This is a genomic window from Pacificibacter marinus, assembly GCF_018860665.1.
Classification (GTDB): Bacteria; Pseudomonadota; Alphaproteobacteria; order Rhodobacterales; family Rhodobacteraceae; genus Celeribacter; species Celeribacter marinus_A.
This window is the reverse complement of sequence record NZ_JAHKPK010000028.1, coordinates 114293-161992: the sequence shown is the minus strand read 5'-3', so window position 1 is coordinate 161992 and position 47700 is coordinate 114293. Positions and strand designations below refer to the sequence as shown.

41 protein-coding genes (1 of these 41 running past the window's edge) are annotated in these 47700 nt (G+C 52.6%); 25 read left to right on the top strand and 16 right to left on the bottom strand.

Features of this window, described 5'->3' with window-relative positions:
- Positions 1–52 precede the first annotated feature (52 nt).
- On the top strand, positions 53–796 hold the full coding sequence (gene kduD / locus KO497_RS09745; protein WP_215943775.1) for a 2-dehydro-3-deoxy-D-gluconate 5-dehydrogenase KduD: 744 nt from the start codon (positions 53–55) through the stop codon (positions 794–796).
- A 305-nt stretch (positions 797–1101) separates the two neighbouring features.
- Here the strand turns inward: kduD and arsB are convergent, their stop codons facing one another.
- The 9 genes from arsB to KO497_RS09700 form a co-directional block, all read right to left on the bottom strand.
- Entirely contained in the window at positions 1102–2169 is a 1068-nt protein-coding gene (gene arsB / locus KO497_RS09740; RefSeq protein WP_215943774.1) for an ACR3 family arsenite efflux transporter, read from the bottom strand.
- 190 nt (positions 2170–2359) lie between these two features.
- A complete protein-coding gene (locus KO497_RS09735) occupies positions 2360–2692 on the bottom strand; it encodes an ArsR/SmtB family transcription factor (RefSeq protein ID WP_215943773.1) in 333 nt (110 codons plus the stop codon).
- A gap of 367 nt (positions 2693–3059) precedes the next feature.
- Positions 3060–5012, bottom strand: a complete 1953-nt coding sequence (locus tag KO497_RS09730; protein WP_215943772.1) for an SDR family oxidoreductase — start codon at positions 5010–5012, stop codon at positions 3060–3062.
- Position 5013: 1 nt separating this feature from the next.
- Positions 5014–6240 (bottom strand): Tm-1-like ATP-binding domain-containing protein, encoded by a 1227-nt coding sequence (locus KO497_RS09725; RefSeq protein ID WP_215943771.1) that lies wholly within the window; start codon positions 6238–6240, stop codon positions 5014–5016.
- The gene (locus tag KO497_RS09720; protein WP_215943770.1) at positions 6240–7106 is read right to left on the bottom strand and encodes a phosphoenolpyruvate hydrolase family protein; all 867 of its coding nucleotides are present in this window, start codon (positions 7104–7106) and stop codon (positions 6240–6242) included. Before KO497_RS09720 ends, KO497_RS09725 begins: the two co-directional genes overlap by 1 nt.
- Positions 7107–7130: 24 nt before the next feature.
- A complete protein-coding gene (locus KO497_RS09715) occupies positions 7131–7877 on the bottom strand; it encodes an alpha/beta fold hydrolase (protein ID WP_215943769.1) in 747 nt (248 codons plus the stop codon).
- Between the two features lie 65 nt (positions 7878–7942).
- A complete protein-coding gene (locus KO497_RS09710; protein ID WP_215943768.1) occupies positions 7943–8983 on the bottom strand; it encodes a sugar ABC transporter substrate-binding protein in 1041 nt (346 codons plus the stop codon).
- A gap of 28 nt (positions 8984–9011) precedes the next feature.
- Positions 9012–10010: an ABC transporter permease gene (locus KO497_RS09705; protein ID WP_215943767.1), complete on the bottom strand. Its 999-nt coding sequence runs from the start codon at positions 10008–10010 to the stop codon at positions 9012–9014.
- 11 nt (positions 10011–10021) lie between these two features.
- Entirely contained in the window at positions 10022–11500 is a 1479-nt protein-coding gene (locus KO497_RS09700; protein WP_215943766.1) for a sugar ABC transporter ATP-binding protein, read from the bottom strand.
- Positions 11501–11696: 196 nt separating this feature from the next.
- Here KO497_RS09700 and KO497_RS09695 point away from each other — a divergent pair, with 196 nt between their 5' ends.
- Positions 11697–12707, top strand: a complete 1011-nt coding sequence (locus KO497_RS09695; RefSeq protein ID WP_215943765.1) for a helix-turn-helix transcriptional regulator — start codon at positions 11697–11699, stop codon at positions 12705–12707.
- Between the two features lie 355 nt (positions 12708–13062).
- Positions 13063–14493, top strand: a complete 1431-nt coding sequence (locus KO497_RS09690; protein ID WP_215943764.1) for a hypothetical protein — start codon at positions 13063–13065, stop codon at positions 14491–14493.
- A gap of 7 nt (positions 14494–14500) precedes the next feature.
- Here KO497_RS09690 and KO497_RS09685 read toward each other — a convergent pair whose 3' ends face one another.
- Both KO497_RS09685 and KO497_RS09680 read right to left on the bottom strand, forming a co-directional pair.
- Positions 14501–16240 (bottom strand): ATP-binding protein, encoded by a 1740-nt coding sequence (locus tag KO497_RS09685; protein WP_215943763.1) that lies wholly within the window; start codon positions 16238–16240, stop codon positions 14501–14503.
- A 13-nt stretch (positions 16241–16253) separates the two neighbouring features.
- Positions 16254–16796, bottom strand: coding sequence for a heme NO-binding domain-containing protein (locus KO497_RS09680; RefSeq protein WP_215943762.1), 543 nt, complete (start codon positions 16794–16796; stop codon positions 16254–16256).
- A 479-nt stretch (positions 16797–17275) separates the two neighbouring features.
- Here KO497_RS09680 and KO497_RS09675 point away from each other — a divergent pair, with 479 nt between their 5' ends.
- The 8 genes from KO497_RS09675 (at position 17276) to KO497_RS09640 (ending at position 26113) form a co-directional block, all read left to right on the top strand.
- The gene (locus KO497_RS09675; protein ID WP_215943761.1) at positions 17276–18457 is read left to right on the top strand and encodes a PP2C family protein-serine/threonine phosphatase; all 1182 of its coding nucleotides are present in this window, start codon (positions 17276–17278) and stop codon (positions 18455–18457) included.
- Positions 18454–18798, top strand: a complete 345-nt coding sequence (locus KO497_RS09670) for an STAS domain-containing protein (protein WP_215943760.1) — start codon at positions 18454–18456, stop codon at positions 18796–18798. The genes KO497_RS09675 and KO497_RS09670 overlap by 4 nt, the downstream gene beginning before the upstream one ends.
- 17 nt (positions 18799–18815) lie before the next feature.
- Positions 18816–19208, top strand: coding sequence for an ATP-binding protein (locus tag KO497_RS09665; protein ID WP_215943759.1), 393 nt, complete (start codon positions 18816–18818; stop codon positions 19206–19208).
- A gap of 168 nt (positions 19209–19376) precedes the next feature.
- A complete protein-coding gene (locus KO497_RS09660) occupies positions 19377–20990 on the top strand; it encodes a DUF3131 domain-containing protein (RefSeq protein ID WP_252729600.1) in 1614 nt (537 codons plus the stop codon).
- A gap of 2 nt (positions 20991–20992) precedes the next feature.
- Positions 20993–22141 carry an acyltransferase gene (locus KO497_RS09655; RefSeq protein ID WP_215943757.1) on the top strand — a complete coding sequence of 383 codons (1149 nt, stop codon included), beginning with the start codon at positions 20993–20995 and terminating at the stop codon, positions 22139–22141.
- Complete coding sequence (locus KO497_RS09650) at positions 22138–23970, top strand: glycosyltransferase family 2 protein (RefSeq protein ID WP_252729599.1); 1833 nt, start codon at positions 22138–22140, stop codon at positions 23968–23970. The genes KO497_RS09655 and KO497_RS09650 overlap by 4 nt, the downstream gene beginning before the upstream one ends.
- Positions 23967–25334, top strand: coding sequence for a DUF3131 domain-containing protein (locus tag KO497_RS09645; RefSeq protein ID WP_215943756.1), 1368 nt, complete (start codon positions 23967–23969; stop codon positions 25332–25334). The genes KO497_RS09650 and KO497_RS09645 overlap by 4 nt, the downstream gene beginning before the upstream one ends.
- Positions 25331–26113, top strand: coding sequence for a peptidoglycan-binding domain-containing protein (locus KO497_RS09640; RefSeq protein WP_215943755.1), 783 nt, complete (start codon positions 25331–25333; stop codon positions 26111–26113). The genes KO497_RS09645 and KO497_RS09640 overlap by 4 nt, the downstream gene beginning before the upstream one ends.
- A 205-nt stretch (positions 26114–26318) precedes the next feature.
- Here the strand turns inward: KO497_RS09640 and KO497_RS09635 are convergent, their stop codons facing one another.
- The 3 genes from KO497_RS09635 to KO497_RS09625 form a co-directional block, all read right to left on the bottom strand.
- Positions 26319–27404 carry a siderophore-interacting protein gene (locus tag KO497_RS09635; protein WP_215943754.1) on the bottom strand — a complete coding sequence of 362 codons (1086 nt, stop codon included), beginning with the start codon at positions 27402–27404 and terminating at the stop codon, positions 26319–26321.
- A gap of 497 nt (positions 27405–27901) precedes the next feature.
- Positions 27902–28963 carry an ABC transporter ATP-binding protein gene (locus tag KO497_RS09630; protein WP_215943753.1) on the bottom strand — a complete coding sequence of 354 codons (1062 nt, stop codon included), beginning with the start codon at positions 28961–28963 and terminating at the stop codon, positions 27902–27904.
- Position 28964: 1 nt separating this feature from the next.
- Positions 28965–29756 (bottom strand): IclR family transcriptional regulator, encoded by a 792-nt coding sequence (locus tag KO497_RS09625; protein ID WP_215943752.1) that lies wholly within the window; start codon positions 29754–29756, stop codon positions 28965–28967.
- Between the two features lie 124 nt (positions 29757–29880).
- Here KO497_RS09625 and KO497_RS09620 point away from each other — a divergent pair, with 124 nt between their 5' ends.
- The 8 genes from KO497_RS09620 to KO497_RS09585 all read left to right on the top strand — a co-directional run bounded on the left by KO497_RS09620 (position 29881) and on the right by KO497_RS09585 (position 39383).
- Positions 29881–31119, top strand: a complete 1239-nt coding sequence (locus tag KO497_RS09620; RefSeq protein ID WP_215943751.1) for an ABC transporter substrate-binding protein — start codon at positions 29881–29883, stop codon at positions 31117–31119.
- A 110-nt stretch (positions 31120–31229) separates the two neighbouring features.
- Positions 31230–32135 carry a carbohydrate ABC transporter permease gene (locus KO497_RS09615; protein WP_215943750.1) on the top strand — a complete coding sequence of 302 codons (906 nt, stop codon included), beginning with the start codon at positions 31230–31232 and terminating at the stop codon, positions 32133–32135.
- Between the two features lie 4 nt (positions 32136–32139).
- Positions 32140–32988, top strand: a complete 849-nt coding sequence (locus KO497_RS09610) for a carbohydrate ABC transporter permease (RefSeq protein ID WP_215943749.1) — start codon at positions 32140–32142, stop codon at positions 32986–32988.
- Positions 32985–35072: an alpha-galactosidase gene (locus KO497_RS09605; RefSeq protein WP_215943748.1), complete on the top strand. Its 2088-nt coding sequence runs from the start codon at positions 32985–32987 to the stop codon at positions 35070–35072. The genes KO497_RS09610 and KO497_RS09605 overlap by 4 nt, the downstream gene beginning before the upstream one ends.
- Positions 35073–35169: 97 nt before the next feature.
- A complete protein-coding gene (locus KO497_RS09600; protein ID WP_215943747.1) occupies positions 35170–35934 on the top strand; it encodes an SDR family NAD(P)-dependent oxidoreductase in 765 nt (254 codons plus the stop codon).
- Positions 35931–36812 carry a 2-dehydro-3-deoxygalactonokinase gene (locus KO497_RS09595; protein WP_215943746.1) on the top strand — a complete coding sequence of 294 codons (882 nt, stop codon included), beginning with the start codon at positions 35931–35933 and terminating at the stop codon, positions 36810–36812. Before KO497_RS09600 ends, KO497_RS09595 begins: the two co-directional genes overlap by 4 nt.
- Positions 36809–37414 (top strand): 2-dehydro-3-deoxy-6-phosphogalactonate aldolase, encoded by a 606-nt coding sequence (locus KO497_RS09590; RefSeq protein ID WP_215943745.1) that lies wholly within the window; start codon positions 36809–36811, stop codon positions 37412–37414. The genes KO497_RS09595 and KO497_RS09590 overlap by 4 nt, the downstream gene beginning before the upstream one ends.
- A gap of 64 nt (positions 37415–37478) precedes the next feature.
- On the top strand, positions 37479–39383 hold the full coding sequence (locus KO497_RS09585; RefSeq protein ID WP_215943744.1) for a beta-galactosidase: 1905 nt from the start codon (positions 37479–37481) through the stop codon (positions 39381–39383).
- Positions 39384–39448: 65 nt separating this feature from the next.
- Here KO497_RS09585 and KO497_RS09580 read toward each other — a convergent pair whose 3' ends face one another.
- The gene (locus KO497_RS09580; RefSeq protein ID WP_215943743.1) at positions 39449–39877 is read right to left on the bottom strand and encodes a glyoxalase superfamily protein; all 429 of its coding nucleotides are present in this window, start codon (positions 39875–39877) and stop codon (positions 39449–39451) included.
- Positions 39874–41262: an MATE family efflux transporter gene (locus KO497_RS09575; protein ID WP_215943742.1), complete on the bottom strand. Its 1389-nt coding sequence runs from the start codon at positions 41260–41262 to the stop codon at positions 39874–39876. Before KO497_RS09575 ends, KO497_RS09580 begins: the two co-directional genes overlap by 4 nt.
- Positions 41263–41608: 346 nt before the next feature.
- On the opposite strand from KO497_RS09575, the gene KO497_RS09570 reads away from it, so the two are divergent.
- From KO497_RS09570 to KO497_RS09545, 6 genes are all read left to right on the top strand, one after another.
- Positions 41609–42583, top strand: a complete 975-nt coding sequence (locus tag KO497_RS09570) for an MYG1 family protein (protein ID WP_252729598.1) — start codon at positions 41609–41611, stop codon at positions 42581–42583.
- Between the two features lie 231 nt (positions 42584–42814).
- Entirely contained in the window at positions 42815–43732 is a 918-nt protein-coding gene (locus KO497_RS09565) for a metal ABC transporter substrate-binding protein (RefSeq protein ID WP_215943741.1), read from the top strand.
- Positions 43733–43837: 105 nt separating this feature from the next.
- Positions 43838–44677, top strand: a complete 840-nt coding sequence (locus KO497_RS09560) for a manganese/iron ABC transporter ATP-binding protein (protein ID WP_215943822.1) — start codon at positions 43838–43840, stop codon at positions 44675–44677.
- On the top strand, positions 44674–45558 hold the full coding sequence (locus KO497_RS09555; RefSeq protein ID WP_215943740.1) for a metal ABC transporter permease: 885 nt from the start codon (positions 44674–44676) through the stop codon (positions 45556–45558). Before KO497_RS09560 ends, KO497_RS09555 begins: the two co-directional genes overlap by 4 nt.
- Positions 45555–46397, top strand: a complete 843-nt coding sequence (locus tag KO497_RS09550; protein WP_215943739.1) for a metal ABC transporter permease — start codon at positions 45555–45557, stop codon at positions 46395–46397. The genes KO497_RS09555 and KO497_RS09550 overlap by 4 nt, the downstream gene beginning before the upstream one ends.
- Before the next feature lie 493 nt (positions 46398–46890).
- A protein-coding gene (locus tag KO497_RS09545; protein WP_215943738.1) for an imelysin family protein crosses the window boundary here: on the top strand, positions 46891–47700 show its 5' portion. The gene runs 447 nt beyond the window's last position; the window shows 810 of its 1257 coding nt (coding positions 1–810); the start codon lies at positions 46891–46893; its stop codon lies beyond the right edge, outside the window.

Genomic DNA, 47700 nt, shown 5'->3' with positions numbered 1-47700 from the left:
CTATACCGATATGGATTTCGTGCAACCTGCTGATATGCGCTAAGGGGGTCATATGTCTGATCTATTTTCTCTCTCAGGGCGTAAAGCTTTGGTCACCGGTGCCAATACTGGCATCGGTCAAGCCATCGCTGTGGCGCTTGCGGGCCAAGGCGCGCATGTGATCTGCGCGGGGCGGCGCGCCTGCGATGACACCCTGGCGATGATTGAGGCAAACGGAGGGACAGGCGCAAACCTGTCTCTCGATTTTGCCGATCCGATGGCCGCCAAGAACGTGTTCACAGGGCAGGGGATTTCGATCCTCGTCAACAATGCAGGCATCATCCGTCGCGACGATTCAGTCGACTATTCCGAGGAAGACTGGGACGCGGTGATGGACGTCAACCAAAAGGCATTGTTCTTTACCTGTCAGGCCTTTGGCAAGGAATTGATCGCGCAAGGCGACACAGGATCGATCGTGAATATCGCGTCTTTGCTGTCGTTCCAAGGCGGCATTCGCGTGCCGGCCTACACTGCGTCCAAACATGCTGTCGCGGGGATCACCAAAATCCTCGCCAATGAATGGGCGCCCCATGGCATCACCGTCAACGCCATCGCGCCGGGCTATATCGCCACCAATAACACCGAAGCCTTGCGCGCCGATCCCCTGCGCAATGATGCCATCTTGGCGCGTATCCCCGCAGGGCGTTGGGGAGATGCCGAAGACATCGGCGGCACAGCGGCCTATCTCGCATCAAATGCCGCCAAATACGTCACCGGCGCCGTGCTGAACGTAGACGGCGGCTGGCTGGCACGGTGAGGTGAAAACAACAAGCGCGACCAAATCGCGCTTGTCTACTCAGCCCATTTAGGCCCCCCTTTCGGTCGAAGCCCAAGGGGGGGGGCGCCACCTCACGACGAGTGCCGCAGACGCGAATTGTAGACCCCGTCGAAGTGCTGGAATATTGCCGCTTCGACTTGGTGTCCCAGATGCAGGGGGCCGTCTGCTTGGTCGAAGACGTCCAGCCCGAAATCATGTTATTCGCAACTTGCTGAGCGGTGGTGGATTGGCCGTGTTTCCAAAAACTGCGCACGGGGGCAGCCCGCGTTCAAGGCGGGTAACTGTTATGCTGAACCTCTCTCAGAGGGAAACCAGTGTTGTGTCCTGTTTGCGAATGCGACGAGTGATAGCATGACCGGCACTTCCACCAGCACACCGACGACCGTTGCCAGTGCCGCGCCAGACCCCAGACCGAACAGGCTGATCGCAACTGCTACGGCCAGTTCGAAAAAGTTGGAGGTGCCGATGAGGGCACAGGGGGCAGCGACGTTAAACGGAATGCCCCAAGCCCGCGCGGCCCCGTAAGCCAAAAAGAAGATGCCGTAGGATTGGAGCAACAAAGGTACAGCAATCATGGCGATCACCAGCGGACGTTCAAGGATAACCTCTCCTTGAAACGCGAAGAGCAGCACAACAGTGACCAGCAAGCCGATGATCGAGAACGGCTGAACGCGAGACTTGAAGGCGACGATAGCCGCTTCCCCCCCTTTGGCAACCAAGCGCTGTCGCGTCAGATATCCGACCAACAATGGCAATATAACATATAAGCCAACTGATAACATCAAGGTGTCCCAAGGCACGACGATATTGGTTGTCCCCAGCAGGAAGGCCACGATCGGCGCAAAAGCAAAAACCATGACAACATCGTTCACACTGACCTGAACCAAGGTGTATGTGGCGTCACCACGTGTCAGATTTGACCAGACAAAGACCATTGCAGTACAGGGTGCAGCCCCAAGCAGGATCACGCCCGCAAGATAGGCTTGCGCGTCGTCCGGTGGGATTAGGCCTGCGAAGACGTAGTTGAAAAACACCACGCCGAGCGCCGCCATCGTGAATGGCTTGATCAACCAGTTGACCACAAGCGTGACGACCAAACCTTTGGGCTTATCGCCCACCTGACGCAGCGCGCCAAAGTCAACACCCACCATCATGGGATAGACCATGGCCCAAATTAGCACCGCCACGGGTAAGTTGACTGACGCGATTTCCAAAGAGGCGAGCGCGGAAAATGCGTCAGGAAACAGATTGCCGAGCAACAGCCCCGCGCCAATCGCCAGCGCCACCCAGACGGAAAGCCAGCGTTCAAAAGGTCCAAGCCCAGCCGCAGCGGGAAGTGATGTCTCAGTCATGTCATGCTTTCTGTAGAAAGAGGGACGTCTCCGGTCTTTGCGGCAGACGTGCCAGTATCGTCGAAGGGGAATTCGGGGCCATCTGATTAACGCGCCAAGAATGTATTGTGGCATCTGCGATGGTTGAATGCGCAAAGTTTCCAGTGCAACGGACTAAAATATTGTATCTTTCCTTGGCCATGATTGTTTCCTAACAGGTGCAGGCGACTTCGTTGATGATCGGCTGGCACAGCTCCGGATGACCGCCACAGCAGTCTTCGATCAGAAAAGCCAACAGGCCCCGCACGCCTTCCATATCCGAAAAGTAACGAATACTGCGTCCTTCGCGCTCACTTCGGATCAAACCTGAACGCGCCAGAATTGAAAGGTTGGTCGACATCGTATTCTGTCGCACGTCCAAGGTCTCGCCAATCTCCCCAGCCGTCATGCCAACTTCACCAGCTTTGATGAGAAGACGAAAGACATCAAGTCGAGTGGCTTGGCTGAGGGCGTTGAACGCGTCGAGGGCATTATTCTTATCCATATATCATGAATTATAGATATAATAGACGCGCGTCAAGACTCCTTTTCAAGAGGTTCATGTGGATGAGCATCGCTGGGACTTTGCTGTGAGGGGCGTGTTGTCTTGATCAGAACTGTTTATCAGTTCCCCAACGCGACCAAGTTAAGCCCTGTTGATCGCGTTTTGAGGAAATACGGCCAAGACCGAAACGGTGGTAAATACGGTGATTAATAATGTAATCGGCAATAGGTCAACACGATTGCAGTCTCGTTTCTATTATATGTTCACAGTCACATTTGCCTCAGGCGGTTACGGGCATAATGGGCGATCATCAGCCTTGGGGTATTCCCCCATTTCTTGTGGGGGAATACTCTGTCGGCTGTTCTAGTTAAATGACACGATCATTCCCCCCATCCACAGGGATTTGCGCGCCGGTTGTCGCACGTAACACAGTATCGCAGAGTGTGACGACCGCATTGGCCACATCTGTTGAGCCGACTTCACATCCCAATAGATTGCGCGTTTTGTAGTCTTCCACGGACATGCCATATCGTCTGGCTGAGCGTTCAAGAGCGTCTTGTGTCCAGATGCCAGTGTCGAAAACTGCGTCTGGATGCAGGGCGTTGACGCGAATACCTTCGGGAGCCAATTCCAATGCCGCCACGCGCATCAACTGCGTCAAGCCCGCTTTCGCAACGGAATAAGCTGCAGCGCCGGGACCGGGGGCGGTCACATTGCGCGAGGCCATAAAGACCACAGAGGGATCAACCCCATGTCGCAGGTATGGAACCGCCTGTTTTAGGGTTTTGCGGTGGGCGCTGAGATTGATCGCAAGGCTTTGATCCCAGGTTGCATCATCCAGCTCTTCGATCCGTTGACCGCTTTTGAAAACACCTGCGTTCAGCACTAGGTGGTCGATACCGCCATATTCAAGAACGATGTTTTCAAGGGCGTCAGCGACGGCCGCTTCATCGGTGAGATCAAGTATTTTGCCTTCAAACCCTAAGCGGTTCATTTTTTCGCCAACCTTCGGATCAAGATCAAGACCTATGACCACAGCGCCAGCCTCGGCCAATGCGGCAGCAGAGGCGGCCCCGATACCAGATGCGGCCCCCGACACAACAGATACTTTTCCGGCGAGACGTGCGTCAGGTTTCTGGCGTCGCAGCTTGGCTTGCTCCAGTTCCCAATATTCGAGATCGCGCAGGTCCTGTTCACTTAATCCCTGCCATCCGCCAAGTTTTTGCGCGTGAAGCATTGCGCGTAGGGTCGTGGCCCCGACATCTGCGGACACGGAGGCGCGTTTGAGGTTCACGCCGAAACTGCGTGCATTGCCATCGGCGAAAATGGCCCAATGAGGATGCGTTGGCAGCATCGTCAATGTGTCATCATCGGCACGTTTGAAATAGGCGTGATATTCCTTTGCAAAGGCATCAAGCCCCAGACCACCCGCGTCGATCATCGCGGGGAAAGGCTTGTTGTGGATCACATGTTCAGGGGTCAAGGTGCCGTTGCGCAGCAGTTGGCCGATCTCTTGGGATAGCTCAGGCGGGATTGCTGCGGAAGGACGCGAAATGACCGCTTTGCCCGCCAAGCCTGAGGCCTCTTTGCGGATTTTTGCAACCAGTCCTGCGTCTTGTTTCGGCGCAGTGGACAGCGCAAGGTCGCCGTTGGTATTGATCAACCAGTGTTCGGCTTCATCCACAATGCGAACCATGCGCTCATAAGCCTGTTTCGCATCTTCATCATAGGTGAAAATGCCGTGATTTTCGAGGATAATCGCTTCATAAGTCCCGAAATCATACGCCTCCAATGCGGCCTTGAATTGCTTTGCGAGGTCAAATCCGGGCTTCACATAAGGCAACACCAAAACGCGGGCACCATAGATGTCATGGAATTTTTGCGCACCATTTGGACTGTTTGAAATCGTCAAAATAGCGTCAGCATGGGAATGATCGACATATTTGAACGGGACGAGCGCATGCACAATCGCCTCAATCGAGGCGGCTGCGGCGGATGCGTCAAGTCGCGCACGCAGACATTCGTTCACCATGTCAGGGTCACTAAGGTTGTCCAGACTTGCCAATTTTAACAATGGCTTCATCTCTAAGGCGGTGAACCCTTCTGTGCCCATTTTCGCCAGATCAAAACCGCTCGCTTTAACCCAGATGATGTCGTGAACGTCTCCAAATTGATCGGTATGCGTTGACTTTACCGAGGTATTGCCCCCGCCGTGCAACACCATCTTTGGCTCAACCCCGATCAATTTCGAAGTATAGGCGCGCAGTTCGAGATCCGTGGTGCATGCCGCGGCATCGGCGTCTTTCCAAAGTGTTTTCACGTTATTCTCCGCGTTTTTGTGTCATGAGGTCGACAAGGGTCGCAACCGCGAGATCGATGAACGCCGCATCTTCGGCGCTGGCATCGACAATGGTGACTGGATTGGTGCATTGCGCCGCAAGGCCCTGCGCCAAAGCCGCATCTGCTGCGGCATCTTCAAGTGGGCCGCCTGCGATTGAATAGCTCGATAAGCCACGATTTGGCACGAGGATATGCGTCGGACCTGTCGCCGCATTTGTGCGTTGGGCCACAATGGAGGCCAGCGTGTTCATTTCACCGACACTTGTGCGCGGGACCAAAATGACAGGGTTGTGATAGGTATAGGCGCGATCTGCATAGGCATCTGGCACAGTGTTTGCAGTCTCGAGCAAGATGCCAAGATGGTCTGTGCCGCCAGGTACGACGACCTGTGGCAACCCAAGTGCTGCGGCCACGGTCAAGCGGGTGTCATCTGCCGCACGAATGCCGCCGCCAATGCCATCGATAATGTCGCCCAAGGCATAGTCGAATACCGCGTGGATAAGCCCTTCGCGCATGAGCTGCTCCATCGCACGCCCGCCTGAGCCAACCGCATGAAATACAATGGTTTCAAAGCCGTGCTCTGCAAATTTTTCCATGGCGTGCATCGTGCCTTGGGTCAAAACGCCAAGGTTTGTGATGCCCACGACAGGTTTGTCAGGATCGAATGCGATCGGTTGATAGGCATTGGCCATGCCCACAACAGCCCCTGCAGCGTTCGACACAATTGTGCGAAACAAAGGGTTGAGGCCCAGAATATCGGCCACGGAAAACATCATCGTGATGTCCTTAATGCCGACATAGCCAGAGGTGTCGCCTGACGCCATTGTCGATAGCATGACTTTTGGAAACCCGTAGGGCAGGGCTTGCATCACTTGGGTGCAATTGTTGGTGCCTTGCGTGCCGCCAAGCCCGACGATGCCGTGAATTTGGCCTGATGTGAGGAGGCTGAGAATTTTGCGTGTGGCGCCATCGACCATCACCTTGGAAGCGGTTTCGCGGCTGGGGTTGGTGCGTAGATCGGCAAGCGATCTGCCCCCAAGCTTAGCAATTTCACTGGCGGAAATATCTGCCGTAAGATCGGAATCTCCCACGACACCTATGTCGACCAAAAGGGGCGCTGCGCCAAGGCGGGTGATTTCTTGCGCGAGAAAAGCACATTCGTCTGATTTCGTATCTAACGTGGCGAGGATGGCAATCGTTTTGGTCATTATTTGCCACCTTTCGCAAAACCAAGGGACCGGAACTCGGCGGCCGCTGCGGTTACAGCGCGCTCGATCGGCAGGCGCTCGGTGGATGACCCTGTCCAAAACCCGTGACCGCTGGTGTGCTCAAGCATGTATTGCGCGTCTTCAGGAGTTTCCATCGCCGCGCCATGCCCCACGAGCAAACTGTCTGGCGAGACCTTGCGAATGGCTTGGTAAACGTCTTCGCTTTCGGCTGCGGTTTGTTCGATGGTCGAACCGTTGTCATACCCCGTTAGGCCGCCTTTGGTCGTACCCGCGTGATAGCAAAAAATATCCGGCTTGGCCTGCTCAGCCAAAGCGATGCTGTCCTCTTTGGTGAAGGCCAGCCCAACAGTGACCATGCCCATTTCGCGCGCCAGAACGAGCATATCAATTTCGTTTTGCAGGGTGATACCCGCGCTGGTCAACACTTGGAAAATCTCGCTGTCCTTATCGACGTAGCTGATAGAGGGGCCGATATTGGAAACGGCGTTGACACCCATGCGCATGCAGTCCTCTAGAACCATTCGCATATCTTTCAACGGATCGTTTGCGTTCAGGCAGGCGCAGACAAAAGACTTGCCTGAGAGGGCTGGCATGATGTCTTCACGGGTGTAATCCAGCGTTTGCTTATTGGAATCCAAAATGGGCCACATCATCGACATTGTCCCCATACCATTGGCGCGCAACCGCGCGCCTGAGAAGGTGTTGATGCAGTCTATCCCTTGTTTTTCCAAAATCTTGGCGACAAGCCCGCTGCCCGCGCTTGCAATCATGATCGGTTCATTCGCATCAACTTTGCGGCGCAGGTTCGCGCGAATTTCGTCTGCTGATATCCGTTTGGTAATCATGTCTTACTCCGAAACTTATGTGCCTTAAGGGCGTAAAAATGTGTCGAGGGCTGCGTTCAAACCCGATTGAAATGCCGCTGGTGCGACATATTTTGAAGGCAACTCGCATAGGGTGGCTGAGGGGATTTGGTCCGCCCATGCCTGTGCGATCTCGCGTGGGTGCAAAGGGTCGTCTGGGGTCGCGACAACCAGTGTTTTTGCGCCAATCGCTGCGAGGTCTGCGAGAGACGCAAGGGGGGTGTCTTCGACCATTTGGGTGAGAACTGGGGCGTTTTTGCGAGAGTTGGAGCGGGTGATCGCGCCCAAAATAGACTTGGCGGCCGCAGGGTTCGTGAGCGTCAGATCATGGTAGAACCGATCCTTGTTCAGACGATCAATTGCGTCCAATTTGGTTCCTTGCGATAGCCAGACGCCAATATCGTGAATGATTTTCAAGTTTTTGGGGTTCGGTTCGTCCATCCATGCTGGCCGCAGCAGGATCAAGCCATTCACAAGATCTGGTCGCTGAAGCGCCATTTTGATTGCGATGCCAGCCCCCATGGAAATACCAGCGAGTGTGACACTCTCGACCTTAAGTTGGTCGAGAGTGTCGAGAGCCAGGGCGGCAAACCGGTCAAAACTTGCCCGCCCGTTTTCGCGGGGGCGTTCACCGTGACCTGGCATGTTCATTGCGATCGGCGAATTTTGAAAATGCGCATCGAACATGCCACTGAATTGGTCAGTTGTCGCCCCAAGGCCATGGAGGACCATCAATTGTGGCACAGGGTTCATTTTTCAATCCTTTCAAAATGTCTGTGAAACAGATGATGGGTTACATTGGCATCAGTGCGGGGGGATCAGTTGTTTGATGACCACGTCACCATTGAGGTGATTTCGGTTTGAGACATCAGATCGTTGTCAAGCACACCTGCATCGCGCTTGGCCATGTAGGCGTCGATTTCCCATGGAACTGCTGTGTCGATGTTTTCGGCGGTCAGCATGGGCTGGACGTTGTAAACATGACGTGGGAAGTCTTCGCCTGCGAGGTAACGCTCGACCATTTGATAGACCAAGTCAGCTTCGAGCGTGGGGGTGTTTGCGACGGTCCCCAACATGGTGCCTTCTTTCATCCACTCCCAACCGATTTCTTTACCGTTGCTGGAATACAAAGAAATTTCGCCCGTGCGCCCCGCTTCGTCGAGGGCTTGAATTGTGCCCGCCATCATTTCTTCGTTCATCGCATAAATCACGCTGAAGTCTTTGTCCGAGGCGAGATAATCTTGGGTCACTTCGAGGCCGCCATTCCGGCTCCAGCCGCCGGAACTTTCAAGAACAATCTCGTTGCCGCCGCCTGCGTCCGCGATACCGGCTTCGAACCCTTGGCGGATCATTTCAGCGATACCTTGGCCGTAGACGCCTTCGATCAAAGCGACGTTTTCACCGGGGTGCGCTGTGCCGATGGCCGTACCGATGGTGTGCCCCATGCCGATCCAATCGCCGCTGACCATACCGGTCGGAATGTCATAGCCCGCCGGTGAAGGAAGTGCTGCGACAAAGAAAATCGGGATGCCTGCGTCGGTTGCGCGTTCAGCCGCCTGCGTGCCACTTTCAGCGTTTCCTGAAAGCAAGACGATGACATCTACGCCGCGCGCGATAAAGTCTTCGACGTTCGCCAGTTCTTTTGAGGGGCTGTATTCCGAGTTGGCGACTGTGACGCTGTGACCTGCCGCTTTTGCGAGCTTGGTGAACATATCCGCTTCGGTGCGGTAGTAGATATCAGGCCCCGCAAGCACAAAACCGATGTCCTCTGCCATAACGGCGCTCCCCGACATCGCGGTCAAAAGGCCCAGTGCGGCCGCGCTCATTTTCAGCGCCTTGGTTTTTGTTTTGATAGTCATGTTAGTTCCTCCTCGTTGGTTGGTCGTATTAAGATTTATCTTTGGTCCGGCTGCCGGCGATCACGGCGCCGATGACGACGACGCCCAGCATGATGTATTGCCAGAATGTCGAGACCCCGATGATGTTCATGGAATTTGAAATGATGCCGAGGAACAGGACGCCGAGAAAACTGCCAAAGACTGTTCCACGTCCGCCGGCTAATGCGGCCCCGCCGACAACTGCCGCTGCGATGGTTTCCAGTTCTAATCCTGCGGCCATATTAGGGCTGCCAACGCCGATCCGTGACATCAAGATCATCGCGGCAAGGCCAACAAGCAATCCGTGCAGGGCGTAGACCTGAATTTTGAATTTTAGCACGTTCACACCAGCAAGATGCGCCGCTTCGTTATTTTCGCCGACAGCATAGAGTTGACGGCCAAAGACAGTGTGACGCAGGATGAACCACGCTATCGCGCAAACGCCAAGAAAGATGAAAACGGGAATTGGAATTTCCAGCCAACGGCCACGCCCAAGGGCTTGGAATTTGCGGTCCAGCGGGATTTCAGCGCCATTCGTCATCAACAACGCAATGCCGCGATAGATGGCCATCAAACCGAGTGTCACAATGAAAGATTCAAGCTTGAGCCGCGAGATCACGAAGCCTGATAACGCCTGAAGCGAAACACACAGCCCCAGTCCCGTGAGAACGACTACAACAACTGGCATATCGAGATTTAACAATGTCGCCATGACACAAGCGGCCAAAGACACGAGAAAACCGACGGATAGATCTATCTGTCCCGATATGATCATCAACGTCATACCGATGGTCACGATGCCCGCGACCGAGACCTGCAACATCACGTTTCGAATGTTGTAGAGCGATAAGAACCTTGGCTCGATGAGTGCGATAACAACGATATAGACGATCAAGGCAATCAACAGCGGTCCGCTGCGGTTTGCGATGAACTTGGTCGCGAAATGGCGTAGAACAGATTGCGAGGGTTGCGCGGTGGTATTGGCGGGGGGGATGCTTCGACTAGGCAATGTTTGGCCTCCTAGAGTGCGGCTGAAATGATGTTATGTTCGGTGATATCCGCGCCAGCCAGCTCGGTCGTGATCTGCCCGTTTTTCATAACGGCGACGCGATCACATAGGCCGACGACTTCGGACAATTCAGAGGATGCTATGAGAACAGCGCAGCCTGCTTCGATCAGGGTTTGGATTTCTCGGTAGACTTCCTGTTTTGCTCCGATGTCGATGCCGCGGGTCGGTTCATCAAACAGGTAGATCTGGGGCTGTGTTGCCATCCATTTCGCCAGAATGATTTTCTGCTGGTTGCCGCCCGACAAATTCTTGACAGATTGTTCGACGGAGCCGACTTTGATCCGCAGCTTTGCCACCATATCATTGGCCATGTCGCGGGCATTGGGCCAGTTGACCAGTTTTCCCCGACGTTTGGTTTCATAAGGAATATGAATGTTGGCAAGACAGGATTGATTTAGGAACAGCCCGTCGATTTTGCGGTCTTCGGTGATCAGGCAAATACCGGCATCAATTGCGTCTTTGGGGCTTTTGAACCGCTGTTTTGAACCTTGCACGCGCAGCGTTCCGCTTTCGATCGGTTTGCGACCGAAAATCGCACCGAGCAGTTCGGTTCGCCCCGCGCCAACAAGCCCGGCAAGGCCCAGAATTTCTCCGCGCCGCAGTGTCAAACTGACGTTGTTGACGCCGGGGGCGACGACATTATCAACCTCGAGAGCGATTTCGTCTGTGGCACTGCAGATGTGGTGGCACACCTCTTCGACGGTGCGGCCGATCATATCTTTGATCAGTGCTTGCTCTTGAACCTCTGCAATAGGTTTATCGGAAATCGTTTTCCCGTCGCGCAAGACCACAACGCGGTTTGCAATGCGGCGGACTTCTTCCAAATGATGGGAAATAAAGATGATGCCAACGCCGCGATCCCTTAGGCGTTCCACGACTTTGAACAAAAGCTCTACCTCGTGTTTGCCAAAGCTCGCAGAGGGCTCATCCATAATTAGGATTTTGGCGTCCGAATTCACAGCGCGTGCAGTTTCGACAATCTTTTGTTGCGCGCCGCCAAGCTCGCTGACGATTGCATCAATAGGCACGTCCGCGCCTAGCATTCTCATGATTTCACGGGCGCGCTCTTTCATGAGCGGACGATCGACCAGCCCTTGTTTCGTGCGCAATTCACGCCCGACAAACAGGTTTTCATACACCTTTAGATGTTGGAATAAGATGTTTTCTTGATAGATCGTTGAAATGCCATATTCGAGCGCAAGTCTTGGCGTCAGGGCAGGGTAGGTCACACCGTTCAGAATGATTTCGCCGCTGTCCGGCGCATGGGCGCCCGACATTGTTTTGACGAGCGTGGATTTGCCCGCGCCGTTTTCACCGCATAACGCAAGAACCTCACCGGCGTTTAGATGAAAGTTGATACCATCAAGGGCTTTATTGGGCCCAAAGTGCTTGACGATATTACGCAAAATAAGAAGGGGCGCTTCAGCCATTTGTGGCACCCATCTTTTGATAACGTACAGTCGTCATCAGCCTAAAAAGAGAAAAACTCCCATTCTTCATAAGATCCTCCCAAATCTTAACAAGAATCAACTTGCACGAATCAAGATGCTTAAAATCGGTTCCGCTGTCTTGTCGGATTAAATTTTGGATGATAGTGTAAGTTTTCTCTGGGAAGAGGAGGGCGTCATGGAAGATCAAAGCCCGGCCATTTTTCAGGCCGATGGGAGCGAGCACACTGCCGATGCATGCGAAGATTATAGAAGTGCTATTGAGAATGGCGATCTTCGTGGTGGCGCGTGGGCGCGCGGGCAGTACCCCGGAAAACAGATAGAAAACAATCTTTTAGATGGGGTTTGCGCGATTGGATATTGGGATTGCGACCGCGATCAAGATTGGTTTGTTAAGTCCCATTTCAATGAAGGTATCGAAATCACAATGGCGCTAAACGGTGCTGTTGGGTTCGAAACAGGAGGCAAGTCAGAGACACTGACAAGGGGAAGGCTGGCGCTGACAAGCCCTTGGCAGGAACATTCGCTTGGTGGTCCATACGTTTCTGCAAGTCGGACGGTTTTTATAATACTCGATGTTGGGGTGCGTAGGCCGAACAGCACGTGGGTTTGGCCTGATTGGATTTTGGCATCTGACACCGAAAAACAAACCTTGGCGCAGCAGATTTTGCACAATCATTCGCCGGTTCGGCTTGGCACGCCCGAGATGATTTTTGCCATGGAGCAGATTTATGATCTCTTGACCAAGGGTGAGATTGAAAAAAACGCATCCGCGATGGCTGTATATGTCAATCTCGTTTTTAAAGGACTGTCAGAGGTTCTTGATTTCCAATCAGATTCTGACTTGAAGCTGGACGAAAAACACATGACCATTGATGTCTTTGCCAAAGGGTTAAAGCAGCATCTGTCTCATGATTGGCGTCTCGAAGACATGGCTAAACAATGTGCGATGTCGAGGTCACAATTTAGCGCGCTCTTCAAAGAGGTCACGAATAAATCTCCGATCGAATACCTAAATGAACTGCGTCTTGAAAGTGCTGCAAAACAGCTCAAAGAAATGAAATCAAAACCGATCACTGATATCGGTTTCGAGACGGGTTTCGGGACGAGCCAGTATTTCAGCCGCAAGTTTTCAGAGCATTATGGTGTGTCTCCACGAACCTATCGGCAGCAGGCTGCGCTTTCTTAAATCGCGTGACTTTGAATTTTTCATCGTTTCAGTTATTGCCCAACGGATGAGTTATTGGGAGGGGCACCCCTGTGACAAGGGTGGTGAGCTTTCGGCGCGTGAAACGTGAGGCTTGCATCGCGGACTGCGCCTCGCATAATGAAACCAGCCAAGTGCGCCAAACTTTTTATATGTTTAAGCGGTCTTTTGTTCCAAAATCCTGACGACGGACAATTCAGTGTTGAAAATTAGATCAGATACAACACGTCCTTTCTGGAGGGGGTGTTTCCCCTCAAAATTGCAGTTTTTGCTTAAGATCACGACGGCAAGTCTTTTCGTAACCTTTGGGGCTCAGTCGCAAACGGCTGATCTCGCTTTGAGAATACCACAGCCTTTTGGCAACACCGCTATCCCTTTGGTCGAAGGTGCTGAAGAGATTATTGTCGATGTTCCAAGTCCATTGCACCCAACGCGGTATCAACGTGGAATTTTGGGCGACTGGATTTATGTGATCTACCCAGATGGGGCAGCTCATGTGATGAGCAACGCTGGGCGACGTCGCAATCTGTTTGATGTCACATGCACCGAAGGTCTGTCATGTCTGATTTTGGGCGCAGATGGGGCCGAATTGACTATCTATGCAACGGGCGAGAAAAGGCCCGCTCCGCCGGATCCTACCAATGCGCAAGACGTGGCGCAATTTATCGCGCGATGGATGCTAGCCGAGACTGGGTCTCATGGGGCCACACAGCTTGATAGCCTCGTATCAGATGAGACGAGTGAGCAGGGGCAAGCGGATGTTGGACCTGTCACTTTGACGCCAGAAACCGCCGTTGATGCGCTGGTAACGCAGGAGGCTGGTGATGTCTCTAGTGTTGAGGAAATTGCAGAGGCTCAAAATCTTGAGGATTTGGTCGAGGTAGATGAGCCTGCTCCAGAGTCTTTGGATGCGTTAAATGCGTCCTGTCCCGATCTTGCGGCCTTTGTTCCTGATGACTGTCATCAGTCAGTAGAGCTTATTGTATTGCCCTCGCCACTTAGACCCGCAGCTCAACGCGAGGCGGTGGTGCGACCGCAGACTGGCGCTAGTACAGATTCTCAATCGCCAGTCGAGCCGGTTCAAGAGACGGCTCAACAAACCTTTTGGGAACGGCTTGATTTGGCCTGTGCGATAACGGGGACCACAAGCCTGCAAGATGCGTCTGGGGCGGGAACTTTGCAGTTTGCAAAACCGCGTGCAAGCTTGGGATGTAGTACCAAATTGACGCCTAGATTGTCCTTTCGCTTTGCCTTGGTCGGCTATGCGAATTCAAGCGACAAGGCCACATCTGATCCAGATTTCACCTATGCTTTTAATTATCAGGTCAGCGATAAAATCAATGTAGGATACAGTAATTATTCGGCTCAGTTTAACGGGCCCAATGGCAATTTTTTCGATGGATTGAAAGATGGGAACTTGCGCGCAAGTTACAAACTTCCGGTGATCGAACTGCCATTTGATAAAAAACTGCCTTGCACCGCCAGCATAGGATTTCCCAATCCTGCGAATGAAAGTCTAAACTTTTCCTGTGGCTATGCCGTGAATGATCGGCTTCGTATCGGTGGGACGGCCTATCTATACGCGCCGGGTGTGCAAACTTCGTATCAGCCAGACTTTAGTTACACCGCCAGCTACAAAATCGCTGATGATTGGTCGGTGTCATATAGCAATTATAGCAACAACAGATGGGCATGGAATCGGGGCGACGCGCCGGGGCCAGGCATTCTGGGTGGCAATTTATCTGTTACTTATAAGTTCAAATTTTAGTTCTATATCATGACTTTAGTATCGCGTTGAGTTGACCAATTTCGTCTGAGAGCTCTTGCGCAATTTCGAGTATCGTCGCCTTTGACGTCTCTGATGAGTGGTGCTCAATACGTTTTGCGAGTTCGGCCATGCTTTCGAATCCCATCGCAAGGCATGCGCCTTTGACTGAATGCCCTTGTTTTGAGGCGGCATCTATATCGCCGGATTCTGCTGCGGCGATTAAGAGGTCCAGCCTTTGGTTGCAATCTGTCACAAATTTGTCCGCTAGATCGATGAGCCCGTCAGCGGAGAAGATGCTTAACAGGTTTTCGCCGACACTTGTGTCCATCATCGCCAGCAGCTGATCTTCGACAGAGGCGGTTTGATCCTCAGGCGAGGGCGTCTCTTGCGCGGATGCAGTGTTGGACGTGAGGCCGAGGGTGGCTTCTAAAGCGGATTTCAATTCGTCATAAGGAATAGGCTTAGACAAGATACGCGTGATGCCGACTTCTTTTGCCTCGGCCTCGATCGCATCTGCAACATGGGCTGTTAACGCAAGGATTGGAGGCACAGAGTCTTTCGGCCATTTGGCAAAAATTTGACGTGTGGCTTCGATCCCATCCATCTCCGGCATGGCAATATCCATTAAGATAAGATCGTATTTTCCTGGCGCGAATTTCTCGACGGCGATCCGGCCATTCTCGGCCATATCAGCGGACACATCCATGCGTTGTGCGTAAGCGAGAAGCATTTTTTGGTTGATGATATTGTCTTCGGCAATCAGGACGTGTTTGCCAGTGATGGAAGGGGGCGGCGTTGCCGACTGTGCATCCGAATCCTGACTGGGACGGGACGGTGAGGCGCTGACGACAGTGACGGCCAGCTCTATCCAAAACGTTGATCCAGCCCCTTGTTTGCTCTCAACGCCGACGCGACCGCCCAGCCCGTCCATGATACGTTTGCAAATCGCGAGGCCCAATCCTGTGCCCTGTGCCGCGACGGTTAATGGATTGGCGACCTGAGAAAAGTCTTTGAAGAGATCGTTGAATTTTTCAGGCGGTATACCGACGCCAAAATCTTCGACTTCACAACGCAGCAGGGCGCCTTGAGCATGTGGCGTGGCTGTCGCGCGCACGATGATTGGTCCGTCAGTTGAATACCGAAGTGCGTTGCTTATTAAATTAGATATGACTTGCCGAATGCGTGTCGCATCGCTCAAGAATAGCTGCGGAACACTGTCGTCGATTTGAAGCGTGATGGTGCGGGCTGTGCCTTTGCCATGTGACGTGTACAGCATTGATATGCTTTTCGCCAAGGCGCGAATATCAACGTTCTCTTCCTCGAAAACAAAGACGCCTGCTTCCATCTTTGAAAAGTCGAGCACATCATTGACGATCCGGCTCAATCCGGTGCCAGCAGCTTTGGCGTAGTTCAATAGCTCTAGTTTTTCAGCGTCTACCTCATCCATTTCCAGCAGATCAATCATCCCCAAAAGCCCGCCCAAAGGTGTCCGTATTTCATGGCTCATAGTGGCGATGAATCTGCTGCGCGCAACTGATGCGGCCTCAGCGCGTTCCAATGCTTGAACAAGCTCTGCTGTCCGTGTTGCGACGGCTTCGGTCAATTGCTGTGAATGTGCATTTAGGGCCGTGTTTGCCTCGAACAGTTCACGGCTCTTGCGTTCCAGCAGTTTTTCAGCTTCGGCGCGCGCCGCGCATTCACGGTTATATCTGCTGCGTGAAACGCGGGTATCGTCGGAAGAGCTCATTTCAGATAATACCTTATGATTGCAGAGTAATCTCAAAATTTGTGACTGTTGGTTTGGCAAGATTGACTTGGCTTGTGATGCCGCCCTTTTCGTCAAAATGTGCGAGTGCTGCTTCAATCATTCCGTGGCAAAAAGCCCCTAGAGGACGTGGAGAGTCATAGACCATCATCATTTGGTTCGGGGTTGTACGCTCTGTCGTAAAGGTGGGCAGCTCTGCCTCGGGGTAGAGCTTTCGAACTTCGACATGGATTTCACTTTCGATGGAATCCAGCAATGAAAATGCGTCTTTTTTGTCTGCAAAAAACTGCGGATAATGTTCAACGAAATGAGTCAACATCCAATGTCCGAACATCTTTTGCAGTGTCTCGGCGTCAATTCCTGAATGTTCGCTAAAGGCGACAACGATTTTGACCAATTCCGAACAGGGATAATTTCCCACTGTGGTAAACGCCCCATCATTTTCAAGATCGGCCTTGTCTAACACCTCATCTACAGTGTCTTCGCCAAAGGCATTTTCTGCCATTTTGATCAATTCAACAAAGATCGTGCCTTTCATGGATCCGTCCTTTCATCACGTCTGTTAAGACATTTCAGCAAATGCACATTCGTATGTACTTTACGTGGTTTGCCTGTGTCCTTTGCCTTAGTCAGTCCTAGCTGGCCCAGTAAGGCAAGGATAAAATTGTGAATATTTAAGAAAGACCGCCGAAATTCTGTGCAGAGGCAAAAATAAAATATTCTATTTATGTTTTCCTGTGACGCGTGGACCTGCGCGCTTATCCTAAGAAAAGTTGCATTATTTTGCCGTGATGTCGTGCGTATTTTGACATTTTTTAGCGCGATAAGATCAATTAGGGGTGCATCTTTAAGTTGTTTGTGTGTCCTTTTCGGTTAAGGATGATAGCAATGAAGCAACGTGGTACGCGATGTGATATTTAACATCGACTGGTTCGGGTTTGGAAAAGCAAGTGACCTGAATTTTTTGTTTGCTTTTGATTTGAACTGTTGGCCTGCTAGAATGGAGGCTTGAGTGATATGGAAATGCCCTTAGACATTATCGTCGCCGAGGATAACTTGGTTCAGCGCACCTATCTGGCTCGGATGATTGCGCATTTAGGCCATACTGCTCTCGTTGCAGAGGATGGGATTGAGGCCTTGAAATTGGTGCAAACCTCTGGCGCTCAAATTTTAATCACCGATTTTGATATGCCAAAGATGAATGGTTTGGAGCTGACCCATGCAGTGCGTGGTTTGAATTTGGACCATTATGTTCACATCATTATGCTGACAGGCAGTGGGCAAAGCGAAACCAGTGCCGAAGCATTGGATACGGGTGTCGATGATTTCCTGACGAAAGATAATGACCCCTCACGCTTGAAAGCGCGTATCCATGTTGCCTCTCGTCTTGTGCATCATGCGAGAGAGCAGCAAAATCAGCACCGCATCTTGAAAGAAATCAACAGCCGTATCCAAGAAGACCTGAAAGCGGCTGCTGATGCGCAAAGGCAGCTTTTGCCTGCCATTCACCGCGACATTGGCGGCATTCATGTTTCCTCGGCTTTCGTGCCCTCTGCGATGGTGTCCGGCGATATGTTCGGGTGCTTTGCTTTGCCACAAAATAAGCTGGGCCTTTATGCCGTGGACGTGTCTGGTCACGGCATTCACGCCTCGCTTTTATCGGTTGCCATCGGGCATCTGATAACACCTGAATTCTTTTGTAATGCTGCATGCGGTAAAGACGGGAAACCCGACCCTGCTGGTTTGGTGTCCAATCTCAATCAACGGTTTAGCGCCGCTGACAATGACGACTATTTCACGATGTTTTGTGCGATCATCGACACGGACACAGGCCATATGGATTTTTGTCAGGCGGGATATCCGTCGCCCACCTATGTTGATGCGACGGGGCAAGCGACCTTAGTGGGGGAAGGCGGATTTCCCGTGGGAATGTTTTCTCACTTTTCGTATGAGAACGATGTCTTTGCCTTCGAAGAAGGGGGCTTGCTGGTTTTATGTTCAGATGCCGCTGGCGAAGCTGAAAACGAACATGGCGTGCCGTTTGGACGCGGCATGTTATGTTCCGTCATCGAGCAAAATCACCAAAGCGATACCGATGCATTGCCAGACATAATTGTTCAAGATTTGACAGAGTGGCGCGGTGGCCGCGCATTGGAAGATGACTTAACTGTGGTCGCCCTAAAAAGGATAAATTCATGATACATACGTCAAAGTATCCCCCGCATATTGTTGTTGTGCGCCCAGGTGTGGAACGCCTAACAGCCATTAATTCAAAGGCCTTTAAGGAAGAGGTCATTGCGTTGATTGAAGGCGGAGCGTCGCAACTTGTGATCGATTTTAAGGAGGTTTCTTTTCTGGATTCATCAGGATTGGGTGCATTGACAGGTGTGCTCAAACGGATTGGCCATAGAGGAGATTTGGTGGTCTGCGGATTGAACAACGATGTCACCCAAATGTTTAAAATTTGTCGGATGGATCGAGTGTTTAAAAGTTACTCAGATGTTGATGCTGCGGTGCAGGCCATGAGTGAAAGTCTGTGAGCGCATTGACTTTTCATATGCAGAACCAACTCGAAGCGGTCGATCCGATGGTTTTGGCGTTGAAAAGTCATTTGCAAGACAAAGTGGCTGATGAAGTGCTCATGCGATTTGACATCTGTATGAGCGAAGCCTTGGCGAACTTGGTGCTGCACGCAAAAACTGAGCAAAAAGATGCGCCAATCGACCTGATGTTGGATTTCGACGGGGAGCTGTTAATCGTTGATGTTTTTGACCCTGATGGGACCGCGGCATTTGATATTCGCAAGCAAGCGCGCGCGTTGTCTGATGTGGATGTCATGGCCGAAAGTGGTCGGGGACTAGGGCTGATTTTAGAATGTGCTGACGGGGTCGAATATGGTCCTGTGCAAAATCGTAGGCGTCTGAGTTTGAAGTTTCAGGCGCGAAATTAAAAATCGGGTTGAACGTACCCGAAAATAAATTTTCATCCAGAACGGAGCATGCGAATGAAAAGTGAATCCTTTTTGAAGACGGCCTGGGCCGGCGCATGTGCCGCCGTTGTATTAGCATTTCCAACCTCATCGGGGGCTCAGTCTGAAACGGCTGTTCAACCGCGATCCATGACAATTGACAACGTGTCCATCAACGGGACTGAGTACAACAGTGTCACGATCCGTTCAGAAACACCCCTCATTCTTGATTTCGATGGGATGAACGCTGGTCAGTGCGCGCATGAAGAAGGGGATATCTCCCGACCGCATTTTGGGCGGTCAGGCCTTTTGACAGACCGTGAATTTAAGATGGCAAAAATTGCATGGTCTTATTTCGAAAAACGGTTTCAGTCAGAAACGGGGCTTGTGAATGCTGTTGGCTCTTATCCGTCAACAACGATGTGGGACACGGCTTCTTATATCAGTGCGCTGGTCGCAGCACGCGAGCTTTGTATCATTGATAAGCGCGAATTCGACACGCGCGCCACGAAGCTATTAAACACGCTGCGCAACCTTGATTTATACAATAAGGAAGCCCCCAACAAAGTGTATAACACTGAAACCGGGGCAAAAGTTAACTACGCGAATGAAGCTGGCGAGGTCGGTATGTCCGCGTTGGATATCGGGCGGTTGTTGGTTTGGCTTCGCATTCTCAAAGAGCGCAATCCTTATCTTGCAAACAGTGTAGATAACGTTCCAATGCGTTGGAATTTTTGCAATTTGGTCAACGAAGATGGCAGCATGTTTGGCGCCTTCAAGCGAGGAGATGGGTCTGCGCAATACGTGCAAGAAGGCCGGTTGGGCTATGAAGAATACGCCGCCAAAGGCTTTGCTCTTTGGGGTTTCGATGTTGATAAAGCCATGTCACCTGAGCCGCTTGCCTATACCACGATTTACGATGTGAAAGTGCCCTATGACGGTCGTGATCCACGTGTTTTCAAAAACCAAAACTATGTTTTAACCGAAGGGTATATCCTTGACGGACTGGAAATGGGTTGGGATTTGCCCTCTGACAAGTCCTATGACGGACTGACCGCTAGCCATGGCTGGCGAGCTGAGTTTGCGAACCGCATTTATCTGGTTCAACAACGTCGTTACGAACAAACGGGTATCATCACAGCGCGGTCTGAACATCAGGTCAACGGAAAACCCTACTTTGTATATGACTCGATTTTCGCGGATGGCTATGCGTGGAACACATTAGACCCGACAGGGGAATATCAACCTGACCGCGCAGCGATTGCTGCCAAGGCCGCGGTGGGTCTATGGGCGCTTTGGGATACGGATTATACCGATCTTTTGTTTGAAAGTGTCGCTGATCTTTATGATCCTGAAGCGGGGTTTTACGAAGGGCTGTATGAGAATGGCAACGGCTATATCCCACTGCAAACGGCCAACAACAATGGCATCATCCTCGCGGCTTTGCTTTATAAGGTACAAGGGCCAATCTTGCAGCAAATCAACACATCTGCGCAATTCTGGGACACGGCCTATGCTGGAACAGGCTTGCGTGACAATAAGTGTCATCCGCGCTTGATGGAAGAAGTCGTGCCGTGCTGTGCTTGCGAGAACCCAACCCAACTCGATCCGGTTATCCCGTTGGAAGAATTCTTGTATTGCCGCGCCGTGCCGACAACAGGAGAGACAGCAGCAACCGAGTGTCAGCCTGAAAAACATAACCTTGCGCCGCCGACACCACGTAAAGTTTTGGCCAGTTCCTGTCCAATTCCGGGGGGGAATTGAGCATGAGCGCAGCAGGCAAGCCGAGACTGGTTTGGTTTGATGCAAACCGCGTGTTTGCCGCAATGGGCGTGGTTTTGATCCACTCTTCAACAGATTTTGCAGGCCAACCTTTCGCCAAAGTGGAGGCATCAGAGCGTTTGATTCCCGTTGTGTTACGTTCGCTTGGTGAATTTTCGGGCTCTGAAATGTTCTTTTTGTTCTCGCTGTTCCTAATGGCGATGCGGGTCGATAAGAAAATGCCGAGCTATTCCAGCGCCATCGGCATGCAGGCCAAGCGGTTGCTGGTCCCGTTTACATTTTGGGTGGTTTTCTACGCATTTTTTAGACTGCTCAAAGCCGATGCTTTTAACTATGCGCCCTATATGTGGGATCAGATTTCCGACATCAAAAATTGGTTTGGTTACTTTCTTCTTGGCAAAGTTCAGTACCACATGCACTTCCTGCCAACACTCTTTGCGCTCTTTTTGTTCTACCCGTTCATGCGAGGCGCGACCCGTTACCCAATACTTGGGCTGACCTTATTCGTGACGCTGGGCATCATGAACAACACCCAAGGGTTTATCTGGGGGCTCGGGCTTGAGGCCGAAGTGCGTGACTACATAATTCGTGCGATCAAAATTTTAGGCTATGTCGGCTATGGCTTGGCGGCGTTCGCACTTTATGGGCTTTGGAATGACGGCATTCCACGGGGTGAATCACGCTTGCTGCGCCGTGGTGGGTTTTACTTTGCGGCCCTTGCTTATGTGGCGACGATCCCGTTCTTTGCTTATGCCGTACAAAACGGCGCATGGGGCGTGCGCAGTGGTTGGGATTTTTATGGCCACTTTCTCATGCCTATCTGTATTTTCCTGATTTTTCTGGGCGGGCAATATCGGGACTGGTCACCGCTGTGGTCTAAATATGCCAAATATTCATTCGGTATTTACCTTGTTCATCCGGCGGTTATTGATCTGTTCGATATTGCGCTGTTCAAATCAGGCACAGCTGACATGTTGTCGCCTGCAGCATTGGTTTTGTTGCGGTTCGCTGTGGCGCTGCCGATGTCGTTTTTCGTAAGCTTGGGGATTTCAAAGATCGGGCTACTTGCCTGGACCATTGGTCTTGGACCGACGCCATGGGAAGCGCGTAAATCAAAAGGGGCGGGCGCATGATGACGGACGACTATTTCCTTAAATTCGAAGACCGCGTACCGCCACCGCCTTTGCCCTATTCGGCGGGGCGTGAAAGTCTTTGGCAGTTCTTAGCAACTGTGGCCTTGGTCGTAGGCGGCTGGTACATCTGGTGGCGCTGGACAGGATCGTTAAACCCTGACGCCATGTGGTTTGCCGTACCTTTGGTATTGGCTGAAACCTGCGCCTATTTTGGAATGTTGTTATTCGTCTTTAATCTGTGGAAAGACGAACCGATCAAAATCGAAACACCGCCTGAGGTTTTGGGGGATGTCACGCAGAACCATCCCGAAAGTGACCGTCCGATTGCGGTCGATGTGATGTTTGCCACCTATGATGAAGACCCCGAGTTGGTGCGCCTTGGTATTCAAGACGCGAAACGGATGACCTATCCTCATCCAATCGATGTGCGCATACATATTCTCGATGATGGGCGCCGCCCCGACATGCGGCGCGTGACCGAAGAAGAGGGCGCAAATTACATTTCACGTACGACAAACGAAGGGTTCAAGGCAGGAAATTTACGCAACGCAATGGACGAAACCCATGGTGATTTTCTTGTGATTTGCGACGCTGACACACGACCCTTTCCGACGCTTTTGGAACACACGCTGGGCTATTTTCGTGATCCTAAAATGGCATGGGTTCAAACGCCGCAATGGTTCTATGACCTGCCTGAAGGCGAACGCTTACCAGAAAAGTTGACGCAAAAATTTGGGGCTCGTGGGGGCGCATTCGGGCGTGTGGTTGAGAAAGTTATCGGACCTGTGACTGTTGGGGATGATCCGTTCGTGAATGACCCAAAGATGTTTTACGACATAATTCAACGTCGCCGAAATTGGGTGAATGCATCGTTTTGCTGTGGCGCGGGGTCGATCCACCGCCGTGAGGCCGTGATGGAGGCGGCGCTGCGCAGCTTTGGTCAAAAAGTCGAAGAACGCACTTGGGCAGTCGAGGAGACCATCACTGTATCCAGCAAAGAACGCGAAGTTGCGCCTGAGTTGATGCAAGCGATTAAAACTGAGGCGGCTGCGACTGAGGTTCTGACCCCTTATAAATTTCATGTTTCAGAAGATATTTACACATCTATCGTATTGCATTCCGATCATGAACGCGGCTGGAAGTCCAAAATGCACCCGATTGTGGAAAGCAAAATGTTGTCGCCTCAGGACCTCGTGACTTGGACGGTTCAGCGATTTAAATATGCAGGCGGCAGCCTTGATATCTTGGTCAATGACAATCCCTTGTTTCGCAAGGGGCTAAGTTTGCCTCAGCGTTTGATGTATGCGACGACATTTTATTCCTACCTTGCGCCGCTTTGGAACGTTATCTTCCTTTTCGCGCCTGTCCTGTATCTTTTGACGGGGCTTTCCCCGGTGTCGGCGTATTCGACAGATTTCTTTTTGCATCTCATTCCATTTCTGGTCACGCTTGAACTTGCGATCATGGTGGGAACGTGGGGTGTCGATGGTTATCCAGCTAAGGCCAGTTATCTGTCGTTCTTTCCTTTAGGGCTGAGAGCCATCTGGACCATCGCGAGGGGCGAAAAGATTTCGTTCAAGGTCACACCCAAGGCGCGTCAAGCGGGCACATTTTTAGCTCTTGTACGTCCTCAAATCGCGGTTGTCGTCCTTACGATCTTAGGTGTTCTTTGGGCGATAGGGGCTTTGGTTTTGGGGGGCACCTCGCATTCGGCGAGCGGGGTTTTGGCCAATACCCTTTGGGGGCTGAACAATTGCATTGCTATGGCAGGAATCATCGCGGCGGCCATGTGGCAGCCTGCTGAAAAAGAAGAAGGGCAATCAAAATGAGTTTTCGTGAAAACTTAATAAAGGCAAGAAGCCACATCATCTTTCTGGGGGCCCTAGCCGTTGGTCTAGTCATGGTCATAGGATTGGAAAATATAATTGAGAAAAACACTGACACACAGGCCATGAAATTGAAGCCCGACTTAGATCCTGCCGTAGAATCAACAGATGCCTCCCCTATGGCAGCCTTTGATGACATCACGCCCTTGTCACTCGCGATTGTGGGGGAAACGTCACAGGCTGACCTCGCTTACGCCCAGATTGCTTGGCGTTATTTTGAAAACAACACGCATCCTGAAACGGGGCTTGTGAACTCAGCCGATAAATACCCTTCCACCACGATGTGGGAAACAGGGTCGTATTTTGTGGCCGTCATTTCAGCGAACCTGTTGGGGCTTATAGATGAGCAAGAGGCAAAGTCGCGCCTCTCTCTGGCTTTGGATACGCTGACCAAAATGCGGCTGTTTGACGATATTTTGCCCAATAAAGCTTACAATGTGCAAACGGCGGAACTGGTCAATTACGCCAATAAACCTGTGGAACGCGGGCTGGGCTGGTCTGCTTTGGATATCGCGCGATTGGTCGGAACTTTAGCTCAGATCACGCAGCATTATCCTGAACTCGCTCCACAGGTGAACGCGCTCTTAGATCATTGGGATCTGTCTCAGATGGTTGAAGACGGCCAGCTGATTGGTGGGAATTTGTCAGACGACACGTTGCGTCGAGATCAAGAGGGTCGCGTGGGCTACGGGCAATATGCGGCCAAGGCGATGATGCTTTTTGGCTTTGATATGTATCGCGCTTATGATGCGGAAGAACATCTCATGATCAAAGACGTCTCGGGGCAGCCGATCCCCGTAGATGATCGACTTCATCGCAACGTCACACCTGCTTTTGTTGTGAGCGAACCCTATGTGTTCGACGGCTTGGAATTTGGCTTTGATGCACGGTCGCATCGTTTTGCGACTGCGATCTATAAGGCACAGGAAGCGCGCTACACTGAGACTGGAATTTTGACAGCAGTCAGTGAATCCCATCTCGATGAAGCACCATATTTTGTCTATTCCTCGGTCTGGGGCGGGGGGGCGCCTTGGGCTGTTATGACCTTCCAAGGTGATCGACTGGATAGCAAACGCACAGTGACAACCAAGACTGCTTTTGCATGGTATGCGTTGTTTGGAACGGAATATGCGAAAGAATTGGTGACGACCCTTGCGCCACTGGGTGATCCCGATCGTGGCTGGCCGGAAGGTCTTTATGAAGCGGATGGATCGACCAATGGATCTGTAACCACAAATACGAATGCTGTCGTCCTTGCTGCATTGGCATTCCGTGCATTTGGGCCGTTGATCCGGAGCGCGCAGTGAAACAGATAGCACCATCCATTTTGTGCGCCCTATTGTTACAAATCCAGCCCGTGATGGCAGAAACATGCGTGGGGCCTGCGATGGATAGGGCTTTCCCTGGTGCCACATCGGTTGAAACACGGCATGTTGATGTCCCGTCCCCAAATTTTCCGGGCCTTTGGCAAGAAGGATTTATCTTCGGGTATTTCTACCAAATTTTTGCCAACGATGAGGCCGTATTGGCTGAATCGAAATCAGCGCCAGATTGGTCTATCGCCATCACATGTGTGGATGAAGTCTGCCATCGTGATGTTGCAGGCACTCCAAATGAAGGCACCGCCAACATAGCTGACCTACTCGCATCCTGTTTGCGCGATCCAAATTTGTCGACAGAAGCCGTTGAACAAAAACTCTCGCTCTCTGAACGGGCCGTAAACACGGAAGGGCAAACCCATGCGTTGACGCAGCCGCTTTTGGCCTCAAGTGTGGAAGATAAACCCGAAGCCATTGAACAGGAGGCCGCTGCGAATGAGGCCGCCGAGAATGAGGCTGTGCAACCCCAAGGTAAGGACATAGAAATTGCAGCCGCAGAGCCTTGCGGACTTGCTGCACTTCCTGAGGGAACACCTGGCATTACGGTGCAACGGTTACTGACGCTCGCGGGGGCGAACCCCGGGCCAATTGATGGCATTATTGGGGGCATGACCCGCGCGGCCATAAGCGAGGTTTTGGGCGAACCTCAAGAAACCTTAGACTTGCCTCAAGTGATCTCTGAATTAAATGCTCTTTTGTGTCGATAAAGCCATCGCGCTCTTTATCCGATGATAAGCTTGCGATGACCCTGTTCTGCTAGCACGGGGACGATTGCACAGTCGTTGGCGACAGGCGCGTCCCTTGGAGTTCAGTCGATGGGGAGTTCTATTATGATCCTAACCGCGCCCGTGCTGATATCCGTTGCGGTTTGCAATCTTGTTCTGGCATGAGAGCGGTGGACCCCAATCCGTTTTATCCTGCCATTAGGCCTGTTGTTCCGCGCCGCCAATAGGCAGCGGCAAGTGTCTGGTCCCGGCTGAGGCCCAGATCCTGACGCCAATGCGTCCGCAAACGGCGGGCTGCGGCATCTTCGGCGGCAAACCAGCCAAAGCAATCCAGATCATTACGCCATGTCTCGGCGATTAAGCGGTCTGATAAGGCCAAGCTGGTGCCTGCAGGCGCGTCGCGGCGAAACAACCATTCCACATCGATTTTCGTGCGATTTTCTATCGCCTGAACATCAGCTTGTGTGGCGACCTCTATACATGCCAGTCCGGTTGCTGTCTCGGGCAGTATTTCCAATAGTCTGGCAAGCGCGGGCAGGCCCGTTTCATCTGCTCCGATAATATAATGTTGAGCATTGCGATTTATTGGCCGCCCAAGTGGGCCAAACATTCCAACCTGATCGCCAGGTTTCGCGGACAAAGCCCAAGCTGATCCCGCACCAGTGGTCCCATGCGTGACCACATCGATGTCAACCCAAGAGGCAACAGTATCAATGGCACGGATTGTATAGACCCGCGATATGGGCTTTCGGTCTGGATCCGGCCATTTCGTCAATCCGTCAGGGCCTGCCACGGGCCAGACAGGGTTCGGCACGGCAAGGCAAGGCAGTAACAGTCGCACATGCATATTCCCGAATTCTTCGAACCTGCTCAGGTCTGAGCCATGCAATCGCACACGTTTTATGCGTGCGTTCAAATCGGTGACCTTTTCAACGACCATCAATCGAAAGGGGGCGAGCTCAGGATCATGCGCATGATCGCCAGTCCAAACAATCTGTGGGGCATCAATCTTAGCATAAAGCTTAAAGGCCGTGGCGAGCAGATCCTTGATGCGGGCCAAACCCGTTGCATCAGCGGCTCCACCCTCAATCATAATATGATCATTGCGTTCCGAAATAGACAGCCAGCCGAACGCCCAAGACAAGCGAAACTCTGTTTCGTTCCGCGTTTCGACTTTGGCCCGAAAGCTTTCTAATCGACTGCGTATTTTTTCTTTGTAGGTTGCATATTGCGGCAATACCAGACGACAAGCACAGTGTAATGGATATGTCATCTCAACCTCTGCATGGCGTGTTGACTGCAAAATGCTGGGCGTGCGGCGCCAACACATGCGGCGCGGCGCTTGAAATATATAAACGGGGTAAATGAGATTTAGCCATGGCGCGCCCTTATGCCTGACCATTGTCAGGAGTGATCTTGAATATTTTCAGAATCGCGGGCTTTGTTGAGAGCTGGCTTTCCCTATAATCCAAATTCCTATTAAAAGAGTCAACTTCATATGGCGGGTTTGCTATGTCTCCTTCGAAAAGACAATTGAAGCAGACCGCTCATTGGCATCCATTCGTCGCCAAAGAGGTCGTTTGAGGGGCTTTGCCTTGAAAAGAGCGTTTCGAACTGAGAGCCGCCTGTCACTTGTCGCACAAGCTTTCAGAAAACGGGATGCACTGGGAAATTTTCACACCCGTACAAAGCACGTTGACGGCGCAATTCGAGTTTTCTCAGAGAAAAATGCGGTGCCTGATAGGGGCGGCACCGCCTTGCTGCTACGGCCTAAGATCTGATGCGATGTTCTGTTTGCGCATCGAAATAGTAGAGATCGGCCTCGGACAGTATTACACCGATTTGATCGCCGAATTTTGGCAAATCAAGAGAGCGTTCTTCAAAAACAAGCCGTTCGCCGCCTGCGGTGAAAGCATGCACATAGGTGATGCCGCCGAGCATTTCGACGACTTCAACGCGCAGGCCTGTGCCATTGCGGTCCAGTGTTAGATTTTCAGGGCGCAAGCCAATGGTGATCTCATCAAGCGTGACGGCAGATCTAGGGGCGGCAAAGCTGAGACCGGGCAGGGCATCTGCGGTGATCTGCCCGTCTTTGATCACACCTTTGACGAAATTCATCGACGGAGAGCCGATAAAGCCCGCGACGAATTTATTGCTGGGGTTGGTGTAGAGCTCCATAGGCGAGCCGACCTGTTCGACGTGGCCCGCGCGCAGGACGACGATTTTATCAGCCAATGTCATGGCTTCCACTTGGTCATGGGTGACGTAGATCATCGTCGCGCCGATTTCTTGGTGCAAGCGCGCGATTTCGACCCGCATATCCACCCGCAACTCGGCATCTAGGTTAGACAGCGGCTCATCAAACAAGAACACATCAGGATCGCGCACCAAAGCGCGGCCAATGGCGACACGTTGACGTTGCCCGCCTGACAAGGCCGCGGGTTTGCGGTCCATGTAATCTTCAAGTTTAAGAATGTCCGCGACACCATCAACTTTGGATTTGATTGTCGCTTTGTCGATGCCATTCATCCTGAGGCCAAAGCCCATGTTTTCGCGCACGGTCATATGGGGGTAGAGCGCATAGGTTTGAAACACCATGGCAATCCCGCGATCGGCAGCATCCACATGGGTGACGTTGCGCCCGCCGATGATCACATTACCGCCATTGGTTTCCTCTAGCCCTGCGATCATCCGCAGCAAGGTGGATTTGCCACAACCCGAGGGGCCAACGAAGACGCAGAATTCGCCTGGCTCGATCTCAAGATCCACCCCATGAATGACTTGCATCGCCCCATAGCGTTTGATCGCTTTTTCAAGTTTAACCCCTGACATCTTAGCCTCCCAGCTTTGGCAGCATCCACGCGGCCGCACTTGCGCCGATCTGTTGTGCCGTATTTTGTAAATCGGTTTTGTAACGTTCTAGGTCTTGCAATGAGGCGCGCTCGGTCGAGCTGGTGATCGAAATCGCGCCGTAAAGTTCGCCTTGGGGGCCCAAAACAGGCACGGCGATACAAATAATGCTCGGTTCGTGTTCCTCAACGTCAAAGGACACGCCGCGGTGCTTGATCGCGTCAAGCTCGATGTTGAAATCGGCCGCATTGGTGAAGGTGTTCGGCGTGTAGCTATAAAAACTTTGTTGGGCGACATGTCTGTCGCGTGCGGCCGCATTCAGATGCGCCAGCATGGCTTTGCCTACGCCGGTGCAATAGGCAGGGCCGATTTTGCCCGCGTTTGAAAACATCTCAATGGGTTTGCGCGCATTGCGTTTGTCCAAGTACAGCGTCTGCGCGTTGTCCAGTTTGGCCAAGTGAATCGTCTCGCCTGTGGCATTGGATAGAGCATCCAAAAAAGGCGCAGCTATGGGGGCGAGGGATGCATTTTTCCAAGCGGAATGCGCCAAGCGGATCAGGCGCGAGCCGATGGTGTAATGGCCGCTGTCCTCGTTATGGCTGAGCATCTCTTGGCTCACCAGTGTTTGTAATAAACGATAGGTTGAGGGTTTGGGGAAGGGGCTTTGCTTCAAGATATCATTGAATCTGACAGGCGCTTGGAAGCTCTCAACAATGTCGAGCAGGGCCAGCGCTTTGCCAACGGTTCCGTCTTTGATGTCTGCCTCTGCGGTCATGCTGTCTTCCTAATTTACGATTGACTCATTACCGCAACCATGTCTAGATATCAATACTTAAAACAAAGTTTCAAATAATGAAACCTATTTGTTTGACTGATATATGGTTTTCAGGGAGGAAAGCATGATGACATTTAAAACGACTATGACAGGCCTGTGCGCGAGCGCATTGATGGCTGGTGCGGCGGGCGCAGGGGATCTTGTGATCAACTTTGACGATCCGGGCCCCGCACCAAAGGCGGCTTTTGAAGCAGCCGTTGCAGCCTTTGAAGCGGCAAATCCAGATGTGAATGTGACGGCGAACATCAATGACCGCGAAGCGCATAAAACAGCGATCCGCAACTTTTTGTCCGCAGATGCGCCTGACATCACAGCTTGGTACCCGGGCAACCGTATGGCGCCTTTCGTAGATGCGGGCCTGTTCGAAGACATTTCTGATCTGTGGGCCTCTGACCCGAACCTGTCCACAAGCTTTGAGGCGATCAAGCCAACGATGAGCCGCGACGGCAAGCAGTGGGGTGTGCCTTATTCATACTACCAATGGGGGGTGTATTTCCGCGCTGATATCTTTGCTGACAACGGTATCGAAAAACCCGCCACATGGGACGAAATGCTTGGCGCTTGTGACACGCTCAAAGCGGCTGGCGTGACTCCTTTTACCATCGGCACCAAATACCTTTGGACCGCTGCAGGCGTGTTCGATTACTTGAACCTGCGCACAAACGGCTATGAGGTACACAACGCGCTGACCGCTGGCGAGATTGCATATACAGATGACCGCATTCGCGCGACATTCGCCAATTGGAACACGATGCTTGAGCGCTGTAGCTTTGTCGACAATCACGCGACCATGTCTTGGCAGGACGCGCTTGCGCCCTTCGCACAGGGCGAAGCGGGCATGTATGTGATGGGCAACTTTGCTGTGGCTGCGATGAAAGATGCGGGGCTGACGGACGATCAAATCGGTTTCTTCCAGTTTCCAGAAATCACACCCGGCCTGCCACGCGCAGAAGAAGCACCTGCAGACGCTTTGTTCATCCCATCGGGTGCAAAGAACAAAGAAGATGCGCGCAAGTTCCTTGCCTTTATCGCGCAGCCTGACATTCAAGGTGCGTGGAACAAAGAGATCGGTCAATTGCCGCCAAACTCCAAAGCCGAAATCAACTTGGATGACAAATTCATCGTTCAAGGCTTTGAAACAGTGTCCACAGCCTCTGGTCTTGCACAATTCTATGACCGCGATGCGCCAGCTGAAATGGCGAAAGGTGGCATGGAAGGGTTCCAAGAGTTCATGCTGAAGCCTGAGCGCCTGGATGCGATCTTGAACCGTTTGGATAAAATCCAAGAGCGCGTTTACAAGTAATCCTCCTGCGCCGATCGCCGCTTTTGCGTGGCGGTCGGCGTGTTCTGCGTTGTTCGACGCGGTCCCAAACCACACCCGCTTTACATGTGCTTGCCCAAAAGGAATGTCCCATGCCCGATACCGCTTTGCCGAACCGCAGCTGGCTGCGCGCCAACCGTCAACGTGTTGCGCCTTGGGTCTTTTTGGCGCCTGCCATCTTATTCTTTGCCATTTATGTAATCGCGCCAATATTCCAATCGATGTGGTTTTCCTTCTACGCTTGGGACGGGCTTGGTGAAAAAGAATGGGTGGGCATGGCCAATTATGTCGAGCTGTTTGACGATGACCGTTTCTACACCTCTTTGAAAAACAACATCATATGGTTGGTACTGTACCTTTTGGCGGTGCCAGCGGGACTTATGGTGGCATTGTTTCTCAATCAAAATATCGCGGGTATGCGGTTTTACAAATCGATGTTCTTCTTTCCGTTTGTGTTCTCGCAAGTGGTTGTTGGTTTGATTTTTACATGGTTTTACAACCCCAGCTTTGGCATCGTCGGCAAAGTGTGGGAATTCTTCGGTGCCTCTGCGCCCTCGATCCTTGGGGATGAACGCTTTGTCACCTACGGTATTATTTTCGCAGGGCTTTGGCCGCAGATTGCTTATTGCATGATTTTATACCTCACTGGTCTCAACAATGTGTCGTCGGATCAGATCGAAGCGGGACGTCTTGATGGGGCGCGTGGCTTTCGGATGCTGCGCCATGTGATCTTGCCGCAGCTTTGGCCTGCGACGTTTCTGGCCATCGTGGTGACCGTGATCGGCGCGTTGCGCTCATTCGATATGATCGCGATCATGACCCAAGGCGGCCCTTACGGCACATCCAATGTGCTGTCCTATTTCATGTTTGAACAAGCGCTGTCGGAATACGGTTTCCGTATGGGCTATGGCTCTGCCATCGCGGTGATCTTGTTCTTTATTATGCTTATATTTATCAGCTACTTCCTGTGGGTGATGTACCAAGACGAAAAGAGGTAACATCATGTTTCCAGCCCCCATTGAAAGCAAATCCATCGCCCGTCAACGCCTGTATAAAATCATGGTGCCGTTGGTGTTGTTCGTCTGGCTTTTGCCATTGATCGCTGTCTTTATGACCTCGATCCGCCCCGTATCTGATATCAATTCAGGCAATGTTTTTGGATGGCCAAGCCAGTTCCAAATGTTGGAAAACTACGCGGCAGTGTTCCAGCGCTCGCAAGCTTTGATGTATTTCTGGAATTCGATCAAGATCACTGTGCCAACGGTCATGATCTCGGTAAGTTTGGCCTGTCTTGCGGGCTATGCGCTGTCGATCTACCGCTTTCGCGGCTCGTTGACGTTGTTTTTCATCTTTGTGGCAGGCAATTTTGTGCCGTTTCAAATCTTGATGGTGCCGGTGCGCAATCTGTCTGTTAGCGCAGGTCTTTACGATACGGTCACGGGCTTGGTGTTGTTTCATGCGGCGTTTCAAACGGGGTTTTGCACGCTGTTCATGCGCAATTTCATCAAGGCCTTGCCGTTTGATTTGATTGAAAGCGCGCGGATCGAAGGTATCGGCGAGTTCAAAATATTCTGGCATATCGTTTTGCCGCTGGTGCGCCCCGCTGTGGCAGCCCTGAGCGTCTTGGTGTTCACATTCGTGTGGAACGACTTTTTCTGGGCCACTGTACTGACCCAAGGCGAGGCGTCAAAGCCGATCACCGCGGGCGTGCGGGCACTCAACGGACAGTTTGTATCGCAGTGGCACTTGGTTTCGGCCGCGTCCTTGCTGGCCGCCGTGCCCCCCGTGGCTTTGTTTTTCTTGATGCAGCGCCACTTTATTTCAGGCCTCACACTCGGAGCCGTCAAATGACTCAAACCTGGCGCATTGATACCGCTGAACAGACGCTCGTTTTGGCCGCACGTGACGCCAGATTGGCGCAGGTCGTCTATTGGGGGCCTGCGCTGGCGGCGGACACGGATTTGAATATGCTCGCGCAAGCAAGTGCGCTGGATGTGGCCGCTGGCATGTTGGATGACCATCCCGAACTGTCGATCTGTCCTGAGGCCTCGCAAAGTTTTCCGGGGCAGGTGGGGCTTGTGGTGTTTGACGCCACTGGCGCGCAGATCCATCCCAAGTTTCGCTATGCCTGTGAGGATCAAGACGGCGCAGCCCTGCGCTTGTCCTATACGGATGAAACCCATGGCCTAACATATACTGCGACATTCGAGGCTTGCTGTGACACCAATATAATCGTGGCGCAGGCCTCTTTGACCGCACAAACACCCGTGCGCTTGCACTGGCTGGCCGCCCCTGTGATGCCAGCCTCGCAAGCCGCCACCCATATGATTGACTATGCAGGCCGTTGGTGCGGTGAGTTTCAAGAGGTCAAAACATCGTGGACTGCGGGCATTCGTCTGCGCGAAAACCCGACGGGGCGCACAGGACATGAGCATTTCCCCGCGCTTGTGGTGCCTGAACTGGAGGGCACATATGCACGCGGTGGCGCGCATGCGTTTCATTATGGTTGGTCCGGCGGGCATCGTATGATCGCAGAAGAACTGCCAGACGGGCGCCGTCAAGTGCAGTTCGGTGCCGCGACAGGCATCGAAAAAACGGCCGATACATCCTTTCAGACAGCGCCGCTTTACCTGACCTATTCCGAGAAGGGCATCAATGGATGCGCAGTGGCGTTTCAACGCCACGCCCGCAAGCATATTGTCACATTCCCCGATCCAGATCGTCCGCGTCCTGTGCATTACAATTGTTGGGAAGCCGTCTATTTCGACCACAACCTGCCCGAGTTGCAAGAGATCGCCACCCGTGCGGCCGCTTTGGGCGCTGAGCGGTTTGTTCTGGACGATGGTTGGTTTGGCACACGTGATGACGACACCCGCGCCCTGTCCGAATGGACAGTTGATGCGCGCAAATACCCCGATGGTTTGACGCCTTTGATTGATCACATCCATGCCCAAGGGATGAGCTTTGGTATTTGGTTCGAGCCCGAAATGATCAACCCTGTATCCACAGTATATGACGCGCATCCTGAGTGGGCATTGGGCGATCGGGATCAAATTTTGGGACGCAATCAGATGGTGCTCAACATGGCGCTGCCTGAGGTGCGTGGCTTTTTGTTTGACCGTATCGCTGCGATCTTGCGCGCATATGATGTGGATTACATCAAATGGGATCACAACCGCGTTCTACCGCAACCCGATGCCGCGCAAACGCGTGGGACGTATCAGTTGCTTGATCAGTTGCGTGCAGAGTTTCCGCATGTGGAAATTGAAAGCTGCGCCTCTGGCGGTGGTCGGATTGACTTTGGCATTTTGCAGCGCACTCAAAGGGTTTGGCTTTCTGACAGCAATGATGCGCTGGAACGGGCGCGCATTCAACATGGCGCATCGATGTTTTTGCCCGCCAGTGTGACCGGCAGCCATGTTGGCCCACGACATTGTCATACCTCGGGGCGGGTGCACAGCATGGCGTTTCGCGGCTGGATTGCAGCACAGCGCCACATGGGGTTTGAAATGGACCCGCGTGAGTTGACGGATGAGGAAGCGAAAACACTGACCGAAATCACCGTTTGGTGGAAAGCCGAACGTGCTTGGCTGATGCAGGCCGATATTTTGCGCCTAGATCGTCTTGATCCGTCAATCTTGGCCGAGATGCATTTGGCGCAAGATGCACAAACATTCGTCGTCTTTGCCAATAAAATTGACAGCTCAAAGCAAATCTTGCCACGGCCATTACGTTTGACGGGGCTGGATGCGGATGCGCTCTATCATATCACGTTAGAAAACCGCGATGAGCAGAGCCACTTGTCGCGCGGGCCAGCGGTTTTGAAGCTGCACGACGTGACATTGAGCGGACAATATTTGATGCATCACGGCCTTAATTTGCCGTGGAGCTTTCCAAATCAGACATGGGTGATCAAGGGCTTGCGGCAATCGTAATGCCAGCGTTTGAAATCGCTTGGACTTGAGATCTAACACACACAAGATGCGCGCGCGATGTTTCGCAGCCGTCATTTACAATCAAAGGGATACCACCATGAATTGCCAGTTTCATGACCTAAAAGACAAACATGTGTTCATCACCGGTGGTGGCTCAGGCATAGGTGCTGCCTTGACCGAAGGTTTCTTGGCGCAAGGGGCAAAGGTGAGCTTTGTACAGCGTTCAGATGCAAGCGATTTTGTCGCGAAAATGAAAGAAAAGCACGGCGTCGCGCCCAGTTTTTTCGCCTGTGATTTGAGTGATGTAGACGCGATTAAATCCAGCATGACAGCCGCGCAAAAGCGTCATGGCGATATCGATGTTTTGGTCAACAACGCAGGCAATGATGTGCGTCATGAAATCAAGGATCTGACGCCTGATCAATGGGATTTCAACCATGCGGTCAACCTGCGGCCCTATTTTTTCACCGCGCAATTTGTGGCGCCTTTCATGGCTCAAAATGGCGGGGGGGCGATCATCAATTATTCATCTATAAGTTACATGATGGGCAACGATTGCTATGCGGCTTATGTGACGGCCAATGCAGGCATCACAGGCCTGACGCGGGCCTTGGCGCGTGAACTTGGCCCACAGAACATTCGTGTCAATGCCATTGCCCCCGGTTGGGTGCTGACGCAAAAACAGTTGGACCAATGGGCCAGCCCTGAAGGGTTGCAAGACCATTTGGCGCGTCAATGTCTTAAGACGCATTTGGCCCCCGAAGACATGGTCGGCGGGACGTTGTTTTTGGCCTCAAGCGCCAGCAAGATGATGACTGGACAGGTCATGGTCATCGATGGCGGCGTGGTGGTGACAGGATGATCGCGGTCACTTGGGTCGCGGTGGATTGGGGCTCTAGCAACCTGCGCATTTGGGCCATGGGTGCAAGCGGCGCGGTGTTAGATTATATCACCAGTGATCAAGGCATGTTGGGGCTGACGAAAGATCAATATGAGCCGGTGCTGATGGCGCATATCGAACCATGGCTTGGCGATGCGCCAATGCCTGTGATCGCTTGTGGTATGGTCGGGTCGCGCCAAGGCTGGATCGAGGCCCCCTATGAAACGGTGCCTGTGCGCCCTGCGTCACAGGTGGTGACAGTGCAAACCCATGATCCGCGCATTGATGTGCGGGTGATTGCGGGGCTGCAACAGCTTGAACCCGCTGATGTGATGCGCGGCGAAGAAACGCAAATCGCAGGCTATCTGGCGCAAAATTCAAGGTATTCAGGTGTGCTGTGTCTGCCGGGAACCCATAGCAAATGGGTGGCAGTGGATGCAGGTAAAATAACGTCTTTTCAAACGGTTCTGACTGGAGAGTTATTTGATCTCTTAGCAGAAAAATCGATCTTGCGTCACAGTATGGGCCTGTGGGATGAGGCTTGTTTTTTGCAAGCCATTGCCGAGAGTGCGCAAGCGCCAGAGGCTTTGCTGACGGGGCTGTTCGGATTGCGCGCCGCGCAACTGCTGCGCGGGGATGACAGCGGCAAAGCGCGCCTGTCTGGCATGGTGATTGGCACGGAACTTGGAGCGACCAAGGCTCTTTGGCAGGGCAAAGACATTGTCATCATCGGTGCGGGTGAATTGGCGCGGCTGTATGGTGCTGCGCTCTCAAAGCTCGGTGCGACTGTAAACGTGGAAAAGGTCGATATGATGACCCTTTCCGGATTGAAGACTGTCTATGAAAGTGTGTTCAAATGAGCAGAAATATCATTGCAATTCTACGCGGCGTTCAGCCGTCCGAGGTGCATGCCATTGCGAAGGCGCTGATCGCGCAGGGAATCGACAAGATCGAAGTGCCGCTCAATTCGCCTGATCCTTTCACCAGCATTGAGGTTTTGGTGACGGAGTTTCAAGGCCAAGGGACATTTGGCGCAGGCACGGTATTGACCGCCGAAGACGTGATGCGGCTGGCTGATATCGGCGCGCAAATGATTGTGTCGCCCAATTGTAATCCTGAGGTGATCAAAGCCACTAAGGCCGCAGGCATGTTGAGCTTTCCGGGGGTGATGACGCCCAGTGAATGCTTTGCTGCCCTTGACGCGGGCGCGGATGCCTTGAAGTTCTTCCCCGGCGAGCTTGTCGGCCCCGTGGGGTTGCGGGCGATGCGGGCTGTGTTGCCAAAAGATGTTGATTGCTTCGCTGTTGGCGGTGCCAAGGCCGAAAACTTTGGCGCTTGGGTTCAGGCAGGGGCCACGGGTTTTGGCATCGGATCAGCCTTGTACCGTGTTGGCGATACGGCGGCTGATGTGGCGCAAAAGGCGGCTGATATGGTGCGGGCTTATGATGCGGTTTTGGAATGATTTTCGAACAAAATCAGAGTTTTGTATTGGCTAATTTAGAAGTGAAATGACGTTAGGATAGCAGATGAAGCCAGAACTTGGGGTGTGCTATTACCCAGAACATTGGCCGCAAGACGTTTGGGCACGTGACGCTGAACGGATGATGGAAACAGGCTTGAAATGGGTGCGTATTGGCGAATTCGCTTGGTCGCGCTTGGAACAGTCCGAGGGTGTTTTCACATGGGATTGGCTGGATCAAGCGGTCGAGACCTTGGGCGCGGCTGGGCTTGAGGTTGTGATGGGCACACCGAGTGCCACGCCGCCGCGTTGGGTCTTGGACAAATACCCCGACATGTTGGCGGTGGACGCGCAAGGCCAGCCGCGCAAATTCGGCTCGCGGCGTCATTATTGTTTCTCGCATCTGGGCTATCGCACCGAGGCTGCACGTATGGCAAAAGCCATGGCTGAGCGTTACGGGCGTAATCCCTATGTGACTGCATGGCAGATCGATAATGAATATGGGTGTCATGAGACCACCGTGTCGTTCTCATCACATGCACGGGACGGGTTTTGCGACTGGTTGGCGCAAAAATACCAATCGCCGCAGGCTTTGAATAAGGCGTGGGGCAATATCTTTTGGTCGATGGAATACGACAGTTTTGATGCCGTTGATTTGCCGAACCTGACAGTGACCGAAGCCAACCCGTCGCATTGGTTGGATTTTCGGCGCTTTACCTCAGATCAGGTCGTCGCCTTCAACCGCGCGCAGGTGGCAGCGATGCGTCCACATACCGACGCGCCGCTCATTCACAATTACATGGGGCGCGTGTTGGATTTTGACCACTTTGATGTGGGCGATGATTTGGAAATTGCCAGTTGGGACAGCTACCCTATGGGGTTTTTGGAACATGTCTTGCAAGAGGAAGATGACGCGTGGAAAGCGCAATATGCCAACCATGGTGATCCTGATTTTCAAGGGTTTCACCACGATCTGTACCGCGCTGTTGGCAAAGGGCGATGGTGGATCATGGAACAGCAACCGGGCCCTGTGAACTGGGCGCCGTATAATCCCATTCCGCAAGACGGTATGGTCAAGCTGTGGTCGATGGAAGCCATCGCGCATGGGGCCGAAGTGGTCAGCTATTTTCGCTGGCGCCAAGCGCCGTTTGCGCAAGAACAATTGCACGCAGGTCTGTTGCGCCCTGACAGTGTCAACGCGCAAGGCCAGATTGAAGCCCGCGCGGTTTATGACGAATTGCAGATCTTGGGCGAGATCGAGCATGTGGATGCAGATGTGGCAATCGTGTTTGATTACGAAAGCCAATGGGCGTGGGAAATCCAGCCACAAGGGCAGGGGTTTGATTACTTCCGTCTGGTGTTCGAACAATACCGCGCATTGCGCAAGCTTGGTTTGAACGTCGATATTCTGCCCGCCAATACCACCGATTTTGGCGCACGCAAATTGGTTGTCATTCCGGGGCTAATGGCGTGGAATGATGCTTTGCGCGGCGCAATTGAGCGCTTTGATGGGCAAATCGTAGTCGGGCCGCGCTCTGGTTTGAAGACGCCTGACATGCAGATCCCGCCAAGCCTTGGCCCTGATGTTGGTGGTGCCAAAACAGTACGGGTGGCGTCTTTGCGCCCGAATGTGCGTTTGGCCTTGCGCAATGGCGGGCATGTTATCCGCTGGTATGAAGACATCGAGGCGGGCCATGTGGTCGAGACCACCAATGATGGTCTGAACATCATGTGCCAAGAGGGGCATGTGTCGTATTTGGCCGCTTGGTTGGATCAGGACGCATATTTGCGTATTTTTGCGACGCTTTGCGCCACAGCGGGTATGACCACCGAAAATTTGCCAGATGGCTTGCGCAAGCGCAGCACCAAGGACCAAACGCTGTATTTCAACTATTCAAATGCGCCTGTAACGCATGGGGATATGGAATTGGCCTCGGGGGCCTATCTTTGGGTGAGGGCCTCTGAGCGTTAGGGGGCTTAGGGTCTCATGTTGGGGGCATAGAACATCAGACTGTGCTCAATGCCCCCAAGTGCGTTTTAAAGATCAATTTGCAAATGCGGCGTGCCGGTTGATGTTTTCTCAAGCGAAATGCCCAAAGGGCCGACAGTGCCGCGCACACGTTTGCGCAGGTTTGAAAAACTGTCAAAGGTGACGACATCCACGGGGTGATCCAAGTCTAAGGACAAGCGAAACCAACCAGGGCGGGTCATTTCAACTGCGATGATCGTTGCCGTAAAGGGCTGCGAAAGATACTGGCCAGAGACGCGTTCGCCAATGGCCCACCCCTGTGGTGGACGGTTTGAAATGGCGGCAAAAAGGCTGTTCCAATCACGATAACCGTATGTATGCGCGATCTGCTCAAGCGCGCTTGCATGGCTGATCGTGCGGCCCTGATCGGCCAAATCATTTCGCAATTGTTTGGCTTGGGTTTTGGCCTCAGTCAGTGTTGGTAAAGTCGTGGTCATTTGAGATCCTCCGATACAGTGTAAAACAAGCCCCAGCGCTGGCCGTTGCGCCGTGCTGTGCTGGCCAAGACGGATAGGGTGAGGACAAGCACCAAGACTTCGGTCACGGGGCTTGCGATCCAGATGCCAATTTCGCCCAAGCCCGCAGACAGGATAAACGTTAAAGGGATGGCAAAGAGATAGGGTTTGGACAGGCTCAGCAGCGCGGCCCGTTTTGCATCGCCTATGGCTTGGAAATGGGCTGAAATCATCATCAATGGCCCTGAGAGCACAAAGGCACTGGTCATCACCGGCAAAAGACGCGCAACTTCGGCCACAACCGCCGGATCAGACACAAAGGCTTGGCCGATTTGCACCGCGTAGGCATGCAAGACGACCTGTAGCGTGGCACAAAACAGGAAAGCCACCACCATAGCAAACATCAGACTGGCGTTCGTCCGCTGCCATAGACGCGCGCCATAGTTGTTGCCCGTGATCGTCTGCATCGCCAAAGACAGGCCCAGCATGATCAGATAGGCAAAGGTCATCACACGGGTGATAATACCGTAAGCCGAGACAGTGCTTTCATATTGCGGGGCGTCGACCCATTGCAGGGCGGCCATAATCGAGGCAGAGCCCAATGCAAAGCCGATAAAGCCAAGGCTTTGAGGTGCGCCCAAGGCTAAAATGTCAGACCAAGCAGAGGTCAGGCGGTGTTGCAGTAACGCATTAAGCCGCAAATCCGTTGTGCCGCGCAAACGGAATAGGATGATGATCCCTAAGGCTAGAGCTTGCGCCAAGGCTGTACCATAAGCCGAGCCAGCGACCCCCATGTTCAGCACAGCGATCAAGACATAGTTGAAAGCAATATTGGCCAAAGACACAAGCAGGCTCATAGCAGCCATAAAACCCACACGCCCCTCATTGCGTAGCGTGTCAGACTGTACGGAGAGGACAAACAATAGGGGAGAAAGAAAGACTGTGATGCCGATATAAGTAAGGCCCATGCGCGCAAGCGTTTCATTGCCGCCAGAGGCCAAACGCGACAGGGGCGCGCCAACCAGAACGAATAGCACGATAAGGCAGGCACTGGTCAAAAGCGCCAAGCCATGCGCGCCTGTAAAGACGGCACGGGCCTTAACCATCTCATTGCCGCCAATATGGCGCGCCATAAGGCTGGACATGCCACTGGATACCAAAGTCGAACAGGCAACGATCAGCATAAAGATAGGAAACATCAATGTGACAGCAGCCAGCGCGTTTGGCCCGACGTAATGACTAAGGAACATCGCGTCCATGACAGACAAAAGCCCGTTCATCGACATGATAAAGATAATAGGAACTGCGGTTTTCGCGTAAGTTACGCCTATAGGAGCGGTTAGATACGCGTTAGAGGTCTGAGACATAGCCAAGTGGCCCTCGTGCAAAGATCGCGCAATTTCAGGACGGGCACCCGCGTTACCATCCGCGCGATATGCGGAGAGGATCACATCGTTTGTCAACGCCAGAACTTCACCAAGACGATATGTCAGCGGGTGGCAGGCGTCGGCGGCCGATTGGTGAAATATCTGAGGTTTAGATTTGCGTCAAGGGCAGGGATGTCTCTTGCGTCACGTGATCTGCCGCGCGCTGGGCAAAACACTGTTCTAGTCGTGATCTTGCTGTTTTCATTTGCAAAGCCATCGGGTAGGGCAAGTCAAAGGCGTCTGTTTCGGCGCGATCCTGATTTGACGCCTCTTGAGGAGCCCCCATATGACCATGACCCCCACGACCATCACGCACCTTGTCACCCATTCCGGCGGCTTTCATGCGGATGAGCTTTTGTCCTCTGTTGTGTTGACGCGGCTGTTTCCAGAAGCAAAGCTTTTGCGCACCCGCGATCGTCAATGGATCACGCCGGGTGCGGATAAGATCATCTATGACGTGGGCGGTGCCTATGATGTGGCGGCGCAAATCTTTGACCATCACCAGCGCCCCGGTCCGCTGCGCGATGATGAACAGCCCTATAGCTCTTTCGGATTGATCTGGGCGCAGTATGGCCGCGATTATTTAGCCGCGCTGGGCGTGCCTGAAGGTGACGTTGAGGCGATCCACGCCAAGTTTGACACCAAGTTCGTCTTACCCATCGATCTGCTGGACAATGGCGCGATGGAGCCGTCCGTGGCGGGGCCTTTGTCGATCATGACCTTACCATCGCTTTTGGGCAGCTTAAAACCTGTGTTCGATGACACGTCGCCCACCGCAGATGATGACGCGTTCATGATGGCCTTGCCGATTGCGCGCAGCTTTGTTGAGGCGCAAATCCGCAATCTGGCCGCCAAAGCGCGCGCGCAAAGCATTGTTGTGGCCGCGATTGAAAAGGCTGGAACATCCCCCATTCTTGAGCTGCCTATGGGCATGCCTTACCGGTCTGCTTTGGATAAGGCCGAAGCGGATCACATCATGTTTGTGGTCAATCCTCGTGGCGAAGACTGGATGTTGGGTGGGATCAAGCTGTCCAATGAAACCTTCGAGCAACGCGCCGATCTGCCTGCCGCTTGGGCGGGTCTGACAGATGCGAAACTGGAAGAGGTTTGCGGTGTCAAAGGCGCTAAGTTTTGCCACAACGCACGTTTCATCGCTGTAGCAAACTCGCGTGAGGCGATCATGCAGATGGCTGATTTGGCGATTGCAGAGCTGTCACGCGGTACTGACGATGCGCAAAACCCGTCTCAGCAAGACAGCTAATTTACATCAAAGCGGGGCGTGGCGTGTCTGTTTTTAGAGATGCCGCGCTTTGCGAATGATTCGCAAGTTGGCGATTTCGTTGACTTGAAACGGGGGAATTGGCTCTTGGAGAGGTCAATTTTCGCCGCCAGTTGCGAATATTAGGCCTTTAGTTGCGAATCGTTCGCAACTACTTGACAAGTTTCAGTGCCTGGCTTTTACAGATGTGGAATTTCATCTGTAGGAGCCATCATGAACACCCCATCTGTTTTCCGAACTCTGACATCCGCAATCGCGCTAAGTGCAGGTTTCGCGCTAACGTCGCATGGCGCTGCTGCTCAAGAACGCCTGAAAGTCGTGACCACATTTACGGTATTGGCCGAGATGGCACAAAACGTGGCGGGGGATGCGGCAGATATTGTGTCGATCACCAAGCCGGGGGCGGAAATCCACGGCTATCAACCCACGCCCCGCGATATCGTACGGGCCTCAGATGCCGATCTGATCTTGTGGAACGGTATGAACTTGGAGCTATGGTTCGAACAGTTTTTGAGCAACCTTGGCGATATTCCATCAGCCACATTGACCGACGGGATCGAACCCATCTCAATCGCCGCGGGCGCTTACGAAGGCAAAGCCAATCCTCATGCATGGATGGGATTGGACAATGCGTTGATCTATGTTGACAATATCGCTGCAGCTTTGTCATTAAATGATCCAGACAATGTATTGACCTATTTGAACAATGCTGCTGAGTACAAAGATGAAATTCGTGCCACGATTGCACCGCTCAAAGCCCTGCTCGAGACACTGCCAGACGACAAACGTTGGCTTGTCACCTGCGAAGGCGCGTTCAGTTATTTGGCGCGTGATTTTGGCTTGAAAGAACTCTACCTTTGGCCAATGAATGCAGACCAAACAGGCACACCGCAACAGGTGCGCAGCGTGATTGATGGTGTGCGTGACAATGATATTCCCGTGGTGTTTTGTGAAAGCACGGTCAACACGTCGCCCGCCAAACAAGTCGCCCGCGAAACCGGTGCGCGTTACGGTGGTGAGCTTTACGTTGACAGCTTAAGTGCCGCAGATGGACCGGTGCCGACCTATCTTGATCTGCTACGTGTTACCGCGCAAACTGTGGTGAATGGTCTGACAGAGCAAAGCCAATAAAACGCACTGAATTTAAAGCCTGATAAAAAAACAGATATTTTCAAAAGGACGCCCCCCGTGACACAGCCCCAGTCTCTCCTGAACTCGTCTACAAGCGGCGGTATTATGGCGCGCGATGTGACGGTTACGTATCGTAACGGCCATATGGCGCTGCATGATGCAAGTTTCGAAATCCCGCGCGGGACGATTACGGCACTTGTTGGCGTGAACGGCGCGGGGAAATCGACCTTGTTCAAGGCGATCATGGGGTTCGTTCCTGCTGCAAATGGTGAAATTCGGTTGCTCGGCAAAACGGTGAAAGACGCTTTGCGCGAAAACCTTGTGGCCTATGTGCCGCAAGCCGAAGAGGTCGATTGGGCTTTTCCTGTGCTTGTCGAGGATGTGGTGATGATGGGCCGCTATGGCCACATGGGGTTCTTGCGCCATGCGCGCAAAGCCGATCATGCCGCCGTCGATGAGGCGTTGCGCCGTGTGAATATGCTCGACTTTCGCAAACGCCAGATTGGCGAACTGTCAGGCGGACAACGCAAGCGGGTGTTCTTGGCCCGCGCTTTGGCCCAAGACGGTCAGGTGATTTTGCTGGACGAGCCTTTTACGGGCGTCGATGTGAAAACCGAAGAGCAAATCATTACGCTCTTGCGCGAATTGCGCGACGAGGGGCGGGTGATGTTGGTCTCGACGCATAATCTTGGGTCCGTCCCTGAGTTTTGTGATCGCACTGTTTTGGTTAAAGGCACTGTGCTGGCTTACGGCACCACCGAAGAGGTCTTTACCCATGACAATCTTGAGCGCGCTTTTGGCGGTGTTTTGCGGCACTTTACCTTGGGGGGAACAGAACTGCATGACGATGACGACACCCGCGAGGTGCGTATCATCACCGACGACGAGCGGCCATTCGTGATGTATGGCGATAAATCAGACGCAGCCAAAGAAGACGCGCTATGATTGACCTATTGTTGGAACCTTTCAGCTATAGTTACATGTTCAACGCGATGTGGGTTTCTGCCCTTGTAGGGGGCGTTTGCGCTTTTTTGTCGTCATATCTGATGCTTAAAGGTTGGTCTTTGATCGGTGATGCGCTCAGTCACTCTGTTGTTCCTGGCGTGGCCGGCGCTTATATGCTTGGCTTGCCCTTTGCTTTGGGTGCTTTTGTGGCGGGGGGATTGGCCGCCGCCGCGATGTTGTTTTTGTCTGAACGTTCCGGTTTGAAAATTGATGTGATCATCGGGATTATTTTCACCTCTTTCTTTGGGCTTGGCCTGTTTATGGTGTCGATGTCGCCCATGTCGGTGAGCATTCAGACTATCATTATGGGCAATATTTTGGCCATCACGCCTGAGGACACGCTGCAATTGGCGATCATCGGCGTGGTTTGTTTGGTGGTGCTTTTGGCCAAGTGGAAAGACCTGATGGTGACATTTTTCGACGAAACCCATGCGCGGTCCATCGGGTTAAAGCCTGAGCTGTTGAAGGTTGTGTTTTTCATGTTGCTATCGGCAGCAATTGTGGCCGCGATGATGACCGTGGGCGCGTTTTTGGTGATCGCCTTGGTGGTCACACCAGGGGCCACGGCTTATTTGCTGTGCGACCGGTTTCCGCGCTTGATTGCGTTGTCGGTGTTCATTGGGGCCGCGACCTGTTTTATCGGGGCTTATATGAGTTATTTTTTGGACGGTGCCACGGGCGGGATCATCGTCGTGTTGCAAACAGCAGTGTTTTTGATCGCTTTTGTCTTCGCGCCCAAGCATGGCATATTGGCCAGCAAACGCATCGCACGCGAGGCTATCGCGTCTAAATCGGCAGTGATGAAGGGGGATGTGAAATGATCGACATCCTGTTACAACCGTTTCAATTCGCCTTCATGCAAAACGCCTTTTGGATCATTATTTTGATCGCTCCGCCGACAGCTTTGTTGTCGTGTTTTCTTGTGCTCAAAGGCTGGGCCTTGATGGGGGATGCCGTCAGTCACGCGACCCTGCCGGGGATCGTTTTGGCGTGGATATTGGGATTGCCGCTGATTGTCGGGGCTTTTGTCGCGGGCATGGCCTGCGCTGTTGCCACGGGGTATCTCTCTGATCATAGCCGCGTGAAAAAAGACACCGTGATGGGGGTCGTGTTTTCAGGCATGTTCGGGCTTGGCATCATTATGTACACCGCGATCACCACCAACGAGCATCTGGATCACGTGTTGTTTGGCAATATGCTGGGCGTGGGGTCACAAGACCTGTGGACGGCGGGGATCATCGGCGTTTTTGTGACCCTGCTTTTGGGGCTGAAATGGCGCGATCTGTTGTTGCACGCTTTTGATCCGGCGCAAGCGCAGGCCTCGGGGCTGAACACCAATTTTTTGCACTACGGCCTGTTGGCGGCTTTATCGTTGACCATCGTCGCCACGCTCAGCGCCGTTGGGCTGATTTTGGCGGTGGCCTTGCTGGTCACGCCGGGGGCGATTGCCTTTTTGGTCGCCCGCAGTTTCGCGCCAATGATGTTCGTGTCTATGGCCGCTTGCACCTTTGCGATGTTCGCTGGCACCTATGCCAGTTTTTATCTGGACAGCTCGCCCGCGCCGACGATTGTGTTAATCTTGACGCTGCTGTTCATTATCGCCTTTGTGCGCCGGATGCGGATCACGCGGCGGATGTCGCGGCGTGCGGCATTAGGCTGATCATGCAGTGTGAGTGCGAATAGTCTTAGTTTATTGTTAAAAAAACGCCATAACGCTGTCACGCGAGGTTTAAAGTCAATTTCTAAAAGGGCACCTGTATTCGATTGAGAATACTCTTTTTGAAGGTGTCATCATGGTAGAAATTAATCCGGTTGCATTTGTTTTGGGCTGTCTGTTGGAGCCATCTAAATCAGGTATACGGTCATTTTTGCGACGCGCATTTAGACGCGCTGTATGATGTCCTGAATGTCAGGTGTCATTCAAATTCTTGATAATATGCTTATTTTAAAGACTATTGTTTTAACTTTTATGCTTGGGACCGGGCGTCTATATACCTGATATAAAAAATCAGGATTGACATGCCTTATGGAAAAAGTCAGATACAGCATCACGCATATAGTGGCGATGCTGGTGGTGAATGTTTGAAAGCCTATGGGCTGTAAACCTTCAAAACTCGCGCGCCAAAATCTAACGCCGAGACCGAGGACCAAACATGAAACGCATGATGACCGCTTTCGCCGTGGCAGCTTTGCCTGTCGCTCCCGCCCTTGCTGGCCCAGCAGAGGTTTTGACCACCTACGCCAATATCGCCGAAGCCTCTTACAGTGACAGCCTGACCTCAGCCCAAGCTTTACGCGCTGCCATCGATACGCTGATTTCTGATCCGTCCGACGTTACTCTGGCCGCTGCAAAAGCTGCTTGGATCGAAGCCCGCGTGCCCTATCAACAAACCGAAGTCTTCCGGTTCGGCAATCCGATTGTGGATGATTGGGAAGGCAAAGTGAACGCTTGGCCTTTGGACGAGGGCTTGATCGATTACGTTGATGCAGCTTACGGCGGCGCGACAGATGAAAACGAATTTGCAGCACTCAACGTGATTGCAAACCCAATGTTCACACTGTCTGGTGTTGATATCGATGCGACTGATATTACGCCTGAGTTGATTGGCGAAACACTGCACGAAGCGGATGAAGTCGAATCCAACGTGGCGTCTGGCTATCACGCGATTGAGTTTTTGCTTTGGGGCCAAGACCTGAACGGCACAAACCACGGTGCGGGCAATCGTCCGTTTACAGATTACGCAACTGGCGATGACTGCACCAATGGCAATTGTGATCGTCGCGGCGCGTATTTGTCGGCTGCCGCTGATTTGCTTGTGTCCGATCTTGAATACATGGCGGCGCAATGGGGCGCAGAGGGCGAAGCACGTGCAGCTGTGACTGCTGATCCTAAAGCGGGTATCACAGCGATCCTGACCGGAATGGGATCATTGTCCTACGGCGAGCAAGCGGGCGAGCGCATG

What these genes read in the sequence shown, in the direction of transcription:
- kduD (WP_215943775.1), top strand. Translation starts at nt 53, where the DNA reads ATGTCTGATCTATTTTCTCTCTCAGGGCGTAAAGCTTTGGTCACCGGT.
- arsB (WP_215943774.1), bottom strand. Translation starts at nt 2,169, where the DNA reads ATGACTGAGACATCACTTCCCGCTGCGGCTGGGCTTGGACCTTTTGAA.
- KO497_RS09735 (WP_215943773.1), bottom strand. Translation starts at nt 2,692, where the DNA reads ATGGATAAGAATAATGCCCTCGACGCGTTCAACGCCCTCAGCCAAGCC.
- KO497_RS09725 (WP_215943771.1), bottom strand. Translation starts at nt 6,240, where the DNA reads ATGACCAAAACGATTGCCATCCTCGCCACGTTAGATACGAAATCAGAC.
- KO497_RS09720 (WP_215943770.1), bottom strand. Translation starts at nt 7,106, where the DNA reads ATGATTACCAAACGGATATCAGCAGACGAAATTCGCGCGAACCTGCGC.
- KO497_RS09715 (WP_215943769.1), bottom strand. Translation starts at nt 7,877, where the DNA reads ATGAACCCTGTGCCACAATTGATGGTCCTCCATGGCCTTGGGGCGACA.
- KO497_RS09710 (WP_215943768.1), bottom strand. Translation starts at nt 8,983, where the DNA reads ATGACTATCAAAACAAAAACCAAGGCGCTGAAAATGAGCGCGGCCGCA.
- KO497_RS09700 (WP_215943766.1), bottom strand. Translation starts at nt 11,500, where the DNA reads ATGGCTGAAGCGCCCCTTCTTATTTTGCGTAATATCGTCAAGCACTTT.
- KO497_RS09695 (WP_215943765.1), top strand. Translation starts at nt 11,697, where the DNA reads ATGGAAGATCAAAGCCCGGCCATTTTTCAGGCCGATGGGAGCGAGCAC.
- KO497_RS09685 (WP_215943763.1), bottom strand. Translation starts at nt 16,240, where the DNA reads ATGAGCTCTTCCGACGATACCCGCGTTTCACGCAGCAGATATAACCGT.
- KO497_RS09680 (WP_215943762.1), bottom strand. Translation starts at nt 16,796, where the DNA reads ATGAAAGGCACGATCTTTGTTGAATTGATCAAAATGGCAGAAAATGCC.
- KO497_RS09675 (WP_215943761.1), top strand. Translation starts at nt 17,276, where the DNA reads ATGGAAATGCCCTTAGACATTATCGTCGCCGAGGATAACTTGGTTCAG.
- KO497_RS09670 (WP_215943760.1), top strand. Translation starts at nt 18,454, where the DNA reads ATGATACATACGTCAAAGTATCCCCCGCATATTGTTGTTGTGCGCCCA.
- KO497_RS09665 (WP_215943759.1), top strand. Translation starts at nt 18,816, where the DNA reads ATGCAGAACCAACTCGAAGCGGTCGATCCGATGGTTTTGGCGTTGAAA.
- KO497_RS09660 (WP_252729600.1), top strand. Translation starts at nt 19,377, where the DNA reads ATGACAATTGACAACGTGTCCATCAACGGGACTGAGTACAACAGTGTC.
- KO497_RS09655 (WP_215943757.1), top strand. Translation starts at nt 20,993, where the DNA reads ATGAGCGCAGCAGGCAAGCCGAGACTGGTTTGGTTTGATGCAAACCGC.
- KO497_RS09650 (WP_252729599.1), top strand. Translation starts at nt 22,138, where the DNA reads ATGATGACGGACGACTATTTCCTTAAATTCGAAGACCGCGTACCGCCA.
- KO497_RS09645 (WP_215943756.1), top strand. Translation starts at nt 23,967, where the DNA reads ATGAGTTTTCGTGAAAACTTAATAAAGGCAAGAAGCCACATCATCTTT.
- KO497_RS09635 (WP_215943754.1), bottom strand. Translation starts at nt 27,404, where the DNA reads ATGACATATCCATTACACTGTGCTTGTCGTCTGGTATTGCCGCAATAT.
- KO497_RS09630 (WP_215943753.1), bottom strand. Translation starts at nt 28,963, where the DNA reads ATGTCAGGGGTTAAACTTGAAAAAGCGATCAAACGCTATGGGGCGATG.
- KO497_RS09625 (WP_215943752.1), bottom strand. Translation starts at nt 29,756, where the DNA reads ATGACCGCAGAGGCAGACATCAAAGACGGAACCGTTGGCAAAGCGCTG.
- KO497_RS09620 (WP_215943751.1), top strand. Translation starts at nt 29,881, where the DNA reads ATGATGACATTTAAAACGACTATGACAGGCCTGTGCGCGAGCGCATTG.
- KO497_RS09615 (WP_215943750.1), top strand. Translation starts at nt 31,230, where the DNA reads ATGCCCGATACCGCTTTGCCGAACCGCAGCTGGCTGCGCGCCAACCGT.
- KO497_RS09610 (WP_215943749.1), top strand. Translation starts at nt 32,140, where the DNA reads ATGTTTCCAGCCCCCATTGAAAGCAAATCCATCGCCCGTCAACGCCTG.
- KO497_RS09605 (WP_215943748.1), top strand. Translation starts at nt 32,985, where the DNA reads ATGACTCAAACCTGGCGCATTGATACCGCTGAACAGACGCTCGTTTTG.
- KO497_RS09600 (WP_215943747.1), top strand. Translation starts at nt 35,170, where the DNA reads ATGAATTGCCAGTTTCATGACCTAAAAGACAAACATGTGTTCATCACC.
- KO497_RS09595 (WP_215943746.1), top strand. Translation starts at nt 35,931, where the DNA reads ATGATCGCGGTCACTTGGGTCGCGGTGGATTGGGGCTCTAGCAACCTG.
- KO497_RS09590 (WP_215943745.1), top strand. Translation starts at nt 36,809, where the DNA reads ATGAGCAGAAATATCATTGCAATTCTACGCGGCGTTCAGCCGTCCGAG.
- KO497_RS09585 (WP_215943744.1), top strand. Translation starts at nt 37,479, where the DNA reads ATGAAGCCAGAACTTGGGGTGTGCTATTACCCAGAACATTGGCCGCAA.
- KO497_RS09580 (WP_215943743.1), bottom strand. Translation starts at nt 39,877, where the DNA reads ATGACCACGACTTTACCAACACTGACTGAGGCCAAAACCCAAGCCAAA.
- KO497_RS09575 (WP_215943742.1), bottom strand. Translation starts at nt 41,262, where the DNA reads ATGTCTCAGACCTCTAACGCGTATCTAACCGCTCCTATAGGCGTAACT.
- KO497_RS09570 (WP_252729598.1), top strand. Translation starts at nt 41,609, where the DNA reads ATGACCATGACCCCCACGACCATCACGCACCTTGTCACCCATTCCGGC.
- KO497_RS09565 (WP_215943741.1), top strand. Translation starts at nt 42,815, where the DNA reads ATGAACACCCCATCTGTTTTCCGAACTCTGACATCCGCAATCGCGCTA.
- KO497_RS09560 (WP_215943822.1), top strand. Translation starts at nt 43,838, where the DNA reads ATGGCGCGCGATGTGACGGTTACGTATCGTAACGGCCATATGGCGCTG.
- KO497_RS09555 (WP_215943740.1), top strand. Translation starts at nt 44,674, where the DNA reads ATGATTGACCTATTGTTGGAACCTTTCAGCTATAGTTACATGTTCAAC.
- KO497_RS09550 (WP_215943739.1), top strand. Translation starts at nt 45,555, where the DNA reads ATGATCGACATCCTGTTACAACCGTTTCAATTCGCCTTCATGCAAAAC.